The organism is Sphingobacterium thalpophilum (genome assembly GCF_901482695.1).
Taxonomy (GTDB): Bacteria; Bacteroidota; Bacteroidia; order Sphingobacteriales; family Sphingobacteriaceae; genus Sphingobacterium; species Sphingobacterium thalpophilum.
The window spans coordinates 2,131,758-2,189,428 of the sequence record NZ_LR590484.1 but is presented as its reverse complement, the minus strand read 5'-3'; the positions used below and the strand labels follow the sequence as shown (position 1 = coordinate 2,189,428).

Here is a 57,671-nt window from a genome sequence, read left to right as displayed (position 1 = left end):
CGAAACTCTTTTATGGTCGTAAAGTTAGGATAAAAAGTTATATTGCATCCAAAAATATTCAAGGAACATGCACAAAGAGCTAATACGCTGCCAGTGGTCAGGATCGGATAAGCAGTATATGGATTATCATGACAACGAATGGGGGCGACAGGTTAAAGACGATAAAACGTTATTTGAGTTTTTGATATTGGAATCGGCTCAGGCCGGATTAAGCTGGATTACAATTTTACGTCGGCGGTCAGCCTACAAAGAGGCTTTTTCGGACTTCGATGTCGATAAAGTGGCGGCCTATACCGCTCAGGATGTAGATGCACTCCTGCAAGACTCGGGTATCATCAAACATCGGAATAAAATTGAATCCACCATCACAAACGCGCAGTTGTTCAAAAAAGTGCAGGCCGAATTCGGCAGTTTTTACGACTATCTGTATACCTTTCTGCCGGAGGGACAGCCGCTAATCAACCATTGGGAAAGTTTATCACAGGTTCCTGCGACGACAGCGATATCCGATAAGATCGCAAAGGATATGAAAAAAAGGGGATTCCGGTTTTTCGGTTCCACGATCTGTTATGCCTATATGCAAGCCGTAGGCATGGTCAATGACCATATTGAAAGCTGTTCATTTAAATTTTAATTGATCCGCCTAAGATTTCTTCCGCATCCCTGGATGTGGAAGAAATCTTAGGCGGGCACATTTTTATAGATGTCGGGAAGATTACGACAAAGGCCATTATAGTCCATACCGTACCCGACGACAAACTCCTTGCTAATTTCAAATCCGACATAGGTCAGCTCTTCGAAATGATATTGCAGTGCTTCGGGTTTCACTAGCAGGGCACAGGCAATGACACTCGCCGGATTTAAACGTTTTACAGCATCCAGCGTATGTTTCAGTGAATGACCAGAATCGACAATATCCTCCACGATAATGACATCGCGTCCTTCCAGATCGATACCGAGACCCAAAAGTTCATTCAGCTCCGATTGGCCGGTACCTATATAAGAAGCCAGTTTAATGAAAGACATCTCACAGGGCACTTCGATCTGTTTCAACAGGTCGGCCATAAACATAAAGCATCCATTTAATACGCCGATAAAAACAGGCTGCTTATGCTCATACCGCAAACTAATATCTATCCCCATCAGACGAACCCGTTTCTGAATCTGCTCTTCTTCAAATAGTGGTTCAAAAACCAATCCGTCAATTTCAATTTTTTTCATTCTATTCTGATTTTCATCGTCGATGAGAACCCAGGTTCTCTATTTACTCTTCCCGTTTTTGCTCGCGTTTGGAGTCCTTGTTATCTTCACTGTTGTCCTTCCCCTCTTTCTCCTCTTTGTTGCGCCCCAGTAAGCGGTCAAACAACGACCGTTTGGGTTTTTCTTCTTCAGCTGACGCCTCCTGTCCCTTTTTTGTCAGGGGCATCTTTTTCAGATTTTGAGGGACGGATACACTTTCCAGGCTGCTCGCCGGCGTACCGCCGCCAAGATCGTCAAACAACAGCGGATCCTCTCCCATGTCGATCGTTTCTACGGAGTCTGCGACCGCAGGTCTCGGCGGGCGCAAGTGCGGCTGCAGCAGCACCTCATAAAAGCCATAATTGGACGTAGTTGAATCCACACCGATCTGCCCCGTTTTGGTCATAATATGACCGTAGGTATTGAAATAGCGCAGCATATTTCCTTTCAGGTGGCCTGTCCAGTCGAAAAAGTTCAGCCCTTTTTTCGGGCGCGGAACAATACTAGATAAAAAGATGCTCTCCCCTAGCCCCAATTGTGCTGGCGTCTTTCCAAAATAATAACGGGCTGCCTCGGTAATACCGTATACATTATTGCCCCATTCAATGACATTCAAGTAGACTTCGTACATCCGTTTTTTGCTGACCTGCTGAGAGCGTTCCATCAGCCAGACCAACAAGATCTCTTCCAGCTTCCGGACCACCGTCTTATTGCGGTTTAAAAACACGTTCTTAACCAATTGCATAGAGATTGTACTGGCTCCACGTTTAAAACCTTTTTCTTTGATGTTTGTCACTATCGATAGCTTGAAAGCTTTTTCCTCAAACCCCTTATGACGGAAGAAAAACGGATCCTCGGTGTTGATCAAACTGATCTGCATATAACGGGATATCTGATCCAGCGGCGTGAAGTTGGGATTCTGAGGCCCTACAACGATTTCGCGCATAGGTTTGCCGTCTTCATAGGCGGTATACGTAAAAGGTGTATTGAGCATTGCTATATTAGCCTCGCCCCACTTGATCACGCGGAGGTCCTTATCGTCCATCCTAGAAGAGAAAAGCAGGTTCTCCGGCCGCTTCAGCTGTAGGGCAAAATTCAGGTCATATTGGATATGTCCCTCAACCTGAATACCATTCAGGCCCGGAAATAAGCCCGTTGGCATCGCGTCGAAAAAATCCTGCGCTTTTATTCTTTCGGTATGGATAGCCAGGAAAATCTCCTTCTCCGGCTTATGCATATACTTGACATAGGGCGAAAACACGAAGTCTTTGACCTGAACAGTGCTTTCCTTACTGATTTCCATAGAGGACGCACCGATATTGAGGCTTCCCTGCATGGTCGCTTCGGGAAAGATCACATCGTTACTGGATATGCGCCAGTGATTAAGCTTGAGGTTCTTAAATCCCCATTGACCATGCAGCTCCAGCAATTCTTTATTCCGCCGGTGCGCCTTGTCCAGGCGAAAGGAGATTTCATCAAAACTCACGGCAAGACCAAACTTCCGCTGCAAAAGGGGAAGATTTACTTCTTTTTTGTCCGAAAATAAGCGTAAATCACATTCTTGATTATCCGAATCTATTGTTCCGGTAAGATTCCATGCGGCCTCATGGTCATTTAAGAGAAATTTCGATTCCAGATCGCCACCATCGATCACAGCCGATGGAACGACAATACGCTGCGAGGTGCTATCGTCCCGGTAAGAAAGCTCAAAATTTTTAAGATCTAAATCGTTGGGCACCTTAAAAAACACATTCTTGAGCAACCGGTCCGCCAGCGCCGCCAGATTCTGCTTTGGATTGTCATTTTCCACGGTATCTTTTTTCTGCTTCTTGAACAGAAAGTCATAATTGCTTATCGAGTCTTTCTTGACCAATGACACCATACCATTGTCCAAGATCACCTGCCCCAGCTTAACATCCCCAAAAAGAAGAGGCCATAGCTTAACCGACACCGTCAGGTCATCAATTTGCGCCAAAGGTGCGCGATTTCTGGGTAGTAGCTGTATATTTTTAAACTGTACAGCGTTCATACCCTGAAAAGCGTAATATTGGATTTTCAGGTCCATATCATACTTTTCCAGCAACTTGGCCTTCGCTTTATTGATTGCGCCCATGAGCATGCTATCCCTCTTTTGATAGGCATAGGTCCCAACCACGACAACCAAAATCAAGAAAACAGCAAAAGTTATATAAAGCCACCGCCACTTGCGGGACTTCAGAGATGTTATAAACCGATTGGACATAAATACAATTTAATGCAAATCCATGCATATCAACAGTCAAACTTAGATAAATTTGCTTTTATATACAATTATAATTGCGCGCAAACGACCGACCAACTGGCACCACTGGTCTTCGGCCATTAAAAACAAACAGATGACAGGAAATTGCGCCGCATTGAGTAGCTTTGTATTCCATGATTTCAAATGAATACTAGATGGTTACCAAAGAACAAATATTAAACGCATTATCCTATGTTGAAGAGCCTGATTTAAAGAAGGATCTTGTAACATTGAATATGATTCAGAATATTCAGATTGAAGAGAATAAAGTGAGCTTCGACGTCATATTAACCACGCCTGCCTGTCCATTAAAAGATCATATCGAACACGCCTGCCGAAATGCCATTACACATTTCGTTGACAAAAATCTTGAGGTATCGATCAATATGACTTCAAATGTCATTGCAAGGCAGGGAGCGCAAGTCGCTGGCATCAAAAACATTATTTTGGTGGCATCCGGCAAAGGCGGCGTCGGCAAATCTACCGTTGCGGCCAATTTAGCACTGGCTTTACAGGCGAAGGGAGCTAAAACAGGCTTGCTGGATGCGGATATCTATGGCCCCTCCCTACCAATTATGTTTGGTCTGGAAGGCGCCAAGCCGGGATCTGTTGAAATGCCGAATGGACAGGTAAAAATAGAGCCTTTGGAAAAATTCGGCCTAAAACTATTATCCATAGGCTTTTTCACTGATCCCAATCAACCGATTCCGTGGCGTGGCCCAATGACAACATCGGCCATCAAGCAACTTTTCAATGATGCCAACTGGGGCGAACTGGACTATCTGATCGTAGACATGCCGCCGGGGACCGGAGATATCCACATTACCGTATCTCAGACCTTCCCGATTGCCGGAGCCGTTATTGTCACGACACCACAACATGTGGCCCTGGCCGACGCTGTGAAGGGTATCGGCATGTTTCTGATGGACAGCATCAATATCCCCTTATTGGGGGTAGTGGAAAATATGGCCTATTTTACACCAGCAGAACTGCCAGACAACAAATACTATATTTTCGGGAAAGACGGCGGAAAGCGTTTGGCCGAAGAATATAAAGTGCCGTTTTTGGGTGAGATCCCCTTGCTGAAAGGGATATCTGACGCCGGAGACAACGGCTTTCCGGTCGCGATAGATGCCGAAGACCCTGTTACAAAGTCCTTCCTGTCCATTGCGGAGAAAGTTGCACAGCAGCTGTCCATTATCCACAGCCGTGGCTAGCTATCGGACAGTACAGAAGCTCTGCAATCTGTAGACATAAATCGGTCATGCTCACGCGAGCGTGCAACGGTGTTCGCAGCACCCTGTGTTCTGTCAGGCCAATTAGAACAACAGTTCAAATAAAAAAAGCTTTCGTGATCGCGAAAGCTTTTTTTATTCGAGTAATACCTTGACCTATACATCAAGTTCCAATAGCACAGGACAATGGTCCGAATGCACGGCGTCCGCCAAAATTTTTGACGTACGGATCCGTGTCTCCAAAGGCTTTGACACCATATTATAATCGATGCGCCAGCCTAAGTTGCGTGCCCGCGCTCCGGCGCGGTAGCTCCACCAGGTATAGTGATGAGGATCTGGATTCAGGTGGCGAAAAGAGTCAATATAACCCGAGTTGATGAAATTTTCCATCCATTCGCGCTCTTCAGGCAGGAATCCCGAAGAATTTGCATTGGACTTTGGATTATGGATATCAATAGCACGATGGCAGATATTATAATCCCCACAGACAACCAGATTTGGCTTCTCGACCAGAAGCTTATCACTATATTGTTGAAAATCGTCCAGAAAGCGGTATTTAAATTCCTGCCGCACATCGCCGGTTGTACCGGACGGGAAATAGGTGCTCATCACCGAAACCTGACCGAAATCAGCACGGATGATACGACCTTCAAAGTCATAGTCTTCATGACCGCAACCATATTCGACATGTGCGGGAGATATCTTGGTGAAGAGAGCGACACCACTATACCCTTTTTTCTGTGCTGGATACCAGTAATGTTCATAGCCCATCTCTTCCAGCAGTACCACTTCCGGTATCTGATCTGGAGAGGCCTTGATCTCCTGAAGACACACAACATCCGCATCCACGCCCTTGAGCCATCCCAGCCAGTCCTTCTTTAGCGCTGCACGCAACCCGTTCACATTATACGTTACTATTTTCATTGTTTAGATAGGGGTATTGGATTTAACAAATTAATAGTCCTTTGAGGAGAAAAGATCACCGATTTTGGTAAAGAACCCCGTCTTCGGTTTGAGTCCCTGTAACTCACGTTCCAGATTCAAGGCTTCACGCCTTGTCAGTACGTGCATGCTCATCTTTTGATCCACTTCTGGCCGGTCATGTTTATCAGTCTTCACAGCCGCTATTTGGTCGATGATATCCACGCCTTTCACAAGCTCTCCAAAGACGGTATAGTTCCAGTCCAGATGAGGTGTTCCGCCGATGGTGGTATAAGCCTGCCGTTGCAGGTCCGAGAATTTCTTCCCGTTCATCCGCGTTTTCTCCAGACGGTCCAGGTCCTCTGCGGTGAATACTTTGCCTTGAACCAGGTAAAACTGAGAACCCGAAGATGCCTTTGCCGGATTATTGTCACGGGCGGCACCTATCGTACCTTTCTTGTGAAACAGCCCATCCTGAATTTCCGCCGGAATGGTATAGCCCGGACCACCATTACCCAGCTGCGCTCCACCCACAGCATTTTTTGAGTCCGGATCGCCGCCCTGAATCATAAAGTTCTGGATAACCCGATGGAAAAGCATACCATCGTAATATTTGCTTTTCGCAAGCTTTACAAAGTTGTCCCGGTGTTTGGGCGTCTCATTGTAGAGGCGCAGTACACAGGTCCCCTTGTCGGTGACGATCTGCACATATTTATAAACAGGTGTGGCCGCAAAAGTGAGTGTATGCAGTAAGCAACAAACGGCTATCAGAGAAACTTTTAAAAATCTCATGTTTTAAATGACGTTTAATTCTTCAAAATAATCAATAATCAGGGATTTGATGATAAGCTCCTGTTCCAACAGGGTATAATTGGGGATAGGTTTTACCAGTTCCCAATGTGGCCAGCCCTGTTCATCCAGACCTTTTAGGCTATAGAATCCCATAGCACTAAAAAGCCGACAAGTCGCAATATGCATCAGCTCTTCCTTCTCCCTCTTCGAGAAGTTTTGGGGCCCCTTCCCCAATTCCTGTACACCAATAAGGAATAGACAGACCTTGATGTCAGGTTTTTCCATATCAAATAAAGAAGCTATTTCCGCCTGTAGAATAGCCCACTTCTTGTTTACTTCTGCTGCTTTCATTTTATTTTTTTAATCAGTCAGGATGTGTTGATCCGAACATACAACATACGCACAACCGCCGTTCAGTGCAGCATGCAGTGGATATAACCACCTGTCATCCCGGTATAGCCCCGTTCGGCAATTATCGAACAAAATAATATTAATTTGTCGATGTCGAGGTAATATGAATGTCATTTAGGCCAAAGATAGTTCCGCAATTACTTCCTCACAACGCTGATTGATCATCTGAAAAACCGGATCAAATAGCTGGTCGTCAAAATAGGGATCCGGCACGATATCATCGTTTAAGAACAGCCTGACCTTGTTGAGGTCTTCCTGATTCTCCGCTTGCGCGCATACGTCCGCAAAATTTTGCCGGTCCATCACAAAAATATAATCATACTCCTGAAAAAAAGCCGGGTTAAAATGCCTCGCCCGCTGCGCGGATATATCTACGCCATATTTTTTGGCGACGGCAATGGCCCTACGGTCTGGCGCTTCGCCGATATGCCAATCACCGGTACCGGCGGACTCAATCACCCAATTCAGCTGTTTATCTTTTACTTTTTGTCTCAATATTCCGTGAGCCAGCGGCGAACGGCAGATATTTCCCAAACAAACCATTAAAATTTTCATTCCTATATTTTTTTAATTGTTGTAGCCAACACAACAGCACCCCCCGACTTCCTGATACCGGATCATCCGGCTGTGACCTGTTTTAATTACGCAAATTAACTAAACTTAAAACCATTAAAAGAAAAAAAGGTGGCCTAACCGGACGGTTAGTACCACCTAAACTATATTAATCAACCAATTCTTAATTCAGTTTTAGTACTCTACAGGGAAGCTCAATTGAACTGTACCGCCTTGAGGAGAAACACCTTTCAGACGTACAATATTACGTTGAGTTGCACCTAAAGCCATTTCAACATCGTCCACACTATTCACGGGTTTGCCATTGATTTCTGTGATGACAAGACCGCGTTCCACACCGAAATAGTCAAAGATACCACCACGGTTCACTTGCGTAACGACTACACCAGAATTTATGCCCAGTTCCTTTTTCTTAGCTGCTGACGCAGGAATGAAACTAGCCCCCAGTTTATTATAAATTTCAGTTGCGCTCTTCGAAGCTTTACCACTTGGGCCTGCAGACTTCACAGATTCCTCACCTTTCAAGGTTAAAGCAACCTGTTTTTCCTTACCATCGCGTTTGTAGGTGATATTGACTTTATCTCCCGGACGTAGACGGCCGATCGTTTCACTCAATACTGGCGAACCGGTAATCACTTTGCCATTGATTTTAGTTAAGATATCACCTTTCTTGATACCTGCAGCTGCTGCCGCTCCTCCACTAACCACATCCTCCACATACAGCCCGTTGATATCCGTAATACCTTTCTCTTCAGACAATTCAGGCGTGATCGGTCTATAGCTGACACCAATATAGCCGCGTTTAACATTGCCGAACTCGACAAAGTCATCTACGATCTTCTTCACCAGATTGACCGGGATGGCAAAACCATAACCGGCATATACACCCGTTGGAGAAGCGATGGCTGAGTTAATACCGATCAGCTCGCCGGAAGCATTGGTCAACGCTCCGCCACTATTACCTTTGTTGATTACCGCATCGGTCTGGATAAAGGATTCAATGGCCGAACTTACCGGAATCTGATCCTGCCCGCCACCGAAGGGGTTACCGCGTTGCTGTCCTTCTCTAAGGATACCGATATCACGGCCTGTAGCACTGACGATACCGGCCGTCACGGTGGACTGAAGCCCAAGCGGATAACCAAATGCCAGCACCCATTCACCGACATTGACATTGTCTGAGTTACCCAGCTTCACCACAGGAAGACCTTTGCCGGCCACTTTCAATAGGGCAATATCGGTATTGGGGTCACGACCGATTAACTTTGCTTCAAAACTACGTTTATCTGTCAGAACCACTTCGATTTTGTCTGCATCTTCGACCACGTGATTGTTTGTAACGATGTAGCCATCATCCGAAATGATGACACCCGAACCGGAAGCCTGTACAGGCTGCGCCTGCATCTGGCGGCGTCCACCACCTTGTGGCATACCGAAGAAATCCTCGAAAAAGTCAAACGGAGATCCCTGCTGTTGCTGTGATCCTTTTCTGGTATATGTCGTTTTGATATGTACTACACCCGGTGATACCGCCGCGGCGGCCTGTGTGAAATCAGGATTGCCTGTCGACGACATCACTCCTGTTGGATTATTGGCAAAATAAACTTTCTGTCTGTCTTCAAAAGACCTCACATCAATTTTTTTATTTTCAATAAGCTTGTAACCACCTAATGCTACTGCTCCACCGAAAACAGCTGTTAATAGCGTTAAACCGACCTTATTCATAAACTTATATCTATTTTTAAAATGTCTTAATATAAAGCTGATAATTTTTGCTCTTAAAATTACCGATTTTATTCGGATATGTTCAAATGTAATACCATTTCAAAACCTTCGGAAAATACGGCACGTTAAAAAATGTTAATTGGTAGACAAATACAATCATTTTAACAATTCTTAACTTTATATCGTTTTTTTGTAACAAAAAAACGTATTTTTGTTACTATAAATCAAGGCAATGGCATCGAAAATAAGATTTTCAAAATATCAGGGAGCAGGAAACGATTTCATTTTGATAGATAATCGCAACCAATCGTTTGACCGCGCCGACGAGGCGCTGGTAGCGAAGCTGTGCGACCGCCGTTTTGGCATAGGCGCAGATGGTCTGATGCTGCTTCAGGAGAAGGAAAATTATGATTTTGAGATGGTATACTACAATGCAGACGGCCGTGAAGGCAGTATGTGCGGCAATGGTGGCCGTTGTATAGTCGCCTTCGCGCGCGATTTGGGAATCATTACTGACAAAACTGTCTTTTTGGCAGTCGACGGCATACATCATGCTACCTTATCTCCCGACTTGGTCGATTTACAGATGATCGACGTCGACAGCTTCCAGCGTGATGGTGAAGCTTACATTTTACAGACAGGATCACCACATTATGTAGACTTCGTCACTGACTTACAGAAAAAAAATGTCTTTCAGGAGGGTTCGGCCATCCGCAATAACGATACCTACAAAAAAGAAGGGATCAACGTCAACTTCATCGAAAAAGAAGGCGAAGGCTATTTTCTCCGTACCTTTGAGCGTGGAGTGGAAGACGAAACCTATGCCTGCGGCACTGGAGCCACAGCAGCGGCAATGGCCGTAGCCCTGCAGCAAAATCTCGAAGGAAATATTCATATACCTATCCGTGTTCTGGGAGGACAGCTCTATATATCATTTCACAAAAAAGGAACACAGTTTACCAACGTCTTTCTCAAAGGACCGGCAGAATTTGTCTTTGAGGGTACTTTTTAATCCCTATTTTTTAAAATTTCATCGGAAAAATTGCGGTTAATGCTATATTTTATTGTATATTAGAAACCTTTATTTACAAGGTCCGCTATATTTAATGCAACAGTCAAAGTCATTTCCAGTATATAAAATTGTTTATTCTATCTGTGAGCATCCTTATTTAGGGTATCTTATTGAACCTCACATGGTTCAACTCAATCCCAATGGGACATACTCTTTGCGATATCAACGGATATTCAGCAATACCGTGGATGCTTATGCGGCTGAACTGGACGAAACCGACTACAAACTTATCCGGCTGCTGGACCAGATCGAACAGACCAATCTCATAAAAAAATATTATAAGAAAGCAATCCGGCCCGTGGATTTCTTCTCCAAGGTTTTTGATAAAAAATTGTACGATGTCCTGCGCCCAAAGATCGATGAGAAGATGATTCAGGTTTTTGAAGCCATCGGGCACAAGCCTCTCTTTATGATGAGCAAGGATGGCTACCCGGCAGATCAGGAAATCAAACTGGCGACATCCGCAGCATCCATACTCTTCCATTTCCGCCGGAATGAAGAGGAAACCCGCTACTTTCCGACGATCAAATACGAAGACCAGCGATTGGAGTTCATGTTTAAAAATGCCATCGTGCTCACTAACATTCAGGCTTGGCTACTGTTAAACAATACGCTGTATTACTTTGATCAGCCTTTGGAGGGCAAAAAATTAAGCCCTTTTCTCAACAAGAGATATATTTCGGTTGGCCGAAGCACCGAGAAGAAGTACTTTGAAACGTTTGTCTGTGGATTGATTGAACGCTATCATGTCTATGCCGAAGGTTTTGATATCCGGACGCACCAACATGAGGCCGTACCACTGCTGCGGCTGATCTATATCGAACATGGCGCCTCGCAACTGCAGCTGCAATTTCAATATGGTCCCCATATCTTTACTGCAGGGGCAGAGAATAAAGTAACCGTACGGATGGAATACGATGAGGCAAAAGACCACTACGTATTTCACCGTGTCAAACGTTCCCTTCAATGGGAAACGCAGCAGCAGGCCCATCTAAACGCACTGGGACTCGAAACGGCCGACCGACAGCTGGGATTACTAACTCCTGCCGCCACATCCGGAAAACCGGTCAATGTATTTGACTGGATGAACGCCCATCAGCAAGAGCTACAAGCTTTAGGCTTCCAGATCGTACAGGGGCATGAGGAAAAACGCTTTTTCATCGGGCACACTTCATTGGATATTTCTATCGATGAAGAAAATGACTGGTTTGATATCCGTGCTATTGCCAAGTTTGGCCCGTATGAAATACCATTTATCCAGCTCCGAAACCATATCTTAAATAATATCAAGGAATTTACGCTGCCAAATGGCGAGATTGCCATGATTCCCGAAGAATGGTTTGCGCAGTACAACCATCTTTTTCAGTTTTCGACAGACAAGCACGAGCTGAAGCTGAATAAGGTGCACATCGGCCTGCTTTTCGAAATCAGCGAGCATACACAGTTGGTGTTTAACCGAAAGTTGCAGAATCTGGCCAATTTTGAAGAGATTGTGGACATTCCCGAACCAAAACATTTCAAAGGCCATCTTCGCCCCTATCAGAAGGCGGGTTACAACTGGTTTAACTTCCTAAAACAATATAAATTTGGCGGCTGTCTTGCCGACGATATGGGGCTTGGCAAGACCGTCCAAACACTCGCCCTGCTACAACAACAAAAAGAAGAACGGCACAAGGATGAGCAAGTTAACACCTCGTTGCTGGTACTGCCGACCTCCTTGGTATACAACTGGCAGAAAGAAGCTCAGCAATTTGCGCCACAGCTTAAAATACACCTGCATACCGGCAATAACCGCATCAAAGACACTTCATTCTTTGCCAACTATGATCTAGTGATCACGACCTACGGCATCGTGCGCATCGATGAGGACATCCTCAGCAGCTTTTATTTTAACTACATCATTTTAGATGAAAGTCAAAATATCAAAAACCCAACATCAAAATCGTTTAAGGCCATAAAAAGTCTTAAAAGCAAAAACAAACTGGCTCTGAGCGGTACACCTGTCGAAAACTCTGTTTCCGACCTATGGGCGCAGATGCATTTTACCAATCCCGGATTGCTGGGCAGCTACACCTACTTTCAGAAGGAGTTTGTACATCCGATCGAAAAGAAAAAAGATGAGGAAAAGGCACAGCGGCTGCAAGCCATTGTCAAACCCTTTATCCTTAGACGTACAAAAGACCAGGTTGCCACGGAGCTGCCTCCCAAGACAGAGCAAGTGTTGTATTGTGAAATGACAGACAAACAAGCCGAACTGTATGAAACTGTCAAATCAGAATATCGAAATGCCATTCTGGATGGGCAGATGGACAACAAGCCGAAGTCCTCACAAATTGCGCTGCTGCAGGGACTCACCAAACTGAGACAGCTGGCCAATCACCCGAAGATGGTGGATGAAAACTTTATCGGCGATTCCGGAAAATTCGAAGCCGTTATCGACACCCTTGAAATGGTGATGCGCAGGGGAAACAAAGTCCTCATCTTTTCGCAGTTTGTCAAACAGCTCAATATCTTTAGGCAATATTTCGATAAGAAGGGCACCAATTACGCTTATCTCGACGGGGGAACCAAAAACCGGGATGAAGCCGTGTCCCAGTTCCGAAAAAATAACGACACCAAGTTATTTTTGATATCGATCAAAGCAGGCGGTGTTGGCCTCAACCTGATCGAGGCCGACTATGTGTTTATCCTGGACCCTTGGTGGAACCCCGCAGTGGAGCAGCAAGCCGTAGACCGCTCCCATCGGATCGGTCAGACCCGCAATGTATTTATTTATAAGTTTATCAGCAAAGATACTGTGGAAGAGAAAATACTTGCACTGCAAAACAAAAAGAAGTCCATCGCACAGAGCCTGATCACCACTGAAGAAAGTTTCATTAAATCGCTTTCTCAGGAAGATCTGCAGGAGCTTTTGGCCTAGGTGATCAGCTGTTTATGACAGCTGATCCGAAAATCATCGGTCATAAACAGATAGCAGTTTGTCTCAGACGCTTTACAAGCCAACATAGACTCCCTATATTGTATCGCGAACACAGAGCAGTTTATGGCAAAGTGTATGACATCTGCAATCTTGTGCTATGCATCGATAACAGACTGCATGCTGTTTCACATAGACTTCCTGCAGTTTGTCACCAACTCCCCCTCATATCCTGCAAACGTCTGGTAGTTGAGTGGTAACATACAGCAGTTTGCCCCTCTCTACAGGTACTTAGCCATAAACTACCATCACTTGAATCTGAACTTATAACCGTCTACCAACAACAAGGTGTTCAGATCAAAATGGTAACAGTCCATGACAAACTGTTTGCTGTTTATGCTAACAAAAAGGCCCAGACCTTCTGACAGAATACATGAGCTAAAAAATTCCCACCGTCATAAGATGACTGAAATGCCCATTTAAGGAAAGCGATGTCAACGTAACCCTCCAGGGTTATTTGTAAGCATTAATTTTTGACATATAGACCGAAGGTCGGATTCCAGTCACCCGTGTAAAGATATTGCTGAAAGACGAAAGTTCATTATAGCCTACCCGAAAAGCAATCTCAAAGATAGAATAACTATTCTCCGACATCAGTTCTAGCGCTTTCGAAATACGTATAGCTCTTAGAAAACGGATATAACTGATGCCCATGTCCTCTTTAAAAAGCCGTGATAACGAACGGCTGCTCATACCAAACCGCGCCGCTACCTGTTCTATTGTAAACGACTTGTCGATGTTCGCAGTCAGGTACCGGGCGATACTCCGGAGCTTTTCACTTTTAGGATAGGGATGCTGCATGGGAAAAGCATCTATCGGACTGCTCATTTCCGGAATAATGGCTTTCATCGCACGCAGCAAACAGTATTTCGCATAATCGTTCTGCGCATGAATGCCGCCTGTCCAGTCCCGGGCAAACAAAAACATCTCGTGCATCAGATCGTTACTCAGAAATATACCGGGCTTTGCTAAAACACTGGCTTCATGCGCATCCGTTTTGAAGTAGAAACTGTACAAATGGATATGCGAGCTGGAGCTTTCAAGATGGTACATCGTATCCGAAGGAATCCACATATAAAACCTTCCCGGAAGATACCAATGCTTTTCCGCGGTAAAAATATGGATGATCCCGCCTTCAGCATATAATAATCTCGCTTTCCGATGCCTGAATTCCCGCGAATCTATGCGATCCACATAGTTATGGTCCACATAAAAGTCATATTCGTCAGCATCAATAGCCGCAAGTTGTTCCCGATTCATTAATCTAAGATACATTTTTTTCAAAAATGGCGCAAATGAACAAATTTTGGTCCGACTATACAAAATGATATGGATGCACCTTACTGTATCTTTGTACGCGGCCTTCTCCATGCATCTTATACGCTTCACACCGTTATATCCCCCAGTTTCTTCGTCGTAGCGGACCAGTGCAGATTCATACCGACAATGGTCAACAGGGGATTTCGGTGTAATACTTGGAGCGTCAGAATACAGAGAGGTCTAAAATAGATTGATATCATGAGTAAAAAGGAAAAAATAGAAAAGGCAGCTGGGTTCAATAAACTTCTCGTTGTATTTGCCATTGCCCTGCTTTTGGTTGGTATAGGCATACTCATTAACCATCTGATGTTTACCAGCCGGCACGTAACGACCAATGACGCGCAGGTCGATCAATATGTAACGCCGGTCGCCAGCAGAATCCCCGGATTTGTGAAAGAGGTACGGTTCGAGGAAAACCAATATGTCCATCGTGGGGACACGCTGGTCATCCTCGATGCAGGCGAGTACCAGACCAAGGTAGCCATGGCCAGCGCCGAATTGCGCAATAGCCAGCAGAACGCCGAAGTCATCGCCAAAAATGTACATGTTACCGCCAATAACATTTCAGTGCAAAAGGCGAAGCTAGAAGCTGCAAAGGTCAGCGTGTGGCAGACCGAACAAGATTATAACCGCTATAAAAGCCTACTTGAAGCGGATGCTGCCACCAGGCAGCAATATGATCATGCGAAAGCTGCATACGATATGGCGTTGGCCCAGCTCCACACCAGTCAGGAGGAATACAACGCTGCTTTATTAAGTACCAGTAAGGACAAGGCTAGTCAGCTGCCTGCCAAGGCCAATATCGATCTGAAAAAGGCTGCCCGAGACAATGCGGCCCTATTCCTCTCCTATACCGTAGTCACCGCACCTTATGATGGATTTGTCGGCAAAAGATCTATCCAGCCGGGACAGTTTGTGAAAGAAGGGCAGACCTTGGTCAATGTCGTCAGTGAAGAGAAATGGATCAACGCCAACTTCAGGGAGACACAGATCGAAGATCTGATGGAAGGGACTGAAGTGATCATCCAGGTGGACGCATTTCCAAAAATGCATTTTAAGGGAAAGATCCACTCGTTTTCCCCTGCCTCGGGTTCCAGATTTTCAGTCATTCCACAGGACAACGCAACGGGTAATTTCGTCAAGATCGAACAGCGTATCCCGATCAAAATCGTCTTCTTACCACAGCAGAATATATCAAAACTGCGTGCAGGCATGAACGTGGTTGTGCACGCCGTTCATCAATCCTAATGAATCATGAGCGCAGACAAATCATTATATTATGGCTGGGTACCTGAGTGGATAAAATTGCCGCTGATGATCCTGGCGATGTTTCCACATCTTATGCTACTGACGTTATTCCACTCCAATACTGCTTTTACAGCTTCGGCCTTAGGCATTGAGCTGGAAGACATCCAATACTTTCTTTCGTTGATGTATGGCGCTGTGGTGGTAGCGCTGTTGACTTTCCAGCGGTTATTTTCTTATTTCAGAGTGCGGACATATATTCTGTTGAGCTGTTCGATCTCTATCCTTATCTTATTGGGTATTTCATTAACGAGAGATCCTTTCGTCATTGGTGTGCTCCGTGTTGCCGAAGGTATTTTCTGCGTGCTCGAGGGAGCTTGCTTCCTACCCCTGGCAATGATGCAGATCAAACATCCTAAAAGCCGGACTATCGCCTACTTTTTCTTATATACCTTCATGCTGACAGGCGGGACCATAACAACCTCCCTGCTTAAAGAGAGCATTATGGACTATGGTTGGGAGGATATGATCCGGGTAGTTTTTTACTGGCATCTGATTGTCATCGCCATTGCAGTTGTTTTCCTGAACAACAATCGATTAAGCAGAAAATTCCCCCTTTATCAGATCGATCTCGCAAGCTGTCTTTTCCTCTTACTATCGCTCAGCTGTGGTGCATATGTGCTGATTTATGGGCGCAAATATTATTGGTTTGCGCATGGTAGTATTATCGTCAACTCGTCCCTGTTCCTTATTTTTGGTGCCCTATTTGTTCTCAAACAATCTCTGGTTAAACGCCCGCTGTTCCACTTTGATGTGTTACGGTACAGAAATATCTTGTATGGTACCCTGCTCTTCGCCCTTTTTTATATCATTCGTAGCGGCCTCAATAATGTGTATACGGTGATGGCCTCCGTCTGGAAATGGCCGTGGCATTACGTCGTTGATATTCAATATATCAATGTCGCCGGCACGATCATAGGGGTCGGCAGTTCGGGCCTGCTGTTGCTAAAAGACGTTAGCCCAAAATATATTTTTGGACCGGGTTTCCTGCTGCTGACAGCTTCCTGTTTTCTGTTTGTTCCCGCATGCTATCCCGACACCACAATGACGACCGTAGGCCTTCCCCTATTCATCCAAGGGGTAGGACAAGGTTGGCTTTTTACGCCCCTTGTCATCTATATTTTGACAGGTGTCGCTTCACATCACGTCGGCAATGCAGGACTGATGGGCACAACTGTGCGGTTTTGGAGCACAAATATGGGTTTCGCACTGATTCAAAACCTCAGTTATACCTTCAATCAAAAACATTTCGTGCAGCTCGAACAGACGCTGAACAGCAGCAACCCGATCATCGGATCCTATTGGGAAACGCTGGTGCTCAACTATAGCGGTACTTATGGTGACAACCTTGCCAGGCTTCTGGCCACGAAAAAACTGGGCGCTACCGTAAGCCAGCAAGCTTCTTTGCTCAGCAATATGGAGATATTTACTTATCTGGGCATATTAGGGGCAGCGGTTACCTGTACGATTTTTCTGCTTGGCCCTGTTAAAACACTTTTCATGCGGCTGCGGCTGCCCTATTTATAAAAGAAGGCTGTTGCATTTCAGTTTGCAACAGCCTTCCGATAAGATATATGATGAGGTAGCTTAAGCTCCAAATTCAACAAGTGCTTTTCGGATGCGGGCCACCACTTCCTGCTGCCCCAATAACTCGACGATCTGGAATACATCAGGACCAAATTTACCGCCCACCAGCATAATCCGGAACGGCATCATTAATTCGCCAATTTTCATACCCGAAGCCTGAATGGCATCTTTGAAGAAAGCTTCCAGAGCAGGTGCTTCCCAATTGCCAAAATTTTCAAATGACGGAATGATATTTTCAAAAAATGCTGTTTTCTCCGCAGACCATTTTGGCTTCACGGCATTCAGATCATATTCAGCTGGCTGCACGAAAAAGAAAGAAGCCTGTGCCCAAAAATCTTCCACAAAGGTCAGACGCTCCTTAATGGCATCCAGCACACGTCCAATATAGCCTTCTTCGGCGTCAACCTGATGATGGGCCAACACCTCTTTGACCTGCGGCAGCAGGCTTTCGCCTGAAGAACGCTTGATCCATTCGTGATTAAACCATTTTGCCTTTTCAAAATCAAACTTCGCCCCAGCCTTGCTGATACGGTCTACACTGAATTTCTGTATCAGCTCGTCGAGCGAGAACAGCTCCTGTTCTGTACCATCGTTCCAGCCCAGCACCCCCAACATATTGACAAATGCCGCGGCCATGAACCCCATTTCACGAAATCCTTTGGTGGTGTCCCCAGATTTAGGATCCGTCCAGTTCATGGCATAGACCGGGAATCCCAGACGGTCGCCGTCACGCTTACTCAATTTCCCATTTCCATCCGGTTTGAGGATCAATGGCAAATGAGCCCATGCAGGCATGCTGTCTCCCCAGCCCAGGTACTCCCATAATAATATATGGATCGGAGCCGAGGGCAACCATTCTTCACCACGGAAGACATGAGATATCTCCATAGCCTTGTCATCCACCACGACCGCCAGATGGTAGGTGGGCATGCCGTCTGCTTTGAGCAGTACCTTATCGTCAACCAGATTGGTATCAAAAGCCACTTTCCCACGGATCATATCGGTAAACGTGACCGTCTCATCTGTAGGAACCTTTATCCGAATTGTATACGGCGCACCGGACTCCAATAATTGTTGAGTTTCAGTTTCACTAAGGCTCAAAGAATTGCGCAGTTGCAGCCTGTTTTCGTGGCTGTAGCGGAAGTTAGGCTGCAGCTTCCGCTGCTCCTCCAGTTCCGCAGCTGTATCAAAGGCGTAGTAAGCATAGCCCCCAGCAACGAGTTGTTCGGCATATTGACGATAAGCTGGTTTCCTTTCGCTCTGCCGATAAGGACCATATTTCCCGCCCTTTGAAGGGCTTTCATCCGGTGTCAGGCCACACCAAGCCAGACATTCGTTGATATACTCTTCCGCTCCGGGCACAAAACGAGTCTGATCCGTATCCTCGACACGTAAAATAAAATCTCCCTGATGCTGACGCGCATAGAGAAAATTAAATAACGCTGTACGTACGCCTCCAAGGTGCAGACCACCCGTGGGACTAGGTGCAAAACGCACTCTTACTTTTCTTTCTGAACTCATGCCGCAAAATTACCACAAAAATTTTGATTTGGACATCAGCACCCCTCCCAAGCTGAAATAAAAGTGCAGAAAACAGACATTTATTCAGTAATTTGCGGTAAAGAGACGAATAGCACATCATGAAACCTTATCAGATAAGCCAACAACGCTGGAAGTTTATCCTGCTGATATTTGCAGCAGTTATCGCCGTTGCTTCATTGGTCTATACCAATTATCTCGTTCGCAATCTCGCCCATGCCGAACGTTCCAAAGCACAGGTCTGGGCCATGAGTACGAAAAACATCATGACCATGCCCGATGTCGATGATGAGTTTATCACGTTTATCTATGCAGTTCGCGACAGTCTGAACTTACCTGCAATTATCACTGATGACAAGGAAGAAATTATTTTTTGGAGAAACCTGGACTCCACAAAGACGAATATCAAGCCGATGCACAATGATTCTGTTACAAAACACCTGGACTACGACCCCGAATATTTTCAGAAGCAGCTTGCCTTCATGAAGAAAAGCCATGCGCCCATCACACTGGAGTTGGAGAATGGACAAAAGTGGCATGTATATTATAAAGATTCCTGGTTTTTGCAGCAGCTGCGCGTATTCCCTTATGTCCAATTATCGCTTATCGCACTGTTCTTAATTATTGCTTATACCGTGTTCAACTCGATCCGTAAATCTGAGCAGAACCTGGTCTGGGTGGGTTTGACAAAAGAAGCCGCGCACCAGCTGGGCACTCCTATATCGTCGCTTATGGGATGGTTAGAGCTCATTCGTATCAAATTTGACGCGGAGGAAGACGATACCCTTAATGAGATGGAAAACGATATCAAGAGGCTCGAAATCGTGGCCGACCGCTTCTCCAAGATCGGATCGACACCCGTATTGACCAACCACAATCTGTATGAGGTCATCGAAAATTATGTGGATTATTTCAGGGTACGCACAAGCAATAAAATCACGTTTGAGTTAACCGGAGATAAACATGTCGAGGCAAAACTCAATGTCCCATTGTTCGACTGGATCATCGAAAATTTATTGAAAAACGGAGTAAATGCCATTGGCACAGAAGGAAAGATAACTGTTAATATTTCAGAAAATATTGCGAAAGAAGAAATTTTTATAGACATTAGTGATACGGGTAAAGGAATTCCGCGCTCAGATTTTGACTCGATATTCCAGCCCGGATTTACAACGCGAAAGAGAGGCTGGGGACTGGGCCTTAGCTTGACCAAACGGATGGTCCGGTATCATCAGGGTCAAATCTTTGTGAAAGAATCTGAAATAGGTAAAGGAACAACATTTCGAATAATCTTAAAAAGTAACTTAAAATATGAAGCCACTCAAATCTGACGAATATCCAGCAGTCTACGCGCCGTACATAGAGACTGTAGTCGATGACAACGTATTGGATGCATTGGAAGAACAGATACTTTCCTTTCCTGCATTTTTAGACTCCATTCCAGAGGAAAGAGGTAACTTCAAATACGCGGAAGACAAATGGACTATCAAAGAAGTCGTCGGCCATGTGATCGACAACGAACGCATCATGGCCTACCGTGCCTTACGTTTTTCACGCAACGACCTGAAAGAGCTGACAGGCTATGACCAGGATTATCTAATACAGTATTCCCGCTACAACGAGCGGACGTTAGAAAGCCTGAGCAAAGAATTCACCTATCTACGTAAAGCCAATATGATGCTATTCAACAGCTTTAATGAGGCGGAACTGGAGCGCAAAGGCATGGCCTCCGAACGTCTGGTCAGCGTCAAAGCACTATTGTATGTGATTGCAGGTCACCTCAACCACCATCGTATTATCATTCAGGAACGCTACTTAAACTCTGACGATGTCAAAAATCTGGTTTCAGCACTACAACATTGACGAAATAAACGTTTTTTTTAACAAGTACCTGTCAGGCTTGCTGGAAATTCAGGCGACCCAGATTGACGACAACAGCATTACCGCCACCATGCCAGTGACCGACAAGGTGAAACAGCCCCATGGAATACTGCATGGCGGTGCCTCCGTTGTCCTCGCCGAGTCTTTGGGCAGTATTGCCTCCAACTTGGTGGTAGACCCCGAAAAATATCGAGGCGTGGGCCTGGAAGTGAATGCCAACCATCTGAGGCCGGTCAGTAGCGGCGTAATCACCGCCATATGCAGCCCGATCCATATCGGCCGCTCAACGCATGTCTGGGAAATCAAAATGTACGACCGCTTCAATAAGCTGAATTGTATCTCACGACTTACAGTGGCCATTGTACCAAAATAAGGTGCTGTACGCTAACTCGATTTACTTCCGGATAAATATTCGAAAATCGACAAGATTGCTACCCAAAGAAGAATATTTTTTATAATTTATTCTTCTTTTTTTTGCCAAATAATTAGCAAAATACCCCTTTTTTTATTTCCGATATTCAAGAAAATTAAGTAGTCTTGTAGGATGGATAACTAAAAATTCAGTAAAAATAGCGTGCAATCGTTTGCTTAACGACTCTTTGTACTGATTCTGGTCCGAGAACGATAACTTAACTAAATATAATTAAAAAAATGACCACTAATCCTAATTCGGGTAGAACAGCAATAGTCCCTATGCTCATTTGCTGTGCACTATTTTTTATTTTGGGCTACATTACATGGGCCAACGGAGCGTTGATTCCTTTCGTACGGCTGGCATTTAATCTGGAAACAGATACCCAGGCCTTTCTGATTCTTTTTGCTTCTTATATTGCCTATTTTTTTCTAGCCTTACCCAGTTCATGGATTTTGAGCAAAATTGGATTTAAAAACGGGCTTGTCGCCAGTTTGGTCCTAATTATCATCGGTGCCCTTATCATCCTTCCGGCAGCGTCAAACTTAAGCTACCAGCTTTTCCTGATTGCTATATTCGTCCAAGCCTCAGGTATGGCTTTATTACAGACAGCTATTAATCCCTATTTAAGTATCATTGGCCCGATAGAAAGTGCTGCCCAGCGGATTTCCATTGTGGGCATCTTTAACAAAACGGCGGGCATGATCGTTCCCGTGGTCCTGGGCAGTATCTTGTTAAAGGATTACGACACGATATCCAGCAAAATCAAAGAACTTAAGGTTGGTGCCGAACACGATGCGTTATTAGCAGAACTATCCGAACGGCTACACGGTCCATATATCGGCGTTGCAGTAGGTGTAGCGATTCTGGCCATCATCGTATTTGCTGTCAAAATGCCTGATGTGGATGTCAACAAGGAAGAAGAAGAGTCTGATGAAGCAGCTGTTGCAGGCACCAGGAAGACAAGCATCTTCCAATTTCCACACCTCTTTCTCGGATTTCTTGCTATTTTCTTTTGCGTGGCCGTGGAGGTCATGGCAGGCGATATTATCGGCACCTACGGCCGGTTGCTTTCCTTACCGCCGTTTTTTGTGAAATACGGAACAACATTTACCCTTGTCTGCATGCTCGTCGGTTATTTTATCGGGATTATTACGATCCCACGCTTTGTCTCCCAGCAGACGGCGCTGCGCATCTGTACATTGGTCGGAATTGCATTCACAGCAATTTCAGCTTTCTCCACAGGCTTGACTTCCTACATTTTTGTCGCGCTTCTGGGTGTGGCAAACGCCCTGATGTGGCCTGCGATCTTCCCGCTCGGTATCAAGGGACTGGGCCGTTTTACGAAAGTGGGTTCGGGTGTCATGATTATGGGTATCGCCGGTGGAGCGATCTGGCCCTTGATCTATGGATACCTTAAAGATACCCTACATGTAGATTTTCAGCATGCCTTCCTCTTTGCTATGGTGCCAGCTTATTTATATATTTTATTCTTTGCTGTTAAAGGTCATCAAGTCGGAAAAAACGGATAAAAGATCACAAATATTGACAAACAAACATGTAAACAGATGAAAAAAAGTTTTTTTACCATTGCTACAGCTGCCGTTCTGCTGCTCACCGCAAACGCAGCCTCTGCGCAGCTGAAGCTACCTGCTGCTAGCAGCGCCCAGACAGTCACACAGGGACTGGGAATCGAAAATGTGACCCTCAGCTATAGCAGGCCGAGCATGAATGGCCGTAAAATTTTTGGCGAGCTTGTCCCATATAACGAGGTATGGCGCACGGGTGCTAATACCAATACTACACTGACATTTGAAGGGGATGTCAGCTTAAACGGCCATAAACTCGCAGCAGGTACCTACGCCTTGTTTACCATTCCCAATAAATCAGAATGGACAGTGATCATCAGCAAAAACACCAAACAATGGGGAGCTTATACCTATAATCAGGCTGAAGATGCCCTTCGTTTTAACGTTAAACCACAAACGCTGAATACAGCTGTGGAGACATTCACGATCTCCTTTGACAATGTAACACCCACCAGTGCCGTACTCAGCCTTGCCTGGGAAAAAACAGCCATAAAAGTCGATCTGAAAGTGGAGCAGCAGGCGAAGATTCTGGCGTCCATCGACGAGGCCATGAAGGGCGAGAAAAAACCGTATTTTGCCGCCGCTCAATACTATTTCAATAACAACCTCGATCTGAATAAAGCACTAGTTTGGTTTGACGAAGCTGCTAAAGCACAGCCGAAAGCTGCTCACGTGCTGTACTGGAAAGCAAAAGCGCAATTGAAAGCAGGCGATAAAAAAGGCGCAATCGAAACCGCCACCAAAGGGGTAGAAGTAGCGACCGAGGGTAAAAATAGCGAATACATCAAGCTAAATACTCAAGTCCTTAATGCAGCAAAAAAATAGGACAAAACAAAAAACAGGTGGAAAATGCTAGTAAAAGCGTGTTCTAACCGACAATAATAGAAAGAAATGGGTACTTTATAGGTGCCCATTTTTTATAATTCGTCTTTTAGCAATTGTTCCAATTCTTCGGGCGACACGTTCATATTCACGTTGCCATCCTTTGCAAATGAGATCTCCCCGGTTTCTTCAGAGACAATCACCGCAACAGCATCCGAGATTTCCGTAACACCTATTGCCGCACGGTGCCGCAATCCAAACTGCAAGGGCAGGTCTTCGCTATCCGACAACGGCAACACGCAGGAAGCTGTCATGATCTTAAAATCCACGATGACCACCGCCCCATCATGCAGTGGACTATTTTTATGAAAAATACTCTCAATCAGGCGCTTTGAGATCTGTGCATCGATATATTCACCACTACTCTGGTAATATTCCTCATCAAAGTATTTGGAGAAAACCAGCAGTGCTCCGGTCCGGGTTCGTGACATGCTTCTGCAAGCCTCGATGACAGGCCGAAGATCTTCCGTTAAATCTTTTTGAATGGCTTTCTTATTGCCCAAAAAAGACCAAAAAACCTTCTTTCGTTTCATGGAAATATTTTTGCCGACATGGAGTAAAAACCGTCTGATTTCCTGCTGGAAGACAACAATTAGTGCAATAGATCCGACAGAAATAAATCCGCCGAATATCTCGGTCAGCAAACGCATATGCATTTGTTTCACGACAATATAGACGCCGTAAAACAGGGCGACCCCAATCAGGATATTCACAGCAATCGTGCCCCGGATCAAACTATAGATATAGTAGATAATGATCGCTACTAATATGATATCAATAACGTCCAATAAGCGAAAGCCACTAAACAAGCTGTAATCGATTCCATCCATATATGCAAGTTAAAAAAAAATAGATATTATTTGTATTTTTACATCATAACATAAAGAAAAATGACCAGACTTTCCGTAAATATCAATAAAATCGCAACGCTCAGAAATTCAAGGGGGGGCAACAACCCGAATCTGCTTGCTGCAGCTCTGGCCTGCGAACGTTTTGGTGCCCAGGGTATCACCGTACACCCCAGACCTGACGAGAGACATATTCGCTATCAGGATGTATTTGACCTAAAGGCCGAGATCCAGACCGAGCTGAATATCGAAGGGAACTGCCAGGAACAGAAGTTTGTTGATCTTGTACTGGCCAACAAGCCCGCTCAGGTGACACTCGTTCCCGATACTCTGGGACAGCTGACCTCCAATCATGGCTGGGATACGATTAAGCACAAAGACTATCTAAGCGATATGTGCAAATTGTTTAAGGACGCAGGTATACGGGTGTCCATCTTTGTTGATCCTGTGGAAGAAATGGTGGAGGCTGCAGCCGCAACAGGTACCGACCGGGTCGAACTATATACAGAGGGTTACGCCAGTGAATATGGTTTTGACAAGGAAGCGGCAATCAAACCTTATTTTAAAGCAGCATTAAAGGCCCGCGAAGTTGGCCTGGGCCTCAATGCGGGGCATGACCTTGACCTCAATAATCTACAGTATTTTAATCAGCATATCCCCGAGCTACTGGAAGTGAGCATCGGGCATGCACTGATTTCAGATGCCCTGTATTTGGGATTGGAAGAAACCATCAAGCGCTATCTGGCCTGTTTGAAGTAAACCTGGTGGCATAACAATCATTATAACGGCAAAGGGCTTTCTGAATGAAAGCCCTTTGCCGTTAATACCTATGCGAAATAAGGTGTGCTTTAATGAATTCCTTTAAAAATACGGTTCCAGCGGATTTTGGATAATCCTGTACCGATATCATCCCAGCTCATCCAGGTGAAAAGTGCCTTACCGACAATATGGTCTTCAGGAACAAAACCCCAGCCTCTGGAATCCAGCGAGTTGTGACGGTTGTCCCCCATCATCCAGAAGTAGTCCATTTTGAAGGTATAGTGATCGGCTTTGACATCATTGACGTAGATACCATCCGCGCGCTTTTCCAGCTTATTGTTTTCGTAAACACGGATTGCGCGCTCGTAAATTGGCAGCGTCTGCGCATTGAGGGCCACTGTCCATCCCTTTTTCGGAATTAGAATCGGACCAAAATTGTCAAAATCCCATTTATATTGAGGATCATATGGATAAGCCCCTTCTCCAGCAGTATTCCTTCTGATTTCTTTTACATTCGACCAGGACTTTACCAGCTCCAGTTCGTCTTTGGTCATAAACAGCTGGTAGACGCCGGGCTGCTGATCGGAGGCTCCACCTTCAATACGCAGCTCGCGCAGACGGTCCATATTCAATGGACTGCCATCTGTCAGCACAATGTAGTCCAGCTGACTTTCAGGTGGATCGAAGCCGGGCTGGTCATTCACAAACAGTTTGGCATCCTTCATAAAGATCTTATCTCCCGGCAAGCCTACACAACGCTTAATATAATTCTCCCGCTTATCGATGGGTCTAGCTTGGATAGTAAACTGTGCATTGACCGTTTGCCATCCGTAAGCTCTTACCAGATCATAATAGCTGGCATTCTGGTTTTCCAGAGCGACAGTGTCGCCTGCTGGAAAGTTAAAAACGACAACATCATTGCGTTTAATTTTCTGAAACCCGGGTAAACGCTTGTAAGGCAATTCAATCAGCTCAGAATAAGCTTTCCCCCCTGTCACCGGCATGGTGTGGTGTGCAAACGGAAAGGCTATGGGCGTATTGGGTACGCGAGGGCCATAATTTAACTTACTAACGAACAGGAAATCACCGATTAATAAAGTGCGTTCCATAGATCCCGTCGGGATCATATAAGCTTCGATCAAAAACCCCCGGATCAGTGAGGCAGCAACTGTGGCAAATACGATTGCATCCGCCCATTCCCGCACCATCGATTTCTTATATGGATATTTAATTTTGTATTCCTTATAGGATTCCTGTTCAATTTCATCCCGTTTCTCTTCCGTCAGTTCCACGCCCTCCTGGGCAGCAGCTTTTAAGTTTTTAGCATATAAGCCATTCAAAAAACGCACATTATTATCCTTTGCCCACATTGGCAGCACGATAAACGGAACAAGGACCGCTGCCGCGTTTTCCCAAAACCGGCGTTTGCCGAAACAGTGGATGAAGTCTAGGTAAAGATTATAGAAAATAAACACATTCACAATGGGAACCAGCAATAAGATCACCCACCATGTCGGTCTATTTGTCAATTTGGCCTGTATATATTGACTATAAAAAGGTACGATTGCTTCCCAGCCTTTTCTGCCAGCCTTAACAAACAATTGCCAGAGTCCATAACCTGATATTGCCGTTAAAACCGCAAAGATAATTAACCACATATTCTACTAATTAGTACTATTTATTAAAATCAAAAATTTCCGTTACTTGATAGAAACCCTTCTTGCCATTTAGCCATTCGGCAGCCACCACAGCTCCCAGCGCAAAGCCGTCACGGCTATGTGCGGTATGTTTGAATTCGATCTGATCCACCTCAGAACTGTAGAGTACAGTATGCGTCCCCGGCACCTCTTCGATACGGTGGCTTTCGATGAGCAGCTCGTCCGGTTTTGGAATAATTTCGTCCTGTTCACCGACAACAGTATTTACCCATTTGCTTTTCACGTCACTGTTGTCAAGGATTCCCTCAGCAATTGTGATGGCCGTCCCACTCGGAGCGTCCAGCTTATGGATATGATGAATTTCTTCTACCTGAACATCGTATTGCTTGTAAGGTTGCAAAGCTTTGGCTAATATCCTATTGACATGGAAAAACACATTCACGCCGATCGAGAAATTCGAACCATATAATATTGTTCCATTTTTTTCTGCGCATTTGTTCTTGACCTGTTCCAGCTGATCGTACCAGCCTGTCGTCCCCACAACAATAGGCACGCCGGCTTCCAGACAAAGATCCATATTATCCAGAGCAGCTGCCGGAATGCTAAAGTCTATCGCGACATCGGCTCCTTTGATATCATCAATTGTCAGACCGGGACGATTATTTTCATCCACAATTAAAAAAATCTGGTGGCCTCTTTTAAGTGCATATCTTTCGATAATCTGCCCCATTTTGCCATATCCCAAGAGAACGATGTTCATATATTTAGAAAATAAAGTATAGTATAATTTTAAAATTAAAAAATTCCCACGAAAAACAGCTACAAAAGTAGTGATAACGAAGACTTTTAATTGAATTTCATGGATAATTTCAATCCTACTGTGGGTTTAAAGCTATACGTGCCGGACGCAAGCCCAGCATCCATCAAGGTAGGACCGATCGAAAGGGCTGTTTTTTTGGGTTTATCTTCGCCGATATTCCAACGGTATTTTAACATGGAGTCAATATATGCTTCGGCGACATTCAGGCCATATACCCCCAGCGTCAGTAGCACCATCAGGTCCCGGTTGCGCCGTGCATTATCTTTGGCCCGAATGATGGACTGGTCCGGAACACCGTTATAATACGGGTCTTCCACTGCCCGGCCATCCGCCCTGGCCTGCAGTACCCCCAGCAGTTCCTTGTAATAGCGGTTATTGAAGTCAAAAACAAGCACGGTAGACAATAGCCCGCCGTAAATCGCCGGTACTTTGATCCACCAGACTCCGCCGTTGGTATATTGCCCCCATCCCGGTAGGATGAGCGAGCGCTTCCATGCCTGCCGGTTTTTAGCTTCGATTGCCAAACGTGTAGAATCTTTGAAGACCGTCTTTTCCTTTGCTTTTGCCTCTTCTTTTTCTCTTCGCTTTCGCTCCTTTCGGGATTCCTTTTTCACCGTGTCCTGTAGGGATTTCGCCTTTAAACTGTCTGATTTAACGGTTGTCACCTGCTTCTTGGAGATTGAATCCACAGTCTGGCCGTTGACAAGCAAAACGGCAAATAAGGCCAGGAACAAACTTACTAACTTGGCCATACTACCAATCTAACAGTTCAAGGATACGGCTTAAATCATCTTCGGACTCAAAAGGAATCTCGATGGCACCTTTACCTTTCGCGCTTTTCAGATTGAGCTTGACACGTGAAGAAAATTTAGAGGCCAGGTCATCTTCAATCTTTTGGAGTTGAAAAGACATTGCCGGCTTCTCTTTCCCTGTCTTTTTCTTTCCACCTTTCTGGAGTTCACGGACAAGCTCTTCTGCTTTCCTAACCGACAATCCCTGATCGATGATCAGTTTGAATATATAAAGCTGTTTATCAACCTCTGGTATATTGATCAGCGCACGGGCATGTCCCATGGTTAGGGCCCCGTCGCGTATTGCAGCCTGAATCACCGGTGGTAGCTTGAGCAGACGCAGATAGTTTGTTACTGTCGAGCGATTTTTGCTGACACGCTCTCCGAGCTCCTCCTGCTTCAGATTACATTCCTCGATCATACGCTGAAAACTCAAAGCGACCTCTATCGCATTCAGGTTTTCACGCTGGATATTTTCAATCAACGCCATCTCCAGCATCTGCTGATCATTGGCGGTACGGATATAAGCTGGAATTTCCGTAAGACCAGCCAGTCTCGACGCACGTAGACGTCGCTCACCCGAAATCAACTGGTAGTTTCCATCTGAAATTTTCCGGACGGTGATCGGCTGGATCAAGCCCTGCAGCTGAATGGATTCCGATAGCTCCTGCAGCGCTACTGGATCAAATTCTGTACGGGGCTGAAAGGGATTCACCGATATTTCTTCCACACGGACATGACTAATACTGCCCGTTTCTTTCGTTTTGTTTATGGGAGAAGAGGTCACAAGCGGCGCTTCCTCAACCTGTTGATTACTTTTAGCCGGAATATCTACGCTATCATTTAATAGAGCACCTAAACCTTTTCCCAGACCTGTTTTACGCTGATGTGCTGCCATATTATGCGGTTACTGTTGTATTCATTTCATTAAGATGTCCGTTCTTCTGCAATATCTCACGTGCCAGATTCAAATAATTGATCGCTCCTTTACAGGATGCGTCATGCATAATGACGGAAATACCGAAGCTTGGCGCTTCACTTAAACGGGTATTACGTTGAATGATGGTATCAAAAACTAAATCAGTAAAATGCGTTTTCACTTCTTCGACCACCTGGTTGGAAAGTCTTAAACGAACATCATACATGGTTAACAATATTCCTTCGATTTCCAAACTGGTATTCAAACGGTTCTGGACAATTTTTATGGTGTTCAATAACTTACCCAAGCCCTCCAATGCAAAATATTCACATTGCACCGGGATGATGACAGAATCCGAAGCCGACAAAGCGTTGATTGTAATTAAGCCCAAGGAGGGAGAACAGTCGATGATAATAAAATCATAATCTTGTTTGACCTGATCCAGAATCTTTTTCATTTTATACTCCCTCTCGTGCATATTGATCATTTCAATCTCAGCACCTACCAGATCAATGTGGGCAGGCAAAAGGTCCAAATTCGGGGTTTCGGTCTGCTGGATAGCTTCCCTCGGGTCCAGGTCGTTTACCAGACACTCGTATACACTTGCTGTAATTGTACGAGGGTCAAAACCGATCCCAGAAGTCGAGTTGGCCTGCGGATCCGCATCCACCAGCAGTGTTTTATATTCTAAAACCGCTAAACTTGCCGCCAGATTGATTGACGTTGTGGTCTTTCCGACTCCTCCTTTTTGGTTTGCGATTGCGATTATTTTTCCCATCTTGAATGAAAACCTTTCTTAATTAAAATGTCTCTGTGCACTACATTTCACTTTTGCGAAGATTAATCTGCCAAAATATTCACGCTCATGACGAAAGAGCAGAACAAATGCAGCATATTTCGTACTTTTGAAGGATCAAAAGCACATATCCTCAGGATGCTAAGATACAAAAAATCAAGATATGTATCCACTTCGAAATAGTGCTTTTTATAAGTATCAACAGCACAATGATTTTAATAATATCCGGAACAAACCGTCCAAATAGTAAAACGTTTAAAATAGCAAAATGCTACCAGCAACTGCTTAATCGTAAGTCCATTGAGAACGAAATTCTCTCTTTATCGGATCTTCCGCCCAATATATTGGAAACAGATCTATACGGGAGGCGAAGTACTGCATTTGAACCTATACAGCAGAAGGTCAGCGATGCTGAAATGTTTATTTTTATTGCGCCCGAATACAATGGGAGCATCCCCGGCGCACTCAAGCTCTTTATCGACTGCTGTACTTTCCCCATCAGCTTTTATCACAAAAAAGTTGCATTGGTCGGATTATCTTCAGGGCGATATGGCAACATCAGGGGAATAGATCATCTGACAGGCATATGCCATTACCTCAGAATGCATGTCCTCCCGCTTAAAATATTTCTCCCACATGTTCAGAACGAACTGGATGACAAGGGGGAACTATTCAAAGAAGACACCTTGCAGTTCATCAACGAACAGATTGAAGAAATCGCAAGATTTTGACAAAAGCACGTATTTCTTTTCGTTGCACCTTTGGACGTGCTTCGCCCCATGTTCGTACCTTGTTCGCAAACCTTATACTATTGCCCTACTCTTTGCCCACTCCTTCCCTACTGTTAATGTAGAGAAAGAGTGGGCGGAATGTGGACAATCAGTGAACAAAAGCCGAACGAGATACGAATGGCTTACGAACAGGAGCCGGATAAGGGACAAAAAGAAGATTAATAACCGAACAACTCCTTTAAATCCACTTTTTTGACCTCACCCAACTTGGCAAGATCTTCCTGCTTGAGGTTCTCTTCCTTCGCCACGATACAATACACGTAGGGTTTGTTGCTCATCTCGTTCTTATGGAAGGCATTCAGATCTGCATAAGACAGTTTAGGAGCCTGCTCATAGACTACTTTACGAATGTCCGTCGTATTTCCCAATCTTTGGGCTGCCAGATAACTGTGAAGAATAGCGGCATTCAGCACCCGTTCGCTGGCAATGGATTTCTGCAAACTGACTTTGGCAATATCCAGCCCTTTTGCACTTTCGGGAAGCACGTTCAACAGCTCGTTCATGCCTTTGATTGCTTCGTTAAATTTGTCCGCCTGCGTACCCACGTACGCTCCCACGGTATAGTGGTTTTGTTTTTTGTACGGCTGTCCATAAAACGCGTACGTCGAGTATGCCAAGGCTTTCGATTCGCGGATTGTCTGGAATACGATACTTCCCATACCGCCTCCAAAGTAATTATTGAATAGGGCAACCGTAGGTGTCAAGGCGTTATCGTAAGCAGCAGATGTCCTATACCAAAATACCTCAGCCTGCTTCATATCAAAGTCCGCAAAGAGCACCTGATTTTTAGCTGTAGGCAGTTCCTTAAACACAAGCCCCTTTGCCGGTTCGACGTAATTTCCACCCCCCTGTTTTAAAGGCTTGGCCTTGGCCACAAATTCGCTGGCAGACAAAGGTCCAAAGTAAAGCAAGCTGTGTTTCATGTTGGCCAGATCATGGAGGGTAGCAACAAGGTCCTCAGCTTTCAGTGCATCCAGTTCTGCATCCGTAAACACATTGTTAAATGGATTTTTAGGTCCATATTTGGCATACGATTTAAGCCCTTCCATGATGGCACCCTTATTTTCTTTGGCATTTGCTCTTGCTTTCTTAAGGCGAGCGATATACATTTTGAAGGCCTGTTGATCCGCCACACAATTGCGCAACAGATCCTGTATCAGGTCCTGTGTCGCCCCAAAGTTTGTATTCAGCCCTGAGATCGAAACCACCGTTTCTTCATTTCCTGCTGATACGGAGAAGTCCGATGCCAATTGGTAGAAATCTTTGCTAAACTGTTCACTGGACTTGTCTTTAGTTCCCAGAAATTCCAGATATCCTGCAGCCAGTGAAAGCAATTTATTGTTCCATTTGCCCACGTCAAAACGGTAAGACAAGGAGAACAGTTCGTTGTCCGCATTCTTCACTGCCAGTACAGGCAAACCATGTGCGGTGGCTTTTTGCACATCCTTTTGGTAATCGACCCATACGGGCTGAATTTTATCCTCCGGCATGGCTTCTACCTGTTTTAAGAAATCGGACTGATCGTCACGGTTGACCGTCACAGGCGTAATCTCCGGCTTAACGACTTTGACGACATTGGTATCTACACCCTTACGCTTATAGACCACCACGTAATTATTATCGTTCAGGTACTTGTTGGCAAAGTCTACCACATCCTGTTTGGTGATTTTATTCAGTTCGTCCGAGTAGCCAACTACCGATGCCCAGTCCTGACCAGAGGTGAACGCATCCATCAATGCTTCCGCCCGGTCACCGTAATTTTCATTTTGCTTAATTTCGTCTTTTTTTGCATTGTTGACAATCGCGGCAATCAAATCATCTGAGAACTCACCTTTGCGCAACTTTGCCAGTTCCCCTAACAGCAGCTGCTGCACCTCTTCCAAACGCTGTCCCTGTCCGGGATTCCCTTGTAAGATGAGCAAAGAATAGTCCTTAAGCACATACGGGAAAGCACCTGCCCCCAGCAATTTTTGGTTCTTTACCAGATCCAGATCGATCAGACCAGCGGACCCGTTGGTCAGTATCTGGCTCATCAAGTTCAGCATCCGCGCATCTTTCGTCGCAGCACCAGGAAAACGGAATCCCATAAACATGAATTCGGCATCGGGTCCTTTGACTTCCCTAACGACGGGCTTCAAGATTGGCTCTTCAGGCTCAAAGGTATAGGGGGGAATCTCCTTCGGCTTCATGAAAGCGAAACTTTGATCCACCTTGCGCACCACCTCCGTCGGATCAAAATCACCTGACATGATGACGCCCATATTATTCGGCACGTAATACGTGTTGAAATACTCACGGATCGCTTTTAGCGAAGGATTTTTCAGATGTTCCACCGTACCGATGGTCGTCTGCTTACCGTAATTATTATTGGGAAACGCCGCCTCAAACATCGCTTCCACTGCTTTACGGCCATCTTTGTCCAAACTAATATTTTTTTCCTCATAAACAGCTTCCAGTTCGGTGTGGAACAGGCGCAGCACAGGATTTCTGAACCGCTCAGCCTGCACAGCAAGATATTTGTCCATCACATTGCTGGGAATCTGCTCCTGATAGACAGTCTGCTCAAAGGAGGTAAAGGCATTGGTTCCTTCAGCCCCCATAGAGGCCATCAGCTTGTCATACTCATTGGCGATCGCATATTTTGCCGCCTCGCCCGACACCCTATCAATCTCCTTATATATGGCTTTTCGCTGAGTCTCGTCTGTCGTACTATTGTACTTTTCGTAAAGTGCATCGATCTGATCCAACAAAGGTTTTTCCTTTGCCCAATCTTTAGAGCCGAATTTATCAGTCCCCTTAAACAGCATATGCTCGAGATAGTGTGCCAGACCAGTGTGATCTTTCGGATCGGTCTTGCTGCCTGCTTTTGTCGCAATGTAAGTTTGGATGCGAGGTTCTTTCTTGGTCGGACTCAAGATGACGGTTAGACCATTTTTCAGCTTGTAAAATCTGGAATGGGTCGGATCGTTGGTAACATACCTGTAGCTGTATCCACCCTCCGAGGCTTCTTTCCATTCGAATTTGGCTGTTTGGGCAAACAAGGTAACCCCTGCTGTTGTTAAAGCGAATGTAACAGCAGTCATTCTAAATAGGCTTTTAATCATATTTCCTTTTTCTTTTCAACTCAAACTTAGATAAATTGCTCTTCATATGCAAGATACTTAACAACCTATAAAAAACAATTGCCCAAGATCCGTGTTAAGGAAATACTTTTGATAGCTGAAATGCGACAATTTGTCAAACAAGGGCGGCAAGTGGTCAATCGATATTGTTACAATGGTCAATCATTCTTATTTTTGCAACAATTTTTTTAAAAAACGCTAACGTTTATTTCATGAGATCAAGCATACTTGTTTTTGTGGTCTTCGCGCTTCTTTCCTATCGTACGTCTGCGCAGGTCACTCCCAGAATAGAAAACCCCAAGGATTCGCTCAGCAGCCGTACTCCCGCAAAAACAAGGTTGATTTTTCAAGTGGAACATGAGAGTGGTGGTGAGCTCAAATTCAATGAGCGCACCAAACAGACCCTGGCAGATTCTTACTACAGTGGGCTCAACTTCCGCGTCGGTTTCCAGTCTCAGTTTCAGGACTCCATCAAAAGCATCTACAATGAGATATATAACTATCCGATCTACGGAGTGGGGCTATACAGCAGCACCTTCGGTCAAGAGCATCTGGGCCGTCCGTTTGCGTTTTACGGCTTCGTGGCCATCCCCATTAAACCGAAAGTAAACAGCAGGTGGAACTTCAATTATCGCATCGCACTGGGCCTTTCCGGTCGGTTTAACCCATATAATGAAGAAGAAAATCCTTTTAATCTCATCATCGGAAGTAAGAACAACGTGTTTATCGACCTTGGGCTACAGGCCAACTATCGATTAAGCCGCAAGTTTCAGGTAGGTGCGGGCGTAGCGTTCCATCACTTTAGCAACGGCGCATTAGCGCTACCAAACACAGGAATCAACTTGCTGCCTTTAAGCCTCTCCGTCTCCTACATTCCCACAAACAAACCCTTTGACTTTAGAAAAAGTAACGTTCCAAAAATGGAAGAAACTGAGGAATTGCATTTCAATTATGCTTTTGGTTTCAAACAGATCGACCGGGAGCATGACGGGCAATATTTCAAATCAACTTTGGGCGCCTATTACAGTAAGCATTTAGGCTATAAATGGCGTTTGGGTGCAGGTCTCGATGCTTTCTATTCTGCCAGCGGCAATGATGAGAAAATCGCGGGCGATAAGGCGGGCAAGTTCTCTTCACTCTTTTCCTATGGACCAGCCTTTTATATTGACCATGTGCTAAACTCCAGACTATACCTTAACGGAAATGTCGGCGTATATCTCCACAGAAACAAGTTCAACGGCGAGAGCACACCGGTGTACCTGAGAGCCGGCGTCCGTTACAAAGTATACAAAGATTTTTTCGCCGGAGTATCTATCAAAGCCCATGGCGGCAAAGCAGACTTTATCGAATGGACGACCGGTTATGGATTTAAGTTAGGTAAAAAACGGGGTGCTCCCAGAGGCAACTAAATAACAACAGCTATACCCCTATCTGATTTCGGACGGAAGAGGGATCATACCGAAAGTTTGGGGGGTAAAGATTTTTAAGCATACAATTTCATCACTCTGTACAGGAAGAATGTTGTGTCCCTAACGCCACGGAAGACGCTCCTGAAAGCTTTGAGTTTTGCATTGAATGATTCTGCCGATGCATTAGTACTTCTGTTGTCGAAGTAATGGAGAATGTATTGATGATGAGCTGCAATGGATCTTGCTACGCTCTCAAATGAAGCAATGCCCGCATTCTCGATCTGATTGTGCCACAGGCCAAGCTTGGTAAATGCTACCTTTTTGTCCCGGCATTTGTTGAAGATGTCTCCCAAGGCAATTCCGAGATCATAAGCCAGCTTTATTTTGGGAAACCGCATGAACAGCAATTCAGCCCGGTTTTTCTGGCTTTCTGACCATCGGCTGGGATGCTTGAACAGGAGGTGTCTCGATCTGGCCAATAGCTGTTTGAGCGTATCTCCATTGGGCAACAACTCGGGTTCATATGGGATCCCCCGCTTCCGCGATTCCATTATCTTCTTGCTTTCTGCATCCAAGACTTCCCAGCGGTATTTGATACGGAGTTCCTGAACGGCATCGTAAGCTAACTTTTGGACATGGAACCGATCGACCACACGCCTGGCATTCCTGAAACATCTACGGATAGCCTTGGCCATGTTGGGAGCCATATCCATGGTCACCTCCTTTACCTTATTCCTGGATCGCAAGGGTATTCGCTCAAGAACAGCTATGATATCCTCAGCCTTTGTGCCTTTAATAGTTGCTAGGATCGTCCCTTTACGGCCTTTTGCCGATTTACTGCTAACAATGGTATATAATTCACCGTTGCTAAAGCTGGTCTCATCGATGCTCAGGTGTTCCGAGATGTTTTCAGGGAACAATGTCCAGCTCTCTGCATGCGGCTTTTGGTCCCAATCATGGAAATCACTGAGGTGGTTCTTGTATTGATCCTGTAGTTGCTTGCCGTCCATTTGGAAGAACAGACCTACCAATTGGGCGCTTACAGGATGGTTATCCAAATATCTTCTTTAAAAAAAGCCCGAATTCAGTCGTCATTCGAGCGCCATCACGCACCAGGTTCCAATCTCTTGTGATGATATCTCCGGTATCCAGTACCGTCCATCGACGACGGCGGATATGTAGCGTAACTTTCTGGCCTCGAATGGGAAAGTCTGAAATTTCAGTAGAAGGCATAAAACCCTTTGACTCCAACTTGCTGTTCTCATAGCCTCTCGGAGCAATATTAAGTTCATCTAAATAAATATGGAGTTGATTGTCGACCTGATCGACTTCTAAAATCTGGAAGTATTCCAAAAGCCCTTCGGGCATCAATAGGGATAGTAATTTACGTTCGGCTTCTTGCAAGGGATATCTGTATTAAAGATGCTAAACTAACAAATTTTTAACATTCCCCCAAGAATTCAGCTTGATCCCATAAAACCCTTTGACTCCAACTTGCTGTTCTCATAGCCTCTCGGAGCAATATTAAGTTCATCTAAATAAATATGGAGTTGATTGTCGACCTGATCGACTTCTAAAATCTGGAAGTATTCCAAAAGCCCTTCGGGCATCAATAGGGATAGTAATTTACGTTCGGCTTCTTGCAAGGGATATCTGTATTAAAGATGCTAAACTAACAAATTTTTAACATTCCCCCAAGAATTCAGCTTGATCCCGGAAGAGCTGTCCGGTAAACACGAATAAAAATAAGGCACCTGAAAACAAAAAAAGCGTTCTTAGGAACGCTTTTTGTCTTGTGGGGATTACTGGGTTCGAACCAGTGACCCCTACCTTGTCGAGGTAGTGCTCTAAACCAGCTGAGCTAAATCCCCTAACGAAAAAAAAAGCACCCGTTGTGTGCTTTATGTGGAGGCTACTGGATTCGAACCAGTGACCCTCTGCTTGTAAGGCAGATGCTCTGAACCAGCTGAGCTAAGCCTCCGTTTTGGAATGGTGGAGAATACTGGATTCGAACCAGTGACCCTCTGCTTGTAAGGCAGATGCTCTGAACCAGCTGAGCTAATTCTCCGACTTTGTATGGTGGAGGCTACTGGATTCGAACCAGTGACCCTCTGCTTGTAAGGCAGATGCTCTGAACCAGCTGAGCTAAGCCTCCATACTTTTTTAAAGAACGCCGTTCCCTAATTGCGTGTGCAAATATAGCTTAAAAATTCTATTCTCAAAATTATTTTAGAAGATTTTCCACGCCAAAGAGCACAACAAGCTAAAAAACACGCATATAATTTTAATGGAAATTAGTCATAGAACTTCCACGAAACACCAAATCTGAAGTTGGCCGGATTCATGGGATAGCGTCTGACCGTATAATATCCACGCGGATAAAAATTCTGATTCAGGAAGTTATAACTCAAAAACATATTAACACGTTGTATGTTGGCCGTTACCCACAAATCCATAATGGGGTAAGTCGAAAACTCGATCTGCTGATAGGCATTATAAAACTGTCCTGTCCCCATGGAGTAATTGGGATTGGCGTAAGGTGTATTAAATTTCGCGTCAACCCCGATACTATAGTCAATCACCTTGAAAAATAGGTTACTATAATAGAGGCTATGCCAGGTATAGAGTTCGGGGATAGCGAGGATTTTTTGCTGGTCGGTCTTTTGGTATACGACTAAGTTATCGAAAGTAAAATGCCTGAACTTAAACTTTTGCCCCACGGTCACTTTGAGCAGATTGGCGTTATCCAATTGTGCCGGAATGATCCATTTATCTTTTTTTGGATCGTTCTGCGCATTCGGAAGTTCTTCAAAGTACGTATAATTATTCATCAGAAAGTACTCCACTTTTCCTCTGAAGCCGAGCATGGGGTTGCTGTACTGGAAGGATAAATTCTGAATTTTGATTTTCTTCAGATCCAGATCGTTCCATTGTCCGTAGGTATAATTCAGATTATTATACACCATTTCAGGTGATTTGTTCTGCGAGTAAGCGCCCAATGTCACCTTACCGATTTTATCGCCCATCGAGACATCGGCTTTCGCCTCATAGAGAAAATCGCCGATATTATGCCCAAAGACGATCTGATTGGCTCTCAGACTGAAATCGAGCCGGTCCGAAAATTTATAGCCCAGCTCACCTTTTACCATACCATTCTGGTAGAATTTGTCAAATACTGTGCTATCCGGCAGCTTTTTATGCGGTTCTGGGTATGCAGCACGGTTAGTGTAATAGCGCAGTGAGTCTATCTGGCTCTGCTCTACCCAATTCATATCATGCTGGAAGGCCAGATTCAGCTTCGCCTCATTTTTAAAGATGGATTTGCCCCGCAGGAAAAAGTTATATTCAAATTCGTTGGATATATTGGTAATCGTTGTCTTATCGTTATTGAGGGTCAATGCTTTATTATTATATGGCAAGGCTGCATTTCCATCGTCCATATTTTTAAAAAAGTTGTAGGTCTGTTTTCGGATACGGGTATTATGCGCCATACTGTTGGTCGGATAGAGCTGCATGGTCGGTTTGCCTTTATCGACGGTATCCATACGCCCGACATACAGCGACTGTCTTAGGAATAGCGAATTGTCCCACCATTTGGATCGCGGAATGTTTATTTTACCGGGATCATTAAATTTAGGAATAAAGCGGTCCGGAGTCTGCCGGTTTTCCGGCGCAAAGGGCTTATCTTCGGTAATGGATCCATTTTCCATAGCATCCAGCCGGTTGAATACAGCATTGATCAACAGGTTATATCGGTTATTTTTCGACTCGTACCAGGAAGCCACAGAAGCCTTCATATCCGAGTAATTCTGCATCAGATAGAAGCCATCCGTTTTGGTGGAATGGAAGTCAACGTTCATATTCCACTGTGGATTTATATTTTGCGCCACCCGCGCCCGGAACACTTGATCATCAAAAAAGAAACCCACAGCAGAAAGCTCGGAATACCGCGCCCGGGCGCGGAAGTACTGCACCGAATCCGGATTTAACAGGTACCGTTCCAAAGCGGTAAACCCAGACTGGAACCCGATCGTTTTTTTGGGCTGGAATAATAGGTCCCGCGTGGCCAGCCCGTACGCCCCAAGATTGACACTGGGATTCCAGGGCAAATTCTGTGGATTATAGTATTGATAATTGCGATGCGAAGTATCGATCTGCCGCGTATAGGTACCCTTCTTCAGCATATCCAATGTCGCATACCGGATATATTTTGCGGACAGGATCACCGAATCTTTTTTCCCGTCCTCCCTGGCCCGGGCAGAGTCCAGTGCGCTGCTCCATTCATCGTTGCTCTGGGCAACAGCATCCATAGAACAAACAAGGAAGACACACAGTGCGGCTAATACGCGTACGATCAACTTCATCTAAAATTATCTATAGTCTAAATTACTGCAAAGCTATCAATTCTTTCAAAATTAATGTCATCTTTGGTTCCGCTTTCTCCGCCACCTGCACAATTTCCTGCAGGGAGACCGGTTTCAGTTCATCGTGAAAACCTTCATCGGTAACAACAGAAATCGCGAACACCGGAATGGACATATGATTGGCGACGATGACCTCCGGCACGGTGCTCATACCGACCACATCACCGCCGATGAGCCGCATGTAACGGTACTCAGCCCGAGTTTCCAGATTTGGTCCCGGAGAGGATACATAGACCACACGGTGTGCTGAAATATCATGCGCCGACGCAATTTCGAGAGCCTGCTGGATCATAAGGCGGTTATAGGGTTCGCTCATATCCGGAAAACGGGGGCCAAACTCTGCGAGATTCTGCCCACGCAGCGGATTATCCGGCAGCAGATTAATATGATCTTCAATAATCCCAAGATCCCCCTTTTTTACCTCTGGATTCAATGAGCCGGCAGCATTGGATACAAATAGTTTCTGCACCCCCAAAACCTTCATGATACGGATCGGAAAAGTGATCTGCTGCATATCATAGCCCTCATAGAAATGCAGACGCCCCTGCATGGCGACAACATTCCGCCCGCTTAGCTTACCAAAAATCAACTTGCCCGAATGGAATTCTACAGTGGAAATTGGAAAATTGGGAATATTGGAATACATGAGCTGGTATTCGACTTCAATCTCATCAACCAACTTACCTAAACCGGTACCGAGGATGATACCGAATTCTGGAGTGAAGTCTCCAATTCTTCTACGGATAAACTCCGTAGTCTCATTTATGCTATGATACATACGTACAAAAAAACTAAGTCTATCAAACTTAACTTAATTTTTCTGTACGTACAAATCAAAAATAAGCCTTAGTTATGGGAAAGCGCTTTTTCAGACGCCTTTCCGGGAGAACTGAGCAAAAGCATCAGGAAGGTGATCAAACCATTGATGATGATCAGATCCAAACCGATCACATAAGGCGTATAAACTTCTATCACGTAAGTCTTTAACAGATATAGCACTGTCGGTGACAGCACACAGATATAGGGCACAGCCTTGTCGCGCACGGCATATCTGGTGAAGATACCAAAAACAAACAGGCCTAGCAGCGGGCCATAGGTATAGCTGGCAGCTGTAAATATCGCGTTAACGACCGAATCATCATTGATCAGCTTAAATACAAGAATCACCAGCAGCATAACGATAGAGAATCCGAAATGCACATAATTCCGTCTTTTTACCAGCGCGGGATCATTCGGATTTTCCTTCTTATTGAAGTTCAAAAAATCGACACAGAAAGATGTTGTCAGCGCGGTCAGCGCACTGTCTGTTGTCGCAAAAGTAGCCGCTGTCAAACCCATCATAAAAATGATTGCTGGCACAATGGCCAGATGATTCAGCGCTATTTCGGGATATAAATAGTCACGGGTGGCCAATTTGGACACGTCTATGCCGTTTTTTGCAGCGTAAATGTAGAGCAGGGCACCTACAGCCAAAAAGAAAATATTGATCACCACAAACACGCTGGTGAAAGTGATCATGTTTTTTTGCGCCTCTTTGATAGTACCCATGGATAGATTCTTTTGCATCAGGTCCTGATCCAGGCCTGTCATCGCTATCGTGACAAAAATACCGCCCAAAAACTGTTTCCAAAAGTTCGCTTTACTCCCTACAAAATCGTCCCAGAAAAAGATTTTGGAATAACTGCTCTCTTTTACAGCTTCAAAAGTATCTACGATTCCGAAATCCAGCCCTTTGGCCATAAAATAAATCGAAAGTATGACAGCGGTAACCAAAAAAGTTGTCTGTAAGGTGTCCGTTACGATAATCGTCTTCAGCCCCCCCTTATTGGTATACATCCAGATCAGCACAAGGCAGATTACTACCGTGATGGCGAAAGGCACATTCCAGGCGTCGAAGATAAAATGCTGGAGAACGATAGCCACCAAATACAAGCGGAAAGCGGAGCCAATGGTCCGGGACACCAGAAAAATGGCTGCGCCGGTTTTATAAGTGGTATGTCCGAAGCGTTCCTCCAGATAAGTATAAATCGATGTCAGGTTCATCCGGTAATAAAGAGGCAGCAGCACGTAGGCAATAATCACAAAGCCCACAGCGTTGCCCAGGACAAACTGAAAATAGCTAAATTCTGATGCACCGACGGCTCCGGGCACAGAAATAAAGGTCACGCCAGACAATGCAGTACCGATCATCCCGAAGGCGACCATATACCATTTCGAATTTCGATTGGCGACAAAGAAGGTGGAGTTGTCCGCAGACCCCTTAGATGTAAAATGCGCTACCGCAAGCAGGACCGCAAAATAGATGATAATAAAGGACAATAATATGACTGGTGACATAGTTTGTTTTTAATAGGTGATTATCTTTTATGGGTCATACATTAATGTGTGGCCTGATACGCTTCGATGGCCTGTCTAACGTTACCAAATTGTTCCAGCAGTGCTGCTGCATCCTCTTCCGTAGCCCCGGTCTGATCCATGATGATACGTACGCCACGTCCCACCAGTTTGTGATTTGACAACTGCATATCCACCATCTTATTGCCTTTTACACGGCCAAGCTGAATCATCACAGCAGTACTGAACATATTTAATACGAGCTTTTGTGCCGTACCGGACTTCATACGTGTCGATCCGGTCACAAACTCAGGTCCTACAATGACTTCGATAGGATACTGTGCAATTTCAGCAATCGGTGAACCGCTGTTGCACACGATACAGCCTGTTACGAGACCTTTTTCATTCGCCATCTTCAGCCCGCCGATCACATAAGGCGTTGTTCCGGAAGCAGCGATGCCGATCACCACATCGTTCTCGTCAATATCGTACGCTTCCATATCTTTCCAGGCCTGCTCCAGATCGTCTTCCGCAAATTCCACAGCTTTGCGAATTGCAGTATCGCCACCGGCAATCAGCCCGATAATCCATTCAAATGGCACGCCATAAGTCGGAGGCAATTCAGACGCATCCAACACCCCGAGCCGACCGCTCGTACCGGCACCGATATAGAAAGTTCGACCACCAGCCTTCATTCGCTCCACAGTCACTTTGACCAAGGCTTCGATTTGAGGGATTGCCTGCTCAACCGCCAGAGGCACAGATTTATCCTCATTATTGATATTAGTCAATAATTCATGTACAGACATCTTGTCCAAATCCTGATAATTCGAATCTTTCTCCGTTGTATTAACCATTCTTAATATATATTGTAATTCTCTATTTCAATAATTGAGGTATATCCACTATCTGATATCCCCGCTGTTTCAACTCCACAATAATATCATCCAGATGATGATATAACTTATCTTTTCTTTGGCTGTCTGTACCCATATGGATCAATAATAGGAAACCATTCAGTCCAAATTTTCTTTCATATGCCCAGAGGCTCTGCAAAATAGCCTGGGACGACAGATACCGCTTTCCCATCTCCGGATACGTATAATCAGCTGCTGTCCGTACGCCCGGCGTGTAATTGACGGAATTTAGGCCCAGCTGTTTGGCCCATTCGACAGTTTCGCTAGTGTACCATTCATAGCTAGGGACATAGTAAGCTAACTTACTTGTGTCGATCCCAAAAGGGGTCAATGCCTCCAGATTCGCTTTTAGATCCCTGACAAAAGAATCACGCGTGACCAGCAGCTCACCCCGGGTTAGCCAGTCGCTCACCAAAAGGTGCCGGTCCGAATGCCCTGACAGAAAATGGCCTGCCTTCAGCATTTCGCGGACATAGGGACGAAAGCCCGGATTACGCAGATAGTCACCGGTCAGGAAAAAATTGCCATTGACGCGATGCTTCTTCAAGCTATTCAGCACAGCCGGTGCTCCTTCGGACAGGTCATGGCCCGTAAAAAACAACGCCACTTTTTTCTGTGTGGAGTCACCACGGACGATGGCACCGAATACATCGTGAACTACTTTTTTCCAGCAGGCTCCTCCAAAGCCCGTCCTTCCTTTGCAGCAAGCAGATAGATCAATGACGCCGTTCCGTCCATCGTCGGCTCGTTGGTACTATAGTCTCCATAATCATCGTGGTACACCGCCAGATCGCTCTGAAAATCGGCATAACTATCCGGATTATTGAGCTTGATCCCGATCAGATTCCGGTAGGTGGAAGCCATAATCGGGCCGTCCACCAATCCGCCATCGATAGGATGCTTACCCAGATACGTAAAGGCCGAATGTGGATCGACAGGCGTATCTCCCCAGGATGGCAGGCCATACACCATGCTCGTGCCCCAGGGGTTAGTACCGAAGATCCAGTCAAAGTTGGCCTGCTCCAGTTCATCAAAGCGACCATCACCTGTCAATTCCTTATACCAGAGACATTGCATCGCAAAGGAAACTGTCAGATTATTGCTGCACCAGATAAAAGGAACTCCCCTCAAAAATGCATTCTGCTCTGCCCGTTTATTGACCTCTTCAATGCCCTGCTTATAGTAAGAGACAATCTCCTCGCGATTTTGCCCTTTTAAACGTTTAGCTAATTCATAATGCCCCAAGTTGATAAAGGGATACCATTGATAATGTGCCGCAGTATCCGATATCATCCATGGCGTAATTTTTTCCTGCCTTGCATACTGCATGGCTTCCTGGGCAAATTTTCCTTTTCCCGTCACAGCAAAGCCCATTGCTGCAGCAAGCTGCATATCATCTACCCAGTTATCCTCCGCATAGATATAAGGAGATTTAACAGAAACTGTCTGTGTCACGCCGGGCTTGATGTTTGCATAAGCATAAGCGGTTTCGGCTTTCTCGGACAGCAGCTTTGCATATGTCCTGTCATCTTTTCTAAATAGAACCGAGCCCAGCCGGAAAGCACTGCTAAATTTACCTGCCGTCGAACTCGTCCCGGTCGTATTGTTCATAAACTTACCACGCTGTTGCGGCTCGCCATCAATAAAATAGACTGGCCGTTCAAAGCCGCGACCGTAATACGGATCCTCCTTAGGCATACGCATACTCGCATGATCGCGGTCATCAGCTATCTGATTATACATCTGATCTGCTTTAGGATGCATTTTCAGCAACCAGTCCAACCCCCATTTCGCTTCATCCAGCACATCAGCCCGGCCATTGCTGCCCTCGAGCCCATTTGCCTGTTTATGATCCCCAAATACCTGTGGGAAATCGCGATAAGCTGCCAGAAGATGAAACGTCGCATTCGCCGAGGTTGTCGCATACTGCAGATAGTCAGAAGCATCATGCCAGCCACCGCCGGCATCGATACGCGTGCTATCCACGATACCCGCCTTGCCAGCATATAAGGTAAATCCATCATGCGTATGGCAACTGTCCTTTAAAAAGGGATTGAATAAGGTTCGCTGTTGCCGCATATAACGCAGCACAAAATCGGCAGCGCCCTTATAAACGTCCTTTGCAATCCGGAAAGCAGGTGACCTCACGCCATCTGCCTCAATATAAAAGCTTCCCGTATCCCGTACGACAGAAAAATCAAAACGAAAACTTTGGACAAACGGTCCGTACGCACCATAATCTTTCCCAACGGAATGGACATACACTGTTTTACCTGTATTTGCCGCCTTAACTTCAAAAGAACGAAGCTGCCTGATTGATTTCCCGCCCCATACCGCCACCTTTTTACCGGCGGGGGTATAGCCTAATTGGTTTATTCGAATCCAAGCGTTTTGCTGTGCTTGCGCAAATTTACAAACAAAACACGCAAAAACAAGCAAAAAAGCTTGACGTAAATTTAAGAAGTTTAGACATCTTTTTATCATAACAAGGCATTTATTTTTAACAAAATCGATTCTAACAATCATTTAAAAGCTTAAAGACACTATTTTTCCATCCATCGTGCTTGCTATGACCTGATTATTGCCTTTTGTTGCCACAGGGTTAACCATGCCGTTTGAAATTTTATATTGCCAGGCAACATCGCCTGTTTTTGCGTCTACTGCAGACAGCAAACCCGAATGACTCGGCACGAATACCAGCTTGCGATTTGTTTTTATTGCTGAAGGCGTCAATTCATAAGGCAGCTTCAGTTTCGAGGCCCAGGCCACATTCATTTTCTCCCCAGAAGAAGAAATGCCCAGCAAGTCGCCATCCATCGTTTTTACATAGATATATTTACCATTGGCGGCGAGGCCCATAGACTCACGCACACGGATCGTATCTTTCTTTTCCCGCCATATTACGGTGCCGTTTTTTGCATCCAGTGCCGTCATAAAACGGTCAGGTGCCACAACAAAAATACGGTTGTTTACGCCGACAGGATTACAGGCAGCAGCGGAGAACATGCGGTTGGCATGCCCATTGTTCCACTCCCAGGACAGCGCCCCTGTTTCTGCATCCAGGGCATAAAAGCCATTTCCCCACGAGCCGAAGATGATATTCCCCAAGTAATAGGTCGGCAATGTGGAGACAAACCCCTTCACCTGATCAAAAGTCCACTTGATTGCTCCAGTTTTCACATCGAGCGCTCTGAATTTACCGTCCGAACCGCCGATGAAAGCAGTACCGTCATGGATCAACGGCGAGCCTAATACCGCTTTATCCGTGGCTACCTTCCAAAGGAGACTGCCGTTCTGTGCGTTTATGGCGTAGATGTTGTGATCAGATGATCCCGCGACGACTACATCCTTCCAGACAGCCGGTGTAGAATAGACCTTTCCACCCGTGCGAAATGACCATAACTTCTTCCCTGTTTTGAGGTCTAGCGCAAAAATATCACCTGCCGTGTTGGAGCTAAGCACCTTGTTCTGATAGACCGTCAACCCTGCACCGATATCGCTCGCATCCTCAAATGTCCAGTTGACCCGAACCCTATCCGCATATTTAGCGTTTACGGCATAACTCGGCCTTGGGTAAAGCTTGGTTTCATTCGCAAAACGATGATCAACGAGTGGCACTGTCAACCAGGGTGTTTGCTGAGTTCCCACCCCGGGTGTCCGCTCCCGGTACACCGCCTGACCGTCACCGATCGTCACAATATTATAACCGCCTATTTCTTTATTGGCGCGCAGATTGGAGCGCCCCATCACACCCGGTATCCCCTCCCAATCATAGGCTTTGTTTATATGCCCATGACCGCAGAGTGCCAGTTGCACGTTGCGCGTCTTCACACGTTTTAATGCGTCAAACCAGTTATTCAGCGAAGAGTCCTGTGGGTAGTGATTGATGTAAATCAGTGGTATCTGCCTGTCAGGGTTTGCCGCAAAGATGGAATCCATCCACACCAGATTTTCACGTGGAATCTGCCCCGGGCTCATCCGCATATTCGGCCCTGAATTGGTGCCGATAAACTCGTATCCTTTATGTTTGAAAAAGAATGTTTCGCCACCAAACACCGTGCGGAACGTATTCGCGCCGTTTTCCGACCAATTACCATCGTGGTTACCGGGGATCACATACCAGGGCAGCTGCAGGCTGTCCAAAATACGTTTGGCCAGTTTAAGCTCATGATCAGCGCCAAACTCTGTAATATCTCCGGAAAGTATAACGAAATCGACATCTTTCAACGTATTCAGGTCTTTTACAGTACGTCGCAAATCTTCCTCACCTGTTGCTCCGCCAACATGAGTATCGGTGACATGAGCAAATTTAAAAGTCTGCGCAACAGCAATATTGAAAATGCATAATAATGCAATAAACAGAGGCAATAATTTAGATTTCATGCTTAAAGATAGAGATATTATCCGCTAAACCAAACTAAACACGCATAAATACGCATTTTCGTAACCTAAATAATACAATAATAACATAGAGCGTCAGGCACCTTCCAAAGATCAAAACTTGACTGGCTTTGAAACCTCACCCTCTTTATTATCTTCATTGATTAACGACACACAGTAATATCCTTTTTGTGATATTGGAAACTCGCTAGCATCCGTTACAGCGAGCACACTGCCTTCCACTTTTAAATCCGTGAAATAATAGACGACGGCTCTTGTTCCTTCCGATTTCCCCCATGACAACTTACCTCCAGCAACTTTTAAATTGGTCACAGAGGGCGGCGCCGGCAATGTCGACCTTCCCATAAAAGGCATTACGGCCGGAGCCTTATAAAGACCGGCCAATTTATCTGTGATACCGACTTTGTTTCCCATGATATATTTGGCACTATACAAAGCGCTACCAACAGCCTTCTTGTTCTTTTTCGTTAAATCAAACTGCTTTTCCAGCTCAGCAGCGGACTGAAACGCTGGAGCCTGAGTAGCGTCACCAAACTTGTAAATTGCATGTCCGATCACGAGCGCCGCCGAAAAGTTATATTGTGACCATATCGAAAGATTCGTCTGAAAATCGTTCGATTTATTTCCGATTTCCTGATAAAGTTGCGGAATCAGGAGATCCAGCCAGCCTTCTTGACACCATTTAGCGACATCGGCATACAGCGTGTTATAGTTGTAATCTTTGTTGGCAGCGGGAGACACAGAAAACACAACGGACGGTCTGGTTGATACAATAGCGTCATGCACATCCTGTATTGCCTTATCCACATTGGCACGCCTAAACGCTTCAATACTTGTATAGCCCTGTCCATACTTTAGGTAATCAGGTTGATCAGAAGTCATCTGACCTGCACTAGCAGGATCCGGATAAAAATAGTCATCAAAATGGACGCCGTCTACATCATATTTACTGATCAGATCCTTGACAATATTCACCAGCCGGCTCCTTACTTCCGGTAAAGCCGGATTATAAATCTGTATTTTTTCATGGCTGACCACCCAGTCCGAAGGCACTGAGGCGTGCAGCGGCGGATAAGTGGATGAAACTCCAGCTCTCGTCGCAATACGATATGGGTTCATCCATGCATGAAATTCGACTCCCCTTTTGTGTGCTTCCTCGATTAAAAAAGCAAGGATATCATATCCTGGATCCTTCCCCCTCACCCCAGTAATGGAGGACGCCCATGGCTCATATGCCGAATTGTAAAATGCATCTCCCATAGCCTTGACCTGGAAAAATATAGCGTTTATGCGCAATTCTTTAAACTTGTCCAGCATAGACATATATGCCTGTTTTTGCTGCATCTCTCCATATATACCTGCCGGCCAGTCCAACCCCCATGCAGTAGAAATCCATACCGCGCGCATTTCCTTTTTTGGCAGACTTAATGCAGTCCCCGACCCTGGAGGATTAGGCTCGGGCCCAGGCACTATCGGATCATTGCTCCCTTTTTTACAAGCATTCAGTACCATTACAGCACATATGGCCATAAGGACAAAAGATTTAAAATTATTCATAGTTGGTCAGTTTTTTAATAGGGCAGCCCGTGAGGACCGCCCTGAAGAAATTAATCCAGCTGTTTCTTTGGCACCTCAAAGACTACAAATCCGGCATCACTTGCCGCTGAAAACAGCAACAGAGATTCATCTTTACCATCAGCATCCTTTTTGACGAAGTATCCTGTCTGTGATGCTGGAGAGGTATTCACCGGTCCCATTAACGAATATTCGAATATCGGAGCTGGAGCCAGGTCATTTAAGTTTCTTAAAGCGTCAGCCACCGATGTACCTTTTGAAATATTGTAAACTGCAAAATTTGTCGGCTCAGAACCCGAACGCGCAGCGGTGGTGACAATAAGGTAACGTTCACCATTGAAGTAGATCACTCTTGCATCAGAGCTACGAACCGGAATAGCAAGCCTGCCCATTGCATAAGTTAGCGCACCTCCATCACTTACCAAGGCCACTGGAGCATCGTGCCCTGTAAATATATACTCGTTACTGTTTTGGATACGATTATAAGAGGTCCAGGAACCGGCTCCAGTAATGGGGATATTAAAGACATGGGGATCAGTAACTGTATTAAAGTTTGCCACCTTTAATCTTAGCACCTTGGTAGCGGCGTTATCTGCGAAGAACATATAGCCATCTCCTTTTTCATCCAGATTTAGGGAGAAATTATCCCCATGACGCACTCCCGCACCAGGAATAGCAGCGATATTGAATTCAAACACCTGTGGTGTACCCGCCGGATCCGACCAGTGATAAATTTTCAACGGCGATGTCTGCCCGCCCGAAAGATTGGCAATATATACATGGCCGTGTGCGAGCCCGCCCATATTAACGGTAAATGTGCCGCCTGTGACACCAGCCATATTAAGGATGATGGGCTTAGTTACATCCCCTTTTTCAATATCAGATACTTTTAGCAAATGCGACCCCATAGCATCACGCGTAACAATCAACACATGCTTTCCGTCGAATCCCGTACCACGCGTTACCCCACTCTTAAAAACAGGGTATAACGGATTCCCGAGATCATTTGTCGTATTGTCGTATTTTTTTGCTTTTGAAAAGTCAGCTCCAAATACCGGAACATTCAATCTCAGTCTAACCATGTACTCCCTATAGCGAGGTGGATTTTGGACTTTGATAATAATTGTCTTTTCCGTATCCCCTTCTCCGAACACAACAGAGTAGGCATCTTTATCAAGTTTTGCTCCATCAGACATTTCAGCCTCAAATCTTAAATTCTGAAAATCAGTCTGAACAGATAGCCTGGGGAAATTCACCTCTTTTGTATCTTCATTTACTGTTCCTTGTACAACATCCGAACCGCTTTCGCCTGCGTTAACAATCTTTATAGATTTCAACACAACAAACTTCGAGCTTGAATCTGCCGCTTCAGGCAGCTCATCCTTACAAGAAAAAAAGGATGTCAGTAAAAAGGCACAAATTAGCCCTAGTACCAAAATATTATATGATCTTTTCATTTATTCATTCTTGATAAGTAATTAATTCTGGGGCCATCCTTCAGTTTGTTCCAACACATATCCTTTTATCGCATACTGATCTATCTGCACCAGTCCCACTGGAGTCAGATATGGATTGATATTAGGCTGGTTCAAAAATGGTAAACGCGGCTTATTGGTTTGATTCTTATAAAATCCATTCATCAGCGCGCCATTTGAACCGTTATATATGGTTTCTTTTCCTGCTACATCGACTACAGAAAGAATATTAACATTCTTGGCAACTAGTTCGGCAGGCATTTCTGCACTGAAATTGACCCAGCCGCCGGAAATGAGATCCGTATTAAGCGTGTTGTCCATGTACTCCAATTTCGACCATCTTCTTAAATCCGCCAAACGGCTAGTTTCAAAGGCAAATTCCAGACGTCGCTCACGACGGATCTCCCACAATAAAGGTGAGACAGTAGCATCCCTGGCAGGATCTGCCGGAATAGCATCGAGCTCCAGATCAGGCAAATTCTTGACCCCACGATCTTTCGCCTCCTGCGCCAGCGGACGCTGCCGAATTTGGTTAATAGACTTATTGATATCGTCCTGAGTGACTGCTGCTCCGCCCAAGCTGGCCAGTTCTGCTTTGGCTTCGATCCAGTTCAACAACACTTCGGCGTATCTCAAAACAGGGGCATCTGTTTCATTTTTATTACTCGTGAATTCTGCAGGCATAGCTTGACCGTTCACCTTAACAGCTTTTTCCACCTCCCTAGGCAGATATTTAGTTACATAATAAAACGAACTCTTATTTAAGGCATTAGGCTTACTGTAAATCATTGCCTCAAACCTTGGATCGCGGGATTTGATCAAACTGGCTAAATCAAATTTTTTAGCTCCGTCAACGGAAGAATTTTCCCAGGTCTTGCCATCGGTACACAACATCGCTTTCAGGAAATCCGTCGTCGGCCCATTGTTCGTAGACTCTTGCAAATTGCAGTACGACGCAATTGCATGTGTCACTCCTAGCCCACCATCGTAAATTCGGTACATAACCATATCTTTATTGCCCTTCAGGTCTTTGGAGGTAAATTGACTCTTATAATCTGTCACAATTGCATACTTCCCGCTGTTGATATCCACTTGAGCTGCATCGATTGCCAATTCGTAAAACTTCTTTGCCCTTTCCTGATTTTTATAATAATATTTTTGCCAGGAAGCTTCGTTTAACGCTAAACGAGAGATAAAACCTGCAGCTACATACAGATTTAAGTACTGCTCTCCGTCGTTGGTCCGCATATTTTGCAGAATAAATTTCCAGTCTTCATACAGATGATCCATAACCTCATTCCGGGGAGTACGTGGCTTATACAGTTCATCAACCTGCGAGTCCTTTACTTCATGTTCGTAATATGGAATATCGCCATAGCTCTGCACAAGCTGTGCATAACGGAATGCACGGAAAAACTTACCTACTGCAATCCAGTGATTTTTTGCTTCAGCGGTAAGGATACCGCCCATTTTATCCTCGATTCTATCGAGCATCACATTCAGGGACCGGATATCCGAGTAATCCCAGATTCCAGAATTCGGAACGGCTCTCGTAAAGTTAGGCTGATTACCTAAAGCGACAATATCATCGCTGTTGGTAAAGCCGACAATGGGTGCACTTCCGTTATTATCTTTTATACCGAATCCATAAAAGTAATCGGCATAATATTTATTGGCATACATCCGTACTTTTTCCTCACTTACCCAAGCATTTTGATTATCATCCAAGGCGTTTTGTGGAGGTCTATCCAAAAATTTATTGCAGCCTGTCAGGAATAAAGCTGTCACCACAAATGCCGTTATATTTTTTATTTTCATTTTTAATCCTCCTTAATTATAAACCTATTTGAACACCGATTGAAGCCGACTTAAATGTGGGATTGGAAGTTCCCGTACGCCCTAAATTATAGTTGGACTCTTTTAACATCGAGTAACCCGAAATTGCCTCCGGATCAATCGGCAAACCTCTCAATTTATCGAACGTAAACATGTTTTCAAGAGAAATAAATATACGTGCGTTTGCTAACTTGACCCGATCCAGAACCGACTTAGGGACCGTATAGCCGAATGTGATATTTTTTATCCGCAGATATGCCATATTTAACATATAACGAGACTGTGTACGCATAACAAAGCCTTCATCCGCACCGTTTAAGTTCCACGCCCTTGGATAAAATGCATCTGTACGGTCTTCTCTCCAATAATTTTCAGCAATAGCCTTTGGCATGGCCCCTTCTTTTGCGTAATAACCTGGAATCGCCAGCTGTCCCGACCCCCAAATCTTGCGGCTCCCCACGCCCTGTAAGAAAACCGCCAGATCGAAACCCTTCCAATCAGCCCCTACACGGAAACCAAATTGATAACGGGGAGTTATATTACCTACAACAACACGGTCTCCCGGATCTCCATTCGTATTCTTGCCCGCATCGATATAACCATCGCCATTAACATCGACAAACTTGACGTCTCCGGGGCTCACCAGAAGTGTCTGATTACCATCCTCAAAATAGGTCTGATACACAGGATTATCTCCGGCTAACATATTAGTCCGTTTGCTAGTCCCATTATACACAATATTTGTTTGTACAAATTTTCCGTTCTCGTCATACACAAAGTCGTCTTTTTGGAACAGGCGATCCGTGACAAATCCATAAACGTCCCCGTAACGACGGCCGGTGGAAAAAGTCGTACCTAATAAACGGTCAGCCCAGGGTGTATTCCAGTCAGCGCTTTTCGTCACAAATGTCGTGGCATCAGAAATATTTGCATTGATGTTTATCCCTAAACCGTTTTCAAAACGATGATTAAAATCGAACTCTAGTTCCCACCCACGGGTTCTTAGGTTGCCGTAATTACCCAAAGGAGCTGATGTACCTAATGTTGCTGGCAATGCTTCTCCATTGATGATCATGCTGTTGGTGTTTCGCTGAAACCACTCCGCTGTCACGCCCAACTTATTGTTAAAAAATCTCAGATCCATACCAACGTTGAGATGCTCTATATCTTGCCAGCTCAATCCATCTTTCACTAATCTCGGCACCCCAATACCAGTTACCTGCATGCCGTTACCACCAATCCAATAAGATTGGGAAGTTTGCATCAATGGCGCATACAGACCATTGCTGATACTCTGGTCTCCAATACTTCCCCAAGAAGCACGCAATTTTGCAAAGCTCAACACTGGATTAACTGCCTCCATGAATTTCTCTTTCGATAAAACCCATCCTCCAGAAAATGAAGGGTACCAGGTCCATCGCATATCCTTTGACGCCAAAGATGTCGCATCTCTTCTTAAATTAGCTTCAAATAGATATTTATCTTTAAACGTATAGTTTACCCGTCCAAAAAAACCCACGGTAGAGTCCCAGTCTCGGCTGCCCGATGCAAATTGTTCACCGTTCGCAAACTCAAATTGCGGGTTCTCATAATTAAAAACGCCATTGCGCTGAGCACGGAAGGTATTCCAATCATTCGCAACCAAATTCATCCCGACCATAAATTTAAACTGATGGTCATCAGTCAGATTCAACCTATAAGTCGAGAACCCGTTAAAAGTATGCTTTTTGAAATTGCTGGCACTTTGAGCATAATAGCTCGCATTTGGCAACACATAATCTGTCATTGGGAACTCATAAGCAGGCGTACCACCTTCATGCACAATATTTCCATTTTCATCAACAAAGATCTGATTACCGTCTGCATCTTTCCATAGATCAACGCCATACCAGGAAGTTTTTGCACGCATAGGTACTACCGAAGTTGTCAGACCATTATTGCGTGTACTGTACGAATAATCAGCTTGGATATCCCAATTTTTTGTCAGATTAAGCGTTGTCCCCAAATTCAGATTTAAATATTTCTTATTGTCAATTGCATCCGTCGAAGTTGCTGCCGTATAAGCTGGATCTATAAAGTTTTCACCATTTTCCTGAACTCCTACAGGGAATAACCTACTCCAGCGAAACAAGTACAGCCAGGGATCTGCTCCAAACCCAGCAGAGTTATTCGAATTAGGATACCGCTTGGTCCCATCCGAATACATCATCCCGCCTCGCATCGTGATTACTTTGCTAATTTCTGTAGAGACATTTAAGGTGGCATTTAACCGCCTATAATCATCATGTTTTGCCGGTTTCATCATTCCTTGCTGACCAAAATACCCGACACTCATATTGTAAGAGGTTTTGCCAGATTTTCCATTAACACCAAGATTATGCAAATGCGAAAAGGGTTTGTCCTTTACCATTGCGGCAACAGGGTCATAAATGCGATAACCAAACTTTTGTGTACCATCCCAGATCCAATCGCGCCCGTACACAACAGGATCATCATTTCCAACAACGCCCCCATATTTCTGTTGCCACTCACGTATCTTTTCAAGGCTATTTCGATCCACACGCCAGAAGCCCCCGGCAGGCCCCGCCGCCTTCATATTCTCATGGGCATCAACAGTATATTCAAGCCCCTCAATTCCCGCCAGTTCTATTTTTTTAAATGGAGACTGCCAAGAAAGGTTATTGGAGTAGGTGACACGGTTCATATCGGTTTTGGCTCCTTTTTTTGTGGTAATCAATACAACGCCAAACGCAGCCTTCGCCCCATATATCGACGCCGAAGCAGCATCCTTCAACACAGAAATCGTTTCAATGTCATTGGGATTGACCACCATTAGACTTGGAACCTCGACATTATCCACTAAAATTAAAGGATCACTTCCACCATTGACAGACCCCACCTGACCGCGGATGCGCAATCTAGCATCCGAACCAACCTCACCGCTGGGAACCACGACCGATAAACCGGGAACAACCCCCTGCAAACCCCTGCCTGCATCGGAAATTGGACGTCCCCCCATGGCTTTTTCGACATCAACAGAAGAAACAGCGCCCGTTAAGTGTGCTTTCTTTTGCTGCCCATAACCGATCACAACCACTTCTTCCAACGATTCGTTAAGACCCAGAAGAGTAACCTCAACCGATCCGGTGTCATCCACAACGATCTCACGTGATTGATAGCCTACGCTTGAAAACCGCAACTTACTACCTTTAGGAACAGATAATCTAAAATGGCCGTTGGCATCCGTACTCGTAGACAGAGTTGTTCCTACAACGGTCACGCTGACACCAGATAAAGGTCCATTTGGTCCTTTTACTGTACCATGTACAGACTGTTGATATATAGCTCTCTTTTTTGACACTGCTGCTCTATCGGCTGAAACCTTTAGATCACCCGTTTTTCCATTCGGGCCGAATGCGTACAATGAATGAGGCATATATAAACCAACAGCCAGGGAAAACAAAATAGCTTTTCTCATTTCAATAAAAATTATGACTTATGGTTATTAAATAAATTGGTATTGATTTCTTCGCTTGGAATGTTAATATTATTACGGCTAAATGGTTAATAACTTTACAAAAACAACTGCAAAATACAGCAAACAAATCACTTAAAGATACTTAAAAAGTTGCAAACACGCAATATTAACTGCGTATTTTTGTAATAAGTTCCGGAAATGAACAAAAATTTTACGCAACAAACCGCAAACACGCAAAAAAAAGCCCCCGCTAATATGTATTAGCGGGGGCCCTGGACTAAAGGCACTATTTAATTACCACCCTTTTGTCTGTGTCAATTTATATCCTCGTTGTTCATACTCCACCATCTGAGCCTGACCAACAGGAGCCAGATAATTTTTATCAGTAATTGCATTTCGGTTTGAGGCACTTTGCACAACAATGAAGCCTACCATATCCGTTGCATTAGTCCCATTATATGTAACAACAGTACCGTCTGTTTTTCTGACTTTTGTTACACCGATATAACTAGCTTTTAAAAAATCAGGAGCTTGTTTTGCAATATCAACCCAAATACCGGTGAAATAATCGGTATTTTTGGAAAAATCCATATAATTAAGTTTTTTCCATCGTCTTAGATCCATTAGCCGTGAATATTCAAAAACAAATTCCATTCGTCGTTCACGGCGAATTTCCCACATCAGAGATGAAACATCTGCATCACGCAATGGATCATTTGCAATGGCACCCAACTGAAGTGGAGCCGTTTTCTTCACTCCTTTCGCAATAGCCGTCTCATCCAAAGGCCTGTTACGGATCGCATTAATAGATTTATCTATGTCTGTTTGACTTACAGGCGCACCACCAAAAAATTCTGCGAGGATTTCCTTTGCCTCCAACCAGTTCAATACCACCTCCGCATATCGAATAACGGGTGCATCCGAAGTATTTGTATTAGAATTCCATTTTGAATAGTCAGGATTTGCACTTGTAATTTTATAACCATTGCGCGCAACATACTTTGTACCATAAACAAATGTTGACGCTTTAGTATTTAAATCGGTATCAAATGATGCTTCAAAACGAGGATCACGGGTTTTTGCTAAACTTGCAAGCGAGAAATCTGCAGCATTCTCTATGGATGATGCCATAAATGGCTTACCATCAACACACAGAAACTCTTTCACCAATTTTAAGTTCGGCGCCGATGCCTGCGCTTCAATACCATTTTGGTAGGAACCTATTGCGTGAAGAACATTTACAGACGCATCATACTTACGATACATAATAACCTCCCTATTGCTATTCAAATCCTGCGAAGAAAACAGGCTTTTGAAATCTGAAGAAAACGAGAATTTTCCCGATGCCATAACAATCTCAGCGGCGTTTTGGGCTAGCTCCAAGTATTTTTTTGCTCTTGCTTGATCAAGGCCGTGATATTTCTGCCAAGACCCCTCAAACAGCATCAATCGAGAAATAAAAGAGGCAGCCACATATTTATTCAACACATTGGCACCATCATCATTGCGCATGTTTTGCAACACAAACACAAAATCATCGTACACGCGGTCCATTACCACACCACGGTTATCGCGGT

General features: G+C 44.8%; 45 protein-coding genes and 4 tRNA genes (1 of these 49 only partly in view). 14 read left to right on the top strand and 35 right to left on the bottom strand.

Features of this window, described 5'->3' with window-relative positions; translation table 11 throughout:
- The first annotated feature begins 67 nt into the window (after positions 1 to 67).
- Complete coding sequence (locus FGL37_RS09355; protein WP_028071832.1) at positions 68 to 634, top strand: DNA-3-methyladenine glycosylase I; 567 nt, start codon at positions 68 to 70, stop codon at positions 632 to 634.
- A 47-nt stretch (positions 635 to 681) separates the two neighbouring features.
- Here the strand turns inward: FGL37_RS09355 and hpt are convergent, their stop codons facing one another.
- Together hpt and FGL37_RS09345 are read right to left on the bottom strand one after the other, a co-directional pair.
- Positions 682 to 1,221: a hypoxanthine phosphoribosyltransferase gene (gene hpt, locus FGL37_RS09350; protein ID WP_028071831.1), complete on the bottom strand. Its 540-nt coding sequence runs from the start codon at positions 1,219 to 1,221 to the stop codon at positions 682 to 684.
- Between the two features lie 43 nt (positions 1,222 to 1,264).
- Positions 1,265 to 3,481 (bottom strand): biosynthetic peptidoglycan transglycosylase, encoded by a 2,217-nt coding sequence (locus FGL37_RS09345; RefSeq protein ID WP_051607286.1) that lies wholly within the window; start codon positions 3,479 to 3,481, stop codon positions 1,265 to 1,267.
- 194 nt (positions 3,482 to 3,675) lie between these two features.
- Between FGL37_RS09345 and FGL37_RS09340 the strand changes: the two genes are divergently transcribed.
- Positions 3,676 to 4,737, top strand: a complete 1,062-nt coding sequence (locus FGL37_RS09340) for an Mrp/NBP35 family ATP-binding protein (protein ID WP_028071830.1) — start codon at positions 3,676 to 3,678, stop codon at positions 4,735 to 4,737.
- Between the two features lie 174 nt (positions 4,738 to 4,911).
- On the opposite strand, the gene FGL37_RS09335 is transcribed toward FGL37_RS09340, so the two are convergent.
- The 5 genes from FGL37_RS09335 to FGL37_RS09315 all read right to left on the bottom strand — a co-directional run bounded on the left by FGL37_RS09335 (position 4,912) and on the right by FGL37_RS09315 (position 9,177).
- Positions 4,912 to 5,679: an exodeoxyribonuclease III gene (locus FGL37_RS09335; RefSeq protein WP_028071829.1), complete on the bottom strand. Its 768-nt coding sequence runs from the start codon at positions 5,677 to 5,679 to the stop codon at positions 4,912 to 4,914.
- Between the two features lie 30 nt (positions 5,680 to 5,709).
- Complete coding sequence (locus FGL37_RS09330) at positions 5,710 to 6,468, bottom strand: peptidylprolyl isomerase (RefSeq protein WP_037534294.1); 759 nt, start codon at positions 6,466 to 6,468, stop codon at positions 5,710 to 5,712.
- Positions 6,469 to 6,471: 3 nt separating this feature from the next.
- Positions 6,472 to 6,819: a hypothetical protein gene (locus FGL37_RS09325; RefSeq protein WP_028071827.1), complete on the bottom strand. Its 348-nt coding sequence runs from the start codon at positions 6,817 to 6,819 to the stop codon at positions 6,472 to 6,474.
- A 174-nt stretch (positions 6,820 to 6,993) separates the two neighbouring features.
- Positions 6,994 to 7,434: a low molecular weight protein-tyrosine-phosphatase gene (locus tag FGL37_RS09320; protein ID WP_028071826.1), complete on the bottom strand. Its 441-nt coding sequence runs from the start codon at positions 7,432 to 7,434 to the stop codon at positions 6,994 to 6,996.
- A 192-nt stretch (positions 7,435 to 7,626) separates the two neighbouring features.
- On the bottom strand, positions 7,627 to 9,177 hold the full coding sequence (locus FGL37_RS09315; protein WP_028071825.1) for a Do family serine endopeptidase: 1,551 nt from the start codon (positions 9,175 to 9,177) through the stop codon (positions 7,627 to 7,629).
- 232 nt (positions 9,178 to 9,409) lie between these two features.
- Here FGL37_RS09315 and dapF point away from each other — a divergent pair, with 232 nt between their 5' ends.
- Entirely contained in the window at positions 9,410 to 10,189 is a 780-nt protein-coding gene (dapF, locus tag FGL37_RS09310; RefSeq protein ID WP_028071824.1) for a diaminopimelate epimerase, read from the top strand.
- 94 nt (positions 10,190 to 10,283) lie between these two features.
- Positions 10,284 to 13,169, top strand: coding sequence for a DEAD/DEAH box helicase (locus tag FGL37_RS09305; RefSeq protein WP_028071823.1), 2,886 nt, complete (start codon positions 10,284 to 10,286; stop codon positions 13,167 to 13,169).
- A 510-nt stretch (positions 13,170 to 13,679) separates the two neighbouring features.
- On the opposite strand, the gene FGL37_RS09300 is transcribed toward FGL37_RS09305, so the two are convergent.
- Positions 13,680 to 14,486 carry a helix-turn-helix transcriptional regulator gene (locus tag FGL37_RS09300; RefSeq protein ID WP_051607285.1) on the bottom strand — a complete coding sequence of 269 codons (807 nt, stop codon included), beginning with the start codon at positions 14,484 to 14,486 and terminating at the stop codon, positions 13,680 to 13,682.
- Positions 14,487 to 14,744: 258 nt separating this feature from the next.
- Here FGL37_RS09300 and FGL37_RS09295 point away from each other — a divergent pair, with 258 nt between their 5' ends.
- Together FGL37_RS09295 and FGL37_RS09290 are read left to right on the top strand one after the other, a co-directional pair.
- Positions 14,745 to 15,794: an HlyD family secretion protein gene (locus FGL37_RS09295; RefSeq protein WP_028071821.1), complete on the top strand. Its 1,050-nt coding sequence runs from the start codon at positions 14,745 to 14,747 to the stop codon at positions 15,792 to 15,794.
- A gap of 6 nt (positions 15,795 to 15,800) precedes the next feature.
- A complete protein-coding gene (locus FGL37_RS09290) occupies positions 15,801 to 17,378 on the top strand; it encodes an MFS transporter (protein WP_028071820.1) in 1,578 nt (525 codons plus the stop codon).
- 60 nt (positions 17,379 to 17,438) lie between these two features.
- Here FGL37_RS09290 and gltX read toward each other — a convergent pair whose 3' ends face one another.
- Positions 17,439 to 18,959: a glutamate--tRNA ligase gene (gene gltX, locus FGL37_RS09285; RefSeq protein WP_028071819.1), complete on the bottom strand. Its 1,521-nt coding sequence runs from the start codon at positions 18,957 to 18,959 to the stop codon at positions 17,439 to 17,441.
- Positions 18,960 to 19,078: 119 nt separating this feature from the next.
- Here gltX and FGL37_RS09280 point away from each other — a divergent pair, with 119 nt between their 5' ends.
- The 5 genes from FGL37_RS09280 (at position 19,079) to FGL37_RS09260 (ending at position 23,684) form a co-directional block, all read left to right on the top strand.
- Complete coding sequence (locus FGL37_RS09280; protein WP_028071818.1) at positions 19,079 to 20,308, top strand: sensor histidine kinase; 1,230 nt, start codon at positions 19,079 to 19,081, stop codon at positions 20,306 to 20,308.
- On the top strand, positions 20,289 to 20,840 hold the full coding sequence (locus FGL37_RS09275; RefSeq protein ID WP_028071817.1) for a DinB family protein: 552 nt from the start codon (positions 20,289 to 20,291) through the stop codon (positions 20,838 to 20,840). The genes FGL37_RS09280 and FGL37_RS09275 overlap by 20 nt, the downstream gene beginning before the upstream one ends.
- Positions 20,806 to 21,231: a hotdog fold thioesterase gene (locus FGL37_RS09270; RefSeq protein WP_037534292.1), complete on the top strand. Its 426-nt coding sequence runs from the start codon at positions 20,806 to 20,808 to the stop codon at positions 21,229 to 21,231. The genes FGL37_RS09275 and FGL37_RS09270 overlap by 35 nt, the downstream gene beginning before the upstream one ends.
- 278 nt (positions 21,232 to 21,509) lie before the next feature.
- Entirely contained in the window at positions 21,510 to 22,802 is a 1,293-nt protein-coding gene (locus tag FGL37_RS09265; protein ID WP_028071815.1) for a sugar MFS transporter, read from the top strand.
- Between the two features lie 36 nt (positions 22,803 to 22,838).
- Positions 22,839 to 23,684 carry a DUF2911 domain-containing protein gene (locus FGL37_RS09260; protein ID WP_028071814.1) on the top strand — a complete coding sequence of 282 codons (846 nt, stop codon included), beginning with the start codon at positions 22,839 to 22,841 and terminating at the stop codon, positions 23,682 to 23,684.
- 92 nt (positions 23,685 to 23,776) lie between these two features.
- Here the strand turns inward: FGL37_RS09260 and cdaA are convergent, their stop codons facing one another.
- Positions 23,777 to 24,571: a diadenylate cyclase CdaA gene (gene cdaA, locus FGL37_RS09255; RefSeq protein ID WP_028071813.1), complete on the bottom strand. Its 795-nt coding sequence runs from the start codon at positions 24,569 to 24,571 to the stop codon at positions 23,777 to 23,779.
- Between the two features lie 60 nt (positions 24,572 to 24,631).
- Between cdaA and FGL37_RS09250 the strand changes: the two genes are divergently transcribed.
- Positions 24,632 to 25,348 (top strand): pyridoxine 5'-phosphate synthase, encoded by a 717-nt coding sequence (locus FGL37_RS09250; protein WP_028071812.1) that lies wholly within the window; start codon positions 24,632 to 24,634, stop codon positions 25,346 to 25,348.
- Between the two features lie 89 nt (positions 25,349 to 25,437).
- Here FGL37_RS09250 and lepB read toward each other — a convergent pair whose 3' ends face one another.
- From lepB to FGL37_RS09225, 5 genes are all read right to left on the bottom strand, one after another.
- Entirely contained in the window at positions 25,438 to 27,006 is a 1,569-nt protein-coding gene (gene lepB, locus FGL37_RS09245; protein ID WP_028071811.1) for a signal peptidase I, read from the bottom strand.
- 16 nt (positions 27,007 to 27,022) lie between these two features.
- Positions 27,023 to 27,766 carry a 4-hydroxy-tetrahydrodipicolinate reductase gene (gene dapB, locus FGL37_RS09240; protein WP_028071810.1) on the bottom strand — a complete coding sequence of 248 codons (744 nt, stop codon included), beginning with the start codon at positions 27,764 to 27,766 and terminating at the stop codon, positions 27,023 to 27,025.
- Between the two features lie 86 nt (positions 27,767 to 27,852).
- A complete protein-coding gene (locus FGL37_RS09235) occupies positions 27,853 to 28,578 on the bottom strand; it encodes a DUF5683 domain-containing protein (RefSeq protein WP_037534290.1) in 726 nt (241 codons plus the stop codon).
- A 1-nt stretch (position 28,579) separates the two neighbouring features.
- Positions 28,580 to 29,515, bottom strand: a complete 936-nt coding sequence (locus tag FGL37_RS09230; RefSeq protein ID WP_028071808.1) for a ParB/RepB/Spo0J family partition protein — start codon at positions 29,513 to 29,515, stop codon at positions 28,580 to 28,582.
- Position 29,516: 1 nt separating this feature from the next.
- Positions 29,517 to 30,314: a ParA family protein gene (locus FGL37_RS09225; RefSeq protein ID WP_028071807.1), complete on the bottom strand. Its 798-nt coding sequence runs from the start codon at positions 30,312 to 30,314 to the stop codon at positions 29,517 to 29,519.
- Positions 30,315 to 30,541: 227 nt separating this feature from the next.
- On the opposite strand from FGL37_RS09225, the gene FGL37_RS09220 reads away from it, so the two are divergent.
- Complete coding sequence (locus tag FGL37_RS09220) at positions 30,542 to 31,063, top strand: NADPH-dependent FMN reductase (RefSeq protein ID WP_028071806.1); 522 nt, start codon at positions 30,542 to 30,544, stop codon at positions 31,061 to 31,063.
- A 218-nt stretch (positions 31,064 to 31,281) separates the two neighbouring features.
- Here the strand turns inward: FGL37_RS09220 and FGL37_RS09215 are convergent, their stop codons facing one another.
- Positions 31,282 to 34,227 carry a M16 family metallopeptidase gene (locus tag FGL37_RS09215; RefSeq protein ID WP_028071805.1) on the bottom strand — a complete coding sequence of 982 codons (2,946 nt, stop codon included), beginning with the start codon at positions 34,225 to 34,227 and terminating at the stop codon, positions 31,282 to 31,284.
- Between the two features lie 230 nt (positions 34,228 to 34,457).
- On the opposite strand from FGL37_RS09215, the gene FGL37_RS09210 reads away from it, so the two are divergent.
- Entirely contained in the window at positions 34,458 to 35,654 is a 1,197-nt protein-coding gene (locus tag FGL37_RS09210) for an acyloxyacyl hydrolase (RefSeq protein ID WP_051607284.1), read from the top strand.
- Positions 35,655 to 35,728: 74 nt separating this feature from the next.
- Here the strand turns inward: FGL37_RS09210 and FGL37_RS09205 are convergent, their stop codons facing one another.
- The 19 genes from FGL37_RS09205 to FGL37_RS09120 form a co-directional block, all read right to left on the bottom strand.
- A complete protein-coding gene (locus tag FGL37_RS09205) occupies positions 35,729 to 36,712 on the bottom strand; it encodes an ISAon1 family transposase (protein ID WP_232048664.1) in 984 nt (327 codons plus the stop codon).
- Entirely contained in the window at positions 36,705 to 37,058 is a 354-nt protein-coding gene (locus tag FGL37_RS09200; protein ID WP_028071802.1) for an ISAon1 family transposase N-terminal region protein, read from the bottom strand. The genes FGL37_RS09205 and FGL37_RS09200 overlap by 8 nt, the downstream gene beginning before the upstream one ends.
- 56 nt (positions 37,059 to 37,114) lie before the next feature.
- Positions 37,115 to 37,300, bottom strand: a complete 186-nt coding sequence (locus tag FGL37_RS09195; RefSeq protein ID WP_028071801.1) for a hypothetical protein — start codon at positions 37,298 to 37,300, stop codon at positions 37,115 to 37,117.
- A 150-nt stretch (positions 37,301 to 37,450) separates the two neighbouring features.
- Positions 37,451 to 37,525: transfer RNA gene (locus tag FGL37_RS09190), tRNA-Val, on the bottom strand.
- Positions 37,526 to 37,560: 35 nt separating this feature from the next.
- A tRNA-Val gene (locus tag FGL37_RS09185) sits at positions 37,561 to 37,635 on the bottom strand.
- Positions 37,636 to 37,644: 9 nt separating this feature from the next.
- A tRNA-Val gene (locus FGL37_RS09180) sits at positions 37,645 to 37,722 on the bottom strand.
- A gap of 9 nt (positions 37,723 to 37,731) precedes the next feature.
- Positions 37,732 to 37,809: transfer RNA gene (locus tag FGL37_RS09175), tRNA-Val, on the bottom strand.
- A gap of 139 nt (positions 37,810 to 37,948) precedes the next feature.
- A complete protein-coding gene (locus FGL37_RS09170) occupies positions 37,949 to 40,018 on the bottom strand; it encodes a putative porin (RefSeq protein ID WP_028071800.1) in 2,070 nt (689 codons plus the stop codon).
- A gap of 22 nt (positions 40,019 to 40,040) precedes the next feature.
- Positions 40,041 to 40,856 (bottom strand): purine-nucleoside phosphorylase, encoded by an 816-nt coding sequence (locus tag FGL37_RS09165; protein ID WP_028071799.1) that lies wholly within the window; start codon positions 40,854 to 40,856, stop codon positions 40,041 to 40,043.
- Positions 40,857 to 40,924: 68 nt separating this feature from the next.
- A complete protein-coding gene (locus FGL37_RS09160) occupies positions 40,925 to 42,415 on the bottom strand; it encodes a sodium:solute symporter (RefSeq protein ID WP_028071798.1) in 1,491 nt (496 codons plus the stop codon).
- 41 nt (positions 42,416 to 42,456) lie between these two features.
- A complete protein-coding gene (gene murQ, locus FGL37_RS09155; RefSeq protein WP_317132254.1) occupies positions 42,457 to 43,278 on the bottom strand; it encodes an N-acetylmuramic acid 6-phosphate etherase in 822 nt (273 codons plus the stop codon).
- A gap of 13 nt (positions 43,279 to 43,291) precedes the next feature.
- Positions 43,292 to 43,936: a polysaccharide deacetylase family protein gene (locus tag FGL37_RS25725; RefSeq protein ID WP_051607283.1), complete on the bottom strand. Its 645-nt coding sequence runs from the start codon at positions 43,934 to 43,936 to the stop codon at positions 43,292 to 43,294.
- Positions 43,937 to 43,986: 50 nt separating this feature from the next.
- Positions 43,987 to 45,813: a glycoside hydrolase family 9 protein gene (locus tag FGL37_RS09150; RefSeq protein WP_232048663.1), complete on the bottom strand. Its 1,827-nt coding sequence runs from the start codon at positions 45,811 to 45,813 to the stop codon at positions 43,987 to 43,989.
- A 42-nt stretch (positions 45,814 to 45,855) separates the two neighbouring features.
- Positions 45,856 to 47,712: an outer membrane protein assembly factor BamB family protein gene (locus tag FGL37_RS09145; RefSeq protein ID WP_028071796.1), complete on the bottom strand. Its 1,857-nt coding sequence runs from the start codon at positions 47,710 to 47,712 to the stop codon at positions 45,856 to 45,858.
- Positions 47,713 to 47,823: 111 nt separating this feature from the next.
- Positions 47,824 to 49,287, bottom strand: a complete 1,464-nt coding sequence (locus FGL37_RS09140; RefSeq protein WP_028071795.1) for a glycoside hydrolase family 10-like protein — start codon at positions 49,285 to 49,287, stop codon at positions 47,824 to 47,826.
- A gap of 50 nt (positions 49,288 to 49,337) precedes the next feature.
- Positions 49,338 to 50,762, bottom strand: coding sequence for a DUF4623 domain-containing protein (locus FGL37_RS09135; RefSeq protein ID WP_028071794.1), 1,425 nt, complete (start codon positions 50,760 to 50,762; stop codon positions 49,338 to 49,340).
- Between the two features lie 21 nt (positions 50,763 to 50,783).
- Positions 50,784 to 52,598 (bottom strand): RagB/SusD family nutrient uptake outer membrane protein, encoded by a 1,815-nt coding sequence (locus FGL37_RS09130; protein ID WP_028071793.1) that lies wholly within the window; start codon positions 52,596 to 52,598, stop codon positions 50,784 to 50,786.
- A 16-nt stretch (positions 52,599 to 52,614) separates the two neighbouring features.
- Positions 52,615 to 56,094 carry a SusC/RagA family TonB-linked outer membrane protein gene (locus tag FGL37_RS09125; RefSeq protein ID WP_037534288.1) on the bottom strand — a complete coding sequence of 1,160 codons (3,480 nt, stop codon included), beginning with the start codon at positions 56,092 to 56,094 and terminating at the stop codon, positions 52,615 to 52,617.
- A 294-nt stretch (positions 56,095 to 56,388) separates the two neighbouring features.
- Positions 56,389 to 57,671: the 3' portion of a RagB/SusD family nutrient uptake outer membrane protein gene (locus FGL37_RS09120; protein WP_512700709.1), read on the bottom strand. Its footprint extends 160 nt past the window's final position; the window shows 1,283 of its 1,443 coding nt (coding positions 161-1,443); its start codon lies beyond the right edge, outside the window; the stop codon is at positions 56,389 to 56,391.

Coding starts and splice junctions, on each gene's coding strand:
- FGL37_RS09210 (WP_051607284.1), top strand. CDS start 34,458: ATGAGATCAAGCATACTTGTTTTTGTGGTCTTCGCGCTTCTTTCCTAT.
- lepB (WP_028071811.1), bottom strand. CDS start 27,006: ATGTGGTTAATTATCTTTGCGGTTTTAACGGCAATATCAGGTTATGGA.
- FGL37_RS09345 (WP_051607286.1), bottom strand. CDS start 3,481: ATGTCCAATCGGTTTATAACATCTCTGAAGTCCCGCAAGTGGCGGTGG.
- FGL37_RS09125 (WP_037534288.1), bottom strand. CDS start 56,094: ATGAGAAAAGCTATTTTGTTTTCCCTGGCTGTTGGTTTATATATGCCT.
- gltX (WP_028071819.1), bottom strand. CDS start 18,959: ATGAGTTCAGAAAGAAAAGTAAGAGTGCGTTTTGCACCTAGTCCCACG.
- FGL37_RS09335 (WP_028071829.1), bottom strand. CDS start 5,679: ATGAAAATAGTAACGTATAATGTGAACGGGTTGCGTGCAGCGCTAAAG.
- hpt (WP_028071831.1), bottom strand. CDS start 1,221: ATGAAAAAAATTGAAATTGACGGATTGGTTTTTGAACCACTATTTGAA.
- FGL37_RS09265 (WP_028071815.1), top strand. CDS start 21,510: ATGACCACTAATCCTAATTCGGGTAGAACAGCAATAGTCCCTATGCTC.
- FGL37_RS09225 (WP_028071807.1), bottom strand. CDS start 30,314: ATGGGAAAAATAATCGCAATCGCAAACCAAAAAGGAGGAGTCGGAAAG.
- FGL37_RS09305 (WP_028071823.1), top strand. CDS start 10,284: ATGCAACAGTCAAAGTCATTTCCAGTATATAAAATTGTTTATTCTATC.
- FGL37_RS09250 (WP_028071812.1), top strand. CDS start 24,632: ATGACCAGACTTTCCGTAAATATCAATAAAATCGCAACGCTCAGAAAT.
- dapF (WP_028071824.1), top strand. CDS start 9,410: ATGGCATCGAAAATAAGATTTTCAAAATATCAGGGAGCAGGAAACGAT.
- FGL37_RS09320 (WP_028071826.1), bottom strand. CDS start 7,434: ATGAAAATTTTAATGGTTTGTTTGGGAAATATCTGCCGTTCGCCGCTG.
- FGL37_RS09235 (WP_037534290.1), bottom strand. CDS start 28,578: ATGGCCAAGTTAGTAAGTTTGTTCCTGGCCTTATTTGCCGTTTTGCTT.
- FGL37_RS09355 (WP_028071832.1), top strand. CDS start 68: ATGCACAAAGAGCTAATACGCTGCCAGTGGTCAGGATCGGATAAGCAG.
- FGL37_RS09260 (WP_028071814.1), top strand. CDS start 22,839: ATGAAAAAAAGTTTTTTTACCATTGCTACAGCTGCCGTTCTGCTGCTC.
- FGL37_RS09150 (WP_232048663.1), bottom strand. CDS start 45,813: ATGATAAAAAGATGTCTAAACTTCTTAAATTTACGTCAAGCTTTTTTG.
- FGL37_RS09330 (WP_037534294.1), bottom strand. CDS start 6,468: ATGAGATTTTTAAAAGTTTCTCTGATAGCCGTTTGTTGCTTACTGCAT.
- FGL37_RS09315 (WP_028071825.1), bottom strand. CDS start 9,177: ATGAATAAGGTCGGTTTAACGCTATTAACAGCTGTTTTCGGTGGAGCA.
- FGL37_RS09290 (WP_028071820.1), top strand. CDS start 15,801: ATGAGCGCAGACAAATCATTATATTATGGCTGGGTACCTGAGTGGATA.
- FGL37_RS09280 (WP_028071818.1), top strand. CDS start 19,079: ATGAAACCTTATCAGATAAGCCAACAACGCTGGAAGTTTATCCTGCTG.
- FGL37_RS09270 (WP_037534292.1), top strand. CDS start 20,806: ATGTCAAAAATCTGGTTTCAGCACTACAACATTGACGAAATAAACGTT.
- FGL37_RS09135 (WP_028071794.1), bottom strand. CDS start 50,762: ATGAAAAGATCATATAATATTTTGGTACTAGGGCTAATTTGTGCCTTT.
- FGL37_RS09170 (WP_028071800.1), bottom strand. CDS start 40,018: ATGAAGTTGATCGTACGCGTATTAGCCGCACTGTGTGTCTTCCTTGTT.
- dapB (WP_028071810.1), bottom strand. CDS start 27,766: ATGAACATCGTTCTCTTGGGATATGGCAAAATGGGGCAGATTATCGAA.
- FGL37_RS09340 (WP_028071830.1), top strand. CDS start 3,676: ATGGTTACCAAAGAACAAATATTAAACGCATTATCCTATGTTGAAGAG.
- FGL37_RS09230 (WP_028071808.1), bottom strand. CDS start 29,515: ATGGCAGCACATCAGCGTAAAACAGGTCTGGGAAAAGGTTTAGGTGCT.
- FGL37_RS09140 (WP_028071795.1), bottom strand. CDS start 49,287: ATGAATAATTTTAAATCTTTTGTCCTTATGGCCATATGTGCTGTAATG.
- FGL37_RS09295 (WP_028071821.1), top strand. CDS start 14,745: ATGAGTAAAAAGGAAAAAATAGAAAAGGCAGCTGGGTTCAATAAACTT.
- FGL37_RS09275 (WP_028071817.1), top strand. CDS start 20,289: ATGAAGCCACTCAAATCTGACGAATATCCAGCAGTCTACGCGCCGTAC.
- cdaA (WP_028071813.1), bottom strand. CDS start 24,571: ATGGATGGAATCGATTACAGCTTGTTTAGTGGCTTTCGCTTATTGGAC.
- FGL37_RS09220 (WP_028071806.1), top strand. CDS start 30,542: ATGATTTTAATAATATCCGGAACAAACCGTCCAAATAGTAAAACGTTT.
- FGL37_RS09215 (WP_028071805.1), bottom strand. CDS start 34,227: ATGATTAAAAGCCTATTTAGAATGACTGCTGTTACATTCGCTTTAACA.
- FGL37_RS09325 (WP_028071827.1), bottom strand. CDS start 6,819: ATGAAAGCAGCAGAAGTAAACAAGAAGTGGGCTATTCTACAGGCGGAA.
- FGL37_RS09300 (WP_051607285.1), bottom strand. CDS start 14,486: ATGAATCGGGAACAACTTGCGGCTATTGATGCTGACGAATATGACTTT.
- FGL37_RS09145 (WP_028071796.1), bottom strand. CDS start 47,712: ATGAAATCTAAATTATTGCCTCTGTTTATTGCATTATTATGCATTTTC.
- FGL37_RS09130 (WP_028071793.1), bottom strand. CDS start 52,598: ATGAAAATAAAAAATATAACGGCATTTGTGGTGACAGCTTTATTCCTG.
- FGL37_RS09160 (WP_028071798.1), bottom strand. CDS start 42,415: ATGTCACCAGTCATATTATTGTCCTTTATTATCATCTATTTTGCGGTC.
- FGL37_RS09165 (WP_028071799.1), bottom strand. CDS start 40,856: ATGTATCATAGCATAAATGAGACTACGGAGTTTATCCGTAGAAGAATT.